Source organism: Candidatus Merdisoma sp. JLR.KK006 (genome assembly GCF_036941035.1).
GTDB lineage: Bacteria > Bacillota > Clostridia > Lachnospirales > Lachnospiraceae > Laedolimicola.
Genome location: NZ_JAYMNS010000022.1, coordinates 1 through 57,671 on the forward strand (window position 1 = coordinate 1; position 57,671 = coordinate 57,671).

48 protein-coding genes and 1 pseudogene (1 of these 49 running past the window's edge) are annotated in these 57,671 nt (G+C 47.0%); 41 read left to right on the forward strand and 8 right to left on the reverse strand.

The window, feature by feature from the left end; all coding sequences use genetic code 11:
- Positions 1-51: 51 nt before the first annotated feature.
- The 26 genes from VSQ61_RS15595 (at position 52) to VSQ61_RS15720 (ending at position 28,785) form a co-directional block, all read left to right on the forward strand.
- Positions 52-1,239, forward strand: coding sequence for a site-specific integrase (locus VSQ61_RS15595; RefSeq protein WP_247230724.1), 1,188 nt, complete (start codon positions 52-54; stop codon positions 1,237-1,239).
- 581 nt (positions 1,240-1,820) lie between these two features.
- Positions 1,821-2,258 (forward strand): DUF3879 family protein, encoded by a 438-nt coding sequence (locus VSQ61_RS15600; RefSeq protein WP_334345317.1) that lies wholly within the window; start codon positions 1,821-1,823, stop codon positions 2,256-2,258.
- A complete protein-coding gene (locus tag VSQ61_RS15605) occupies positions 2,206-2,628 on the forward strand; it encodes a hypothetical protein (RefSeq protein WP_334345318.1) in 423 nt (140 codons plus the stop codon). Before VSQ61_RS15600 ends, VSQ61_RS15605 begins: the two co-directional genes overlap by 53 nt.
- The gene (locus VSQ61_RS15610; protein ID WP_334345319.1) at positions 2,621-3,037 is read left to right on the forward strand and encodes a hypothetical protein; all 417 of its coding nucleotides are present in this window, start codon (positions 2,621-2,623) and stop codon (positions 3,035-3,037) included. Before VSQ61_RS15605 ends, VSQ61_RS15610 begins: the two co-directional genes overlap by 8 nt.
- A gap of 36 nt (positions 3,038-3,073) precedes the next feature.
- Entirely contained in the window at positions 3,074-3,784 is a 711-nt protein-coding gene (locus tag VSQ61_RS15615; protein ID WP_334345320.1) for a FlxA-like family protein, read from the forward strand.
- Between the two features lie 329 nt (positions 3,785-4,113).
- Positions 4,114-4,752, forward strand: a complete 639-nt coding sequence (locus VSQ61_RS15620; protein WP_334345321.1) for an RpiB/LacA/LacB family sugar-phosphate isomerase — start codon at positions 4,114-4,116, stop codon at positions 4,750-4,752.
- A 29-nt stretch (positions 4,753-4,781) separates the two neighbouring features.
- On the forward strand, positions 4,782-6,023 hold the full coding sequence (gene dctP / locus VSQ61_RS15625) for a TRAP transporter substrate-binding protein DctP (protein WP_334345322.1): 1,242 nt from the start codon (positions 4,782-4,784) through the stop codon (positions 6,021-6,023).
- Positions 6,024-6,048: 25 nt separating this feature from the next.
- Positions 6,049-6,570 carry a TRAP transporter small permease gene (locus tag VSQ61_RS15630; protein WP_334345323.1) on the forward strand — a complete coding sequence of 174 codons (522 nt, stop codon included), beginning with the start codon at positions 6,049-6,051 and terminating at the stop codon, positions 6,568-6,570.
- Positions 6,567-7,856 (forward strand): TRAP transporter large permease, encoded by a 1,290-nt coding sequence (locus VSQ61_RS15635; RefSeq protein WP_334345324.1) that lies wholly within the window; start codon positions 6,567-6,569, stop codon positions 7,854-7,856. Before VSQ61_RS15630 ends, VSQ61_RS15635 begins: the two co-directional genes overlap by 4 nt.
- A gap of 71 nt (positions 7,857-7,927) precedes the next feature.
- On the forward strand, positions 7,928-8,968 hold the full coding sequence (locus VSQ61_RS15640; protein WP_334345325.1) for a LacI family DNA-binding transcriptional regulator: 1,041 nt from the start codon (positions 7,928-7,930) through the stop codon (positions 8,966-8,968).
- Positions 8,969-9,126: 158 nt separating this feature from the next.
- Complete coding sequence (locus VSQ61_RS15645; protein WP_334345326.1) at positions 9,127-9,891, forward strand: SDR family oxidoreductase; 765 nt, start codon at positions 9,127-9,129, stop codon at positions 9,889-9,891.
- Between the two features lie 255 nt (positions 9,892-10,146).
- Positions 10,147-11,100 carry a C-terminal binding protein gene (locus VSQ61_RS15650; RefSeq protein WP_334345327.1) on the forward strand — a complete coding sequence of 318 codons (954 nt, stop codon included), beginning with the start codon at positions 10,147-10,149 and terminating at the stop codon, positions 11,098-11,100.
- A 25-nt stretch (positions 11,101-11,125) separates the two neighbouring features.
- Positions 11,126-12,088 carry a bifunctional 4-hydroxy-2-oxoglutarate aldolase/2-dehydro-3-deoxy-phosphogluconate aldolase gene (locus VSQ61_RS15655; RefSeq protein ID WP_334345328.1) on the forward strand — a complete coding sequence of 321 codons (963 nt, stop codon included), beginning with the start codon at positions 11,126-11,128 and terminating at the stop codon, positions 12,086-12,088.
- 31 nt (positions 12,089-12,119) lie between these two features.
- On the forward strand, positions 12,120-13,061 hold the full coding sequence (locus VSQ61_RS15660; protein ID WP_334345329.1) for a sugar kinase: 942 nt from the start codon (positions 12,120-12,122) through the stop codon (positions 13,059-13,061).
- 99 nt (positions 13,062-13,160) lie between these two features.
- Positions 13,161-13,367, forward strand: a complete 207-nt coding sequence (locus VSQ61_RS15665) for a spore coat associated protein CotJA (protein WP_334345330.1) — start codon at positions 13,161-13,163, stop codon at positions 13,365-13,367.
- 269 nt (positions 13,368-13,636) lie between these two features.
- Positions 13,637-13,879, forward strand: a complete 243-nt coding sequence (locus VSQ61_RS15670; protein ID WP_334345331.1) for a spore coat protein CotJB — start codon at positions 13,637-13,639, stop codon at positions 13,877-13,879.
- Between the two features lie 21 nt (positions 13,880-13,900).
- On the forward strand, positions 13,901-14,524 hold the full coding sequence (locus tag VSQ61_RS15675; RefSeq protein ID WP_334345332.1) for a manganese catalase family protein: 624 nt from the start codon (positions 13,901-13,903) through the stop codon (positions 14,522-14,524).
- A 512-nt stretch (positions 14,525-15,036) separates the two neighbouring features.
- Positions 15,037-15,495 carry a PTS sugar transporter subunit IIA gene (locus VSQ61_RS15680; protein WP_334345333.1) on the forward strand — a complete coding sequence of 153 codons (459 nt, stop codon included), beginning with the start codon at positions 15,037-15,039 and terminating at the stop codon, positions 15,493-15,495.
- Between the two features lie 211 nt (positions 15,496-15,706).
- Positions 15,707-16,537: a PRD domain-containing protein gene (locus VSQ61_RS15685; protein WP_334345334.1), complete on the forward strand. Its 831-nt coding sequence runs from the start codon at positions 15,707-15,709 to the stop codon at positions 16,535-16,537.
- Positions 16,538-16,771: 234 nt separating this feature from the next.
- Entirely contained in the window at positions 16,772-18,196 is a 1,425-nt protein-coding gene (locus VSQ61_RS15690) for a PTS transporter subunit EIIC (RefSeq protein ID WP_334345335.1), read from the forward strand.
- A 94-nt stretch (positions 18,197-18,290) separates the two neighbouring features.
- The gene (locus VSQ61_RS15695) at positions 18,291-19,763 is read left to right on the forward strand and encodes an alpha/beta hydrolase domain-containing protein (protein ID WP_334345336.1); all 1,473 of its coding nucleotides are present in this window, start codon (positions 18,291-18,293) and stop codon (positions 19,761-19,763) included.
- Positions 19,763-21,349 carry a glycoside hydrolase family 140 protein gene (locus VSQ61_RS15700; RefSeq protein ID WP_334345337.1) on the forward strand — a complete coding sequence of 529 codons (1,587 nt, stop codon included), beginning with the start codon at positions 19,763-19,765 and terminating at the stop codon, positions 21,347-21,349. The genes VSQ61_RS15695 and VSQ61_RS15700 overlap by 1 nt, the downstream gene beginning before the upstream one ends.
- A 230-nt stretch (positions 21,350-21,579) precedes the next feature.
- Complete coding sequence (locus tag VSQ61_RS15705; RefSeq protein WP_334345338.1) at positions 21,580-22,845, forward strand: glycoside hydrolase family 140 protein; 1,266 nt, start codon at positions 21,580-21,582, stop codon at positions 22,843-22,845.
- A 205-nt stretch (positions 22,846-23,050) separates the two neighbouring features.
- The gene (locus tag VSQ61_RS15710) at positions 23,051-24,487 is read left to right on the forward strand and encodes a 6-phospho-beta-glucosidase (RefSeq protein WP_334345339.1); all 1,437 of its coding nucleotides are present in this window, start codon (positions 23,051-23,053) and stop codon (positions 24,485-24,487) included.
- A gap of 49 nt (positions 24,488-24,536) precedes the next feature.
- Positions 24,537-27,257 carry a glycosylhydrolase-like jelly roll fold domain-containing protein gene (locus VSQ61_RS15715; RefSeq protein ID WP_334345340.1) on the forward strand — a complete coding sequence of 907 codons (2,721 nt, stop codon included), beginning with the start codon at positions 24,537-24,539 and terminating at the stop codon, positions 27,255-27,257.
- 121 nt (positions 27,258-27,378) lie between these two features.
- On the forward strand, positions 27,379-28,785 hold the full coding sequence (locus VSQ61_RS15720) for a glycoside hydrolase family 1 protein (protein ID WP_334345341.1): 1,407 nt from the start codon (positions 27,379-27,381) through the stop codon (positions 28,783-28,785).
- Between the two features lie 149 nt (positions 28,786-28,934).
- Here VSQ61_RS15720 and VSQ61_RS15725 read toward each other — a convergent pair whose 3' ends face one another.
- On the reverse strand, positions 28,935-29,837 hold the full coding sequence (locus tag VSQ61_RS15725) for an Rpn family recombination-promoting nuclease/putative transposase (protein WP_334345342.1): 903 nt from the start codon (positions 29,835-29,837) through the stop codon (positions 28,935-28,937).
- A 445-nt stretch (positions 29,838-30,282) separates the two neighbouring features.
- On the reverse strand, positions 30,283-31,110 hold the full coding sequence (locus tag VSQ61_RS15730; RefSeq protein WP_334345343.1) for a LysR family transcriptional regulator: 828 nt from the start codon (positions 31,108-31,110) through the stop codon (positions 30,283-30,285).
- A 197-nt stretch (positions 31,111-31,307) separates the two neighbouring features.
- Between VSQ61_RS15730 and VSQ61_RS15735 the strand changes: the two genes are divergently transcribed.
- Positions 31,308-31,925, forward strand: a complete 618-nt coding sequence (locus VSQ61_RS15735) for a YczE/YyaS/YitT family protein (protein WP_334345344.1) — start codon at positions 31,308-31,310, stop codon at positions 31,923-31,925.
- Positions 31,926-31,932: 7 nt separating this feature from the next.
- Here VSQ61_RS15735 and VSQ61_RS15740 read toward each other — a convergent pair whose 3' ends face one another.
- The 5 genes and pseudogenes from VSQ61_RS15740 to VSQ61_RS15760 all read right to left on the reverse strand — a co-directional run bounded on the left by VSQ61_RS15740 (position 31,933) and on the right by VSQ61_RS15760 (position 38,318).
- Positions 31,933-33,207, reverse strand: a complete 1,275-nt coding sequence (locus VSQ61_RS15740) for a glycoside hydrolase family 140 protein (RefSeq protein ID WP_334345345.1) — start codon at positions 33,205-33,207, stop codon at positions 31,933-31,935.
- 164 nt (positions 33,208-33,371) lie between these two features.
- Positions 33,372-33,884 (reverse strand): annotated as a pseudogene (locus VSQ61_RS15745) (glycoside hydrolase family 1 protein); the annotation flags it as partial.
- A 27-nt stretch (positions 33,885-33,911) separates the two neighbouring features.
- Positions 33,912-35,864: a beta-glucoside-specific PTS transporter subunit IIABC gene (locus VSQ61_RS15750; protein WP_334345346.1), complete on the reverse strand. Its 1,953-nt coding sequence runs from the start codon at positions 35,862-35,864 to the stop codon at positions 33,912-33,914.
- 275 nt (positions 35,865-36,139) lie between these two features.
- Positions 36,140-37,195: a LacI family DNA-binding transcriptional regulator gene (locus VSQ61_RS15755; RefSeq protein ID WP_334345347.1), complete on the reverse strand. Its 1,056-nt coding sequence runs from the start codon at positions 37,193-37,195 to the stop codon at positions 36,140-36,142.
- Positions 37,196-37,286: 91 nt separating this feature from the next.
- Positions 37,287-38,318, reverse strand: a complete 1,032-nt coding sequence (locus tag VSQ61_RS15760; protein ID WP_334345348.1) for a LacI family DNA-binding transcriptional regulator — start codon at positions 38,316-38,318, stop codon at positions 37,287-37,289.
- Between the two features lie 813 nt (positions 38,319-39,131).
- Between VSQ61_RS15760 and VSQ61_RS15765 the strand changes: the two genes are divergently transcribed.
- The 8 genes from VSQ61_RS15765 (at position 39,132) to VSQ61_RS15800 (ending at position 47,120) form a co-directional block, all read left to right on the forward strand.
- Positions 39,132-40,154: a hypothetical protein gene (locus VSQ61_RS15765; protein ID WP_334345349.1), complete on the forward strand. Its 1,023-nt coding sequence runs from the start codon at positions 39,132-39,134 to the stop codon at positions 40,152-40,154.
- 164 nt (positions 40,155-40,318) lie between these two features.
- Positions 40,319-40,570: a hypothetical protein gene (locus tag VSQ61_RS15770; RefSeq protein ID WP_334345350.1), complete on the forward strand. Its 252-nt coding sequence runs from the start codon at positions 40,319-40,321 to the stop codon at positions 40,568-40,570.
- Positions 40,567-41,211 carry a hypothetical protein gene (locus VSQ61_RS15775; RefSeq protein WP_334345351.1) on the forward strand — a complete coding sequence of 215 codons (645 nt, stop codon included), beginning with the start codon at positions 40,567-40,569 and terminating at the stop codon, positions 41,209-41,211. Before VSQ61_RS15770 ends, VSQ61_RS15775 begins: the two co-directional genes overlap by 4 nt.
- Before the next feature lie 397 nt (positions 41,212-41,608).
- The gene (locus VSQ61_RS15780) at positions 41,609-43,009 is read left to right on the forward strand and encodes an L-fucose/L-arabinose isomerase family protein (protein ID WP_334345352.1); all 1,401 of its coding nucleotides are present in this window, start codon (positions 41,609-41,611) and stop codon (positions 43,007-43,009) included.
- Between the two features lie 199 nt (positions 43,010-43,208).
- Positions 43,209-44,039, forward strand: coding sequence for a transketolase (locus tag VSQ61_RS15785; protein ID WP_334345353.1), 831 nt, complete (start codon positions 43,209-43,211; stop codon positions 44,037-44,039).
- Positions 44,032-44,961: a transketolase family protein gene (locus VSQ61_RS15790; RefSeq protein WP_334345354.1), complete on the forward strand. Its 930-nt coding sequence runs from the start codon at positions 44,032-44,034 to the stop codon at positions 44,959-44,961. Before VSQ61_RS15785 ends, VSQ61_RS15790 begins: the two co-directional genes overlap by 8 nt.
- Before the next feature lie 161 nt (positions 44,962-45,122).
- Positions 45,123-46,613, forward strand: coding sequence for a glycerol kinase GlpK (gene glpK, locus VSQ61_RS15795; protein ID WP_334345355.1), 1,491 nt, complete (start codon positions 45,123-45,125; stop codon positions 46,611-46,613).
- A 69-nt stretch (positions 46,614-46,682) separates the two neighbouring features.
- Positions 46,683-47,120, forward strand: coding sequence for an RbsD/FucU domain-containing protein (locus VSQ61_RS15800; RefSeq protein ID WP_334345356.1), 438 nt, complete (start codon positions 46,683-46,685; stop codon positions 47,118-47,120).
- Positions 47,121-47,141: 21 nt separating this feature from the next.
- Here VSQ61_RS15800 and VSQ61_RS15805 read toward each other — a convergent pair whose 3' ends face one another.
- Positions 47,142-48,335 carry a glycosyltransferase family protein gene (locus tag VSQ61_RS15805; RefSeq protein WP_334345357.1) on the reverse strand — a complete coding sequence of 398 codons (1,194 nt, stop codon included), beginning with the start codon at positions 48,333-48,335 and terminating at the stop codon, positions 47,142-47,144.
- A 206-nt stretch (positions 48,336-48,541) separates the two neighbouring features.
- Here VSQ61_RS15805 and VSQ61_RS15810 point away from each other — a divergent pair, with 206 nt between their 5' ends.
- The 6 genes from VSQ61_RS15810 to VSQ61_RS15835 all read left to right on the forward strand — a co-directional run.
- Positions 48,542-49,081, forward strand: a complete 540-nt coding sequence (locus VSQ61_RS15810) for a hypothetical protein (protein ID WP_334345358.1) — start codon at positions 48,542-48,544, stop codon at positions 49,079-49,081.
- 851 nt (positions 49,082-49,932) lie between these two features.
- Positions 49,933-50,997 carry a GntR family transcriptional regulator gene (locus VSQ61_RS15815; RefSeq protein WP_334345359.1) on the forward strand — a complete coding sequence of 355 codons (1,065 nt, stop codon included), beginning with the start codon at positions 49,933-49,935 and terminating at the stop codon, positions 50,995-50,997.
- Positions 50,998-51,166: 169 nt separating this feature from the next.
- Complete coding sequence (gene araA / locus VSQ61_RS15820) at positions 51,167-52,654, forward strand: L-arabinose isomerase (RefSeq protein ID WP_334345360.1); 1,488 nt, start codon at positions 51,167-51,169, stop codon at positions 52,652-52,654.
- Positions 52,655-52,898: 244 nt separating this feature from the next.
- Positions 52,899-54,494 (forward strand): xylulokinase, encoded by a 1,596-nt coding sequence (locus VSQ61_RS15825; protein WP_334345361.1) that lies wholly within the window; start codon positions 52,899-52,901, stop codon positions 54,492-54,494.
- Positions 54,495-54,659: 165 nt separating this feature from the next.
- Positions 54,660-56,273, forward strand: a complete 1,614-nt coding sequence (locus VSQ61_RS15830; protein WP_334345362.1) for a response regulator — start codon at positions 54,660-54,662, stop codon at positions 56,271-56,273.
- A 28-nt stretch (positions 56,274-56,301) separates the two neighbouring features.
- A protein-coding gene (locus VSQ61_RS15835) for a sensor histidine kinase (RefSeq protein WP_334345363.1) crosses the window boundary here: on the forward strand, positions 56,302-57,671 show its 5' portion. The gene runs 100 nt beyond the window's last position; 1,370 of the gene's 1,470 nt are visible here — the first part of the coding sequence; it begins with the start codon at positions 56,302-56,304; the stop codon falls past the right edge of the window.

Genomic DNA, 57,671 nt, shown 5'->3' on the forward strand with positions numbered 1-57,671 from the left:
AGAGGTATGTCGTATCAAGGCTCGTTCCAGAACGGAAAGGAGCTTCACACTATGTCAGAAAAGAGACGTGACAACAAAGGACGGATACTGAGGACTGGAGAGAGCCAGAGAAAAGACGGGAGATACGCATACAAATATATAGACGCATTCGGCAAGCAGCAGTTTGTCTACTCATGGAAACTGGTAGCCACGGACAAGACCCCTGCGGGCAAGCGGGAGCTTCCTGCTCTGAGGGACAAGATAAAGGAAATCAGCAGGGACTTGGAGGACGGCATCGACACCATTGGCAAGAAGATGACCGTATGCCAGCTCTACGCAAAACAGAATGGTCTTAGGAAGAACGTAAAGCATGGCACGAAAAAAGGACGTGACTATCTTATGGGCTTGTTGCAGGATGACCCTTTCGGCATGAAAAGCATTGATGCCGTGAAGCAGTCGGACGCAAAGGAATGGGCGATACGGATGAGCGAGAAAGGCTTCGCTTTCCAGACCATCAGCAATTTCAAGCGTTCCCTAAAGGCGGCTTTCTACACCGCCATTGAAGATGACTGTATCCGCAAAAATCCATTCAACTTCGCCCTTGATACTGTCATTGAAGATGACAGGGAGCGAAAGGCAGCACTAACGCCGAAGCAGGAAGAAAACCTGTTAGCTTTCATGGAGCAGGATGCGGTGTATAAGAAATACCGTGACGAGGTGATTATCCTGCTCGGCACTGGACTTAGAATTTCAGAGTTTTGCGGTCTGACCACAGCTCTGGACTTCAAAAACCGCCAAATCAATGTAGACCATCAGCTTTTGCGGGATGCCGACATCGGCTACTATATCGAAACTCCAAAGACCAAGAACGGCATACGGCAGATTCCCATGAACGAGGAAGTCTACCAAGCGTTGAAGCGTGTGCTGAAGAATCGGGGCAATGCCGCCCCATTCAGTGTAGAGGGCTATAAAAACTTCCTGTTCCTCAAAAATGACGGGATGCCCAAGGTGTCAGCGAACTACGACAGTATGCTGAAAGGGCTTGTAAAGAAGTACAACAAGCAGAACAAAGAGCAGCTTCCGAACATCACGCCCCATATCCTCAGACACACATTCTGCACACGGTTAGCAAACGCAGGCATGAACCCCAAGGCGTTGCAGTATATCATGGGACACGCCAACATCACGATGACGCTGAACTATTACGCCCATGCGACCTACGATTCCGCAAAGGCAGAAATGGAACGTCTGGCGGCATAGCCGAATGGTTGGTTTTACTACCGCCGTACTACTTTTGGATTCAAAATTATGCCGAGAAGCACAAAGATATGCCAAGTATCTCCCGATATGACAAATGGCGAAAAAGCCTTAAAATCCAAGACTTATCGCCATTTGCCGAGATATGAAAAGATAGGTTGAAAATTTGCTTGAGGTTTATGAGAAAAATGAAATCATTGACAATACATCCTATACAAAAGGCGGGGATGGCGGATGTTCCCTTTGCGGCGGCGATGGGGCAATATATGTCCTGCCTTGTTATACTGCCTTTTACCGCAATCCGGTCAATGAACGCCATCCTGGTTTGTCGAAAAATTACTTTTGTTACCGACGCATAATCCGATTGCCATGTGATTAACTCTTATATTTTTGCGAACTCCCCAGCCCAGCAAAAATTTCGGAGTGTGGTCACACCCGAATTGCTTGCCATTTGCGGTTTCCCTGAAAGTCTTAACTTCTGCTGTAAAATGCCGATGTAAAAATAAGGGATAAAATTACCCCAAAGGAACCGACAAGCACCATGTTTCTCGCTATTAGCAAGTAGGCGGACTGGAGGTTATTCTATGACAATTACGCAAATGGTACAAAATCAACAGCAACAGCGGACTAGCGAGATTTCTCAAAGGATACAGAGCAAGCCCCATGTCAATCCCTATGGTACACCTGGCATGAGTTTGAACGATGCAGGCGATTATCGGAAAATTGTTCCTGTAGACGAGGGTATAGCACAGCGAGTCAAACAAATCGCTTTCGACCACATGAAGAACGGCTGCGGAGTTAGTGATGGCGAGGACATCAGCGCAGTCATTCGTGACTACACTATGTCCCTTTCACCAGAAAAACGATTGAGCGCATCATGGACGCTGAATGAGATATTCTATAGCGAGGCTGCTCGGCTGGGCGAGTTTGTTCATCAGCAAGATCCAAGTTGGGATTGGGGAAAACCCTTTGATACCAGCATTTTGGATAACTACCGGCAGGGCGTGGATATACAGATTTAATACTTTTGGGATAAAATGTCCCAAAGCTGGGGCGGTGCTATTCACAGTGCCGCCCCAGAAATATGTATTCATCCCTATTGGCATTTTTAAGAAAACACAGCACAATAAAAATATAACAGGGAAATTGAATGCATGGCTTATGTTTTTCAGTGGGGAGGAGCCGGAGGAGAGCATGGGACTTTTTTCAAAGGAACTGCGGGAACTGGACCGGAATACGGTACAGTTGATGCAAGAATGGCAATTTGCAAAGATGGGATGGGGGAATGCAGTTGATCTCGCAAACGAGGCAAAATTATTAGGGTTAAATATAATTGTTGAGGAAATAGAAATTACTGAATTAGTACATAAAGAGAAAACTGCAATTGATTAATAGAATTAAAAGTATATTAGATGATAGTATGAAATTGGCGAATATATTTTGCGGGGGGACTGATTTGAGTTATTTAGGCTTAGCTAAGAAAATAGAGGTGGAAGATGTTTCCGTAGAAGAACTGGAAAATTACTTAAGCATTCCTAATATTACTGTTATAAAGCAAACGATTTTAAAAATTATTGAAAAGAACATAAAAAATAGTAAAGTTTATTCAAAACTTTTAGAGTATACTGAATTTATGGATGACAGTTTTAAAATATTGGGGCCTTGCAAATTAGGACATTTTGCTATTTATGCTTTAAAACAGCTTGGCTACAATGATGATTTTCAAATTATATTTAACAATTTAAAAGATGATGATAAAAAAACAGTAATGCTGTTAGAAAACTCTTTATTTGACCGATAATAAAATATAGACCTATGGAAAAAGGGAGGAGACGAAATGCAGGGAATCAACAGTATCAGCATGTCAGGGATTCAGACCGGACAAATGCGAATATCGCCCATGGGGGATGCGGTAACCAGAGGGCTTCAAAGTCAGATAGAGGAGGTTCAGAGACAGATACAGAATGTGATTGCCGACGAGAGCCTGACAATGGAGGAAAAGCTGAAGAAGAAGCAGGAACTGCAGGATAAGATTATGGAGCTTCAGGATCAGCTTCAACAGCATCTGGCCGAGCAGCGTCAGGAGCAGAGAGAGGAGAGAACAAAAACGGCCGAGCAGAAGTCTTATGATGAGACGGGAATGCAGACTGTGATTTCCTCGGATGCTGCCGTGAAGAATGCCAGGGTGCAGGAGAGTACGGCTGCCCGGATGGAGGGGAGAGCATCTGTGCTGAAAAGCGAGCTGGAATTGGACACAGGACGAAACATGGGAACCATCAAAAGTAAAACAGATGAGCTTGCCAGGGCCGAACAGGGGGCAAAGAACGCACGCTCCACACAGATGCAGCTCCTGGGAAAGACCAATCAGGATTTGTCGGATGCGGCAAAGGCTAAGAGCGATCCGGAGAAAGCGGAAGAGGTAAAGAAAGAGAAAAAGACAGAGAAATTATACGAAGAACAGAGGGAAGAAGCAAAGCCCATCGGATATACAAGCGACGGGAAACCAGTGAAAGAGGAAGAAGAATCACAGATGACGGCCTGGGCTTGAGAGGCCGTGTACCAATCCCCTGCAATCGATCATTACAATGGATAGAAATTGCCACAATAGGCAGAGTGCCGCCAAATAAGACAGCAGACTTTTCCACACAGGATATGGAAAAGTCTGCTGTCTTATTTTCGAAAAAGATGAAAATATATGAAAGAAACATGAAAGAAATATGAAAGCGTTATTTGAATTTGACAAAAACCGGAATTAAAATTATACTGAATACACAAAAAAGATAAAGTTTAAAACATTTTATTGACTAAAAAGCACACATATGTATAATGGAAATATATGAAAGCGTTTTCTTATAAAAACTTACGGAGGTTAGACATATGAAAGTTGCACTTATTAACGAGAACAGCCAGGCGGGAAAAAACGGGCTGATCTTTCGGACGCTGAAAGATGTGGCAGAGCCCATGGGACATACGGTATATAATTACGGACGGTACAGTGAAGAGGACGGATATCAGCGGACGTATGTACAGGCAGGCCTGCTTGCAGGAATACTTCTGAATGCGGGAGCCGCAGATTTTGTCATTACAGGCTGCGGAACAGGCATGGGAGCCATGCTGGCATGCAATTCCTTTCCTAACGTATTCTGCGGATTGATTGACGAACCCCTGGACGGATACCTTTTCACCCAGGTAAATGCGGGGAATGCTATTTCACTTCCCTTTGCAAAAGCCTTTGGATGGGGAAGCGAGGTAAAGCTTCGATACACCTTTGAGCGTGTTTTTGCAGAGCAGCCCGGCGGCGGATATCCCAAAGAGTGGGCGGCGGCAGAGCAGACCAACAGAGGGATACTTCAGGATGTGAAAAAGATTACCTGCAATCCCATGGAAGATATCCTGCAAAAAATTGACAGAGAATTCCTTAAGGCAACCTTGATGGTAGAGGGATTTGAGGAACAGTTCCATGAAAACTGCAGGGATGAAAGAATGGCTGAATTAATCCGAGAACTGTTAAAATAGTGATTTCATACGAAATGGAGAAAAATGATATGAAAAAGAACATCGTAAAGAGAATGCTCAGCCTAGGAATGGCAATCGGTCTTTTGCTGGTTTCAAACACAGGAATAACCGTAAAGGCAGAAGATAACAAAAGTGATGAAACCTATGTGATTAAGATTGCCAACAGCAATACGCCATTTACCAATATCAACGGGCAGGATGTGCTGGATGCGGTCAATGCAGGCTGTTACAGCTTTAAGAATTATGTGGAGCAGAATTCTGGCGGCAGAATCACCGTGGAGATCTATGATTCCGGAGTTCTCGGAGGAAGCTCCGAGGGACTTAGCCAGTGTATGCAGAACGTGGTCCAGGCCTGTGTTACAGGCGACGGCGAGTTGTCCACGCTGTATCCGAAGCTTCAGGTGCTGTGCGTTCCCTATCTGTTTAACAACAGAATTGAATTTTACAACACGCTGGATTCCGTATGGATGGCAAGCCTGTTTGAAGATATGCGTATGGAGCTTGGCATTCGCCTGATGGCATCCTCGGACAACGGAGGTTTCCGGAGCATTTCCAATAATACCAGAGAGATTAAGACGGCTGCAGACTTAAAGGGGCTTAAGATTCGTTCCATGGAGATTCCTGCTTATACAACCATGCTGGAATCTATGGGTGCCACGGCAACCCCCATTGCATGGGCAGAGCTTTATACCTCGCTTCAGACAGGAGTTGTGGACGGACAGGAGAATCCTCCGGCCAACGTCCTGAACGGTTCCCTTCAGGAGGTGCAGAAATACTATACCCTGGATCAGCATTCCATTTCCTCTTTGGTCCTGATGCTCAATGACAGCTTTTATCAGTCGCTGCCGGAGGATCTTCAGCAGGTTGTGACCATGGGCGGAATCGTGGCTCAGGAGTCTATGCGGGGTGCAAACTGTGCCAATGAAGAACTGGCCCTCCAGGGCTTAAAGGAGTCCGGAATGGCTATTTACATACCCTCGGAGGAGGAAAAGGCAACGTTCCAGGATGCTTCTCAGGAGCCTGTGCTGAAATGGCTTAAGGGTGAGATCGGCGATGAATATGTGGACGGCTTTATGACGGCGGTAGAAGAAGCGAAAGCGGGCAAAGGCATTGCGGCTGCAGGTGCGGCATCCGTTACGGTTTCCGAAAGGGCTTCTGCCGGGAATGCCCTTGACACAAGACTTGCAGTGGCGTGCATTGTTGCCGGATTTTCAGTCTTATTTGCAATCTTTACGCTGGTAAGAGGAAAAAAGAGAGAAGAGCAGTTCTGATCTGGTAAATGAAAGGAAAGAAGCTATGAATGAAAAAAACATAAAAAAACGTAATCTTTACCAGGAATTTATGGATTTTATAGACAATATTGTAAAATGGATCTGCATTATCTTATTGGGGGGCATGCTTTTTGCTGCCATGCTGCAGGTTATAACAAGACACGTATTTCCCCATCCTCTTTCCTGGACGGAGGAGCTTGCACGGTATATGATGCTGTGGCTGATTTTCCTTGCGGCAAGCCATATTGCGAAAGCGTCTTCCTACATTAAGGTAACCTTTCTTGTTGATAAAATGCCGGAGGGAGTGAGAAAAATTCTGTTGGTAATTACCAAATTGATTATTCTTGTCACGGCAGGGTATTTTTCCTGGAACTGTCTGGATGTATTTACCACCACTTCCGTCAATGAAGTGTCGCCGGCTATGCAGATTTCCATGCAGATTCCCAGATTCTCTCTGGTAATCGGGTTTATCCTGATTTTCCTGCAGGCTCTTGCCGCAGGCGGGCTGACCCTGCTCCCCAATGAAGAGGAGGAAGAAAACATATGAATACATTTTTGTTTGTGATATTTCTATTGATTGTGCTGATACTTTTGGGTGTTCCCGTTGCTTATTCCATGGGAGCGACGGCTATCCTGTATATTGTTATGGTGAATCCGTCCTTTTTGAAGATTCTTCCGGTGCGTTCCATGATCGGAGTAAACTCCTTTATCCTGATGTCCATTCCTTTTTTCATGCTGACGGCGGAGATTATGGTACAGGCGGATATCTCCAGGAAGCTTTTTGCTTTTGCAAGACTTCTGGTGGGGCGTTTCCGGGGGGGACTTGCCTTTGTAAATGTCATTGCGAGTACGATTTTCGGAAGTATCTCCGGATCTGCCATCGGCGATATGACAGGCCTTGGCAAGATCGAGATTGACGAGATGGAAAAGGAGGGCTATGACAAGGATTTTTCCATTGCCCTTTCCGCCGCTTCCTCCCTACAGTCACCACTGATTCCGCCGAGTACAACGGTTATGGTGTACGCAGGCTGCGTAACGATCTCCACGGGAGCCTTGCTCATGGGCGGACTTGGGCCGGGACTTTTGATTGGCCTTTCCCAGATTGTCTATATTCTGTTTATTCGGAAAAAACGGAACTTTCCGAAAGATACAAGGGAATATGCTCCTGGTGAGAAAAGGGCGATTGTAAAGGACGGCATCATTGCTTTGATTCTTCCGCTGATTATCCTGGGAGGAATCCTGGGTGGATTCTTCACGGCAACCGAGGCAGCGGCCGTTGCAGCCCTGTATGCCCTGATCCTTGCGTTCTTTGTCTATAAGTCCATGAATCTGAAATCCTTTGGAAATGTATTGTGGACCACAGGCAGGACAGTGGGAAATATCTTTCTGATTGTCGCATTTTCCAATGCCTTTTCCTGGGCGGCAGGAATGGAACAGATACCGGATAAGCTGGCGGATATGCTGCTTCATATTTCAAGCAATCCCATTATCCTGCTGTTTATTGTAAATATCTTTTATATTATGGCCGGTATGGTTATGGATGTTGGGGCGGCAATTATCCTCTTTGCTCCCATTCTGGCTCCGGTTATGACAAAGGTAGGGGTGGATCCCATTCATTTTGCGGTTCTGACCATTACAAACCTGACCATGGGAGTGCTGACACCTCCGGTCGGACTGGTTCTGTTCTCGGCGGTCAGCGTTGGAAAACGTCCCTTTGATAAGGTGGTAAAGGCTTTGACACCGTTCCTGGTGATTGATGCCGCAATCCTTATCCTGCTGATTATCTGCCCGCCCATTACCACGGCGATTCCCCATATGCTTGGGTTTATGTAGAGGAGAAGTTTTCTTATTGAAATAGATTTGCTTATGGTGTAAACTGGCATCAGAAAGGACGGAATGATTCGATGAAGAGAAAAACCATTTATGATGTTGCCCAGGAGGCTGGTGTCAGTATTACAACCGTATCAAGAGCCATGAACGGAACGGGATATGTGAGCGAGGACACACGAAAGAGGATTGAGAAAGCTGCGGAGAACTACAGGCCCGTTGCAGTTGCACGGGAGATGAAGATGCAGAAATCAAAGACAATCGGAATTGTGATCAATCATGATGCGGACTATTTCTTCATGAATTCTACCTTTATCAATGAGCTGAGGGCCATTGCACTGGCGGCAAAGAAGAGAAGATATAAGCTGCTGCTGGAGCTGATGGATGATGAGGAAGAGATTAAAAATCTGTATTTTACAAGAAAAGTAGATGGACTGATTGTCATGGGCTGCAATCGAAACAGTGAGATTATACCTGCCATGGTGGAGGCCAAGATTCCCTTTGTGCTGATTGGAAACTATGAGGGAGAGGAGCAGGTCAGCCAGGTGGAGGTAAATGACAAAAGGGCAGTTTACGATGCCGTGAACTATCTCATCGGTCTGGGCCATCGGAAAATCGGGATTATTACGGGAGCTTTGAAGTATTCTTCCTCCTTTAACCGGCTGGAGGGCTACAAAGAAGCCTTGACGGATGCGGGGATTCCCATCCGCAATGAGTTTATCGAGATCTGTGAGAATCTTACGGATGTGGTGGTGGAGAATCTTGCCAAAAAGCTTTTGTACCAAAAGGAACGGATTACGGCACTGATGATGTTCAACGATCAGATAGCGGTAGCTTCTTATAAAGCGGCAAAGGAACTGGGGGTAAGAATCGGAAAGGATCTGTCCATCGTAGGTTTTGATGATGACAGAGTGGGGAAGTTTGTCACGCCGCCCCTTACAACCATCTGGCAGCCCAGCTATGAAAAGGGCGAGAAAGCTTTGAATATTTTGATTGATGCGTTAGAGGAGGATCGGCTTCCGGATAAAAAAGAGGAGTTGAACTGTGTGATGATTTACCGTCATTCCTGCTCGGCAGTGAATGAAAACGGGGACAGTGCACAGGGAGAGAAATTCTGACAGGATTAGACCGCATCCCGGCGTTCCTTTGTGCGAAATATGAAATCGTTACCATATTATTTCTTAATAGAATCAAAATCCCTTGTATTTTATATAAGAAAGTTATATGAAACAAAAGAAAACAGAATAAAATGACTTTTCATTCAGGAGGTAAAAGAATGAACTTAAATGACTTAACAGGAAAAACGGCGATTGTAACAGGTGCGGCCCAGGGGCTTAGCTGCGGCATGGCAGAGGGATTGATGGAAGCCGGGGCGAAAGTGTGCATTATGGACATCAATCCCAAGGCATTGGAGACGGCAAAGGGTTTTCAGGAGAAAGGCTATGCGTGCACGGCGGTAATTGCGGATCTGGGAAATGATGAGACTAGAGAGGATAAATTTGCGGAAGCGGTGGAGAGCCTTGGAGGGCATCTGGATATTCTGGTGAATGGTGCAGGGGTTCAGAGACGGTATCCGAGCGAGGAATTCCCCTTAAAGGAGTGGGATTTTGTAATGAATGTAAACCTGCGGAGCGTATTTGCCATGTGCCAGCTTGCAGGAAGAACCTTTATGAAGCAGAACAGTCGTGGAAAAATTATTAATATTGCATCCATGCTTGCCTTTTTCGGGGGCTACACGGTGCCGGCCTATGCGGCAAGCAAGGGCGGTGTCGCACAGATTACAAAAGCTCTGTGCAATGAGTGGGCCAAGAAAGGGATTAACGTAAACGCCCTTGCACCGGGCTACATGGCAACGGAGATGAATACGGCCCTTTTGGATCCGGAGAGTTCCAGATATGAGGAGATTACCAGCCGGATTCCCAATAAGAAATGGGGAATGCCGGACGACATGAAAGGTCCGGTGGTATGGCTTGCATCCGATGCTTCGGACTACATAAACGGTGCGGTCATCCCGGTTGACGGGGGATACCTTGTGCGGTAACTGAAAAATATTGCGGAACTGCAAAACAGCAATAGTCAAAAGATGCACAGAAGAATTTATGGGCACAGTATTTTTGTGACCGGAAATTCTTCTATATGAGGGTGTATCTTTTGAATATTGCGGAACTGCAAAACAGCAATAGTCAAAAGATGCACAGAAGAATTTATGGGCACAGTATTTTTGTGACCGGAAATTCTTCTATATGAGGGTGTATCTTTTGAATATTGCGGAACTTATAATAGGAGAACATGGAAAATGAAAGTAATTATTACAGACTGCGATCATGAAAGCATGGATATTGAGGAAAAGATATTTGCAGATGCAGGGATCGAGATGGAATTAAAGCAGGCCTTTTCGGAGGATGAAGTAATCGAACAGTGTCAGGACGGAGATATCTTTATTGTACAATATGCCAACATTACGGAGAAAGTAATGGATCACTGTCCCAAACTAAAGTACGTTGTCCGCTATGGGGTCGGCGTGGATACGGTGGATGTTCCCGCAGCCACCAGCCGGGGCATTCAGGTAGGAAATGTTCCGGATTATGGAATGAACGAGGTGGCGGACCATGCCATTGCCCTGGCCCTTGCTCTGTCAAGAAAGATTGTAAAAATGGATGCATTTACCAAGGACGAGAAGTGGGATTACATAGAGTCCATACCGGTTCACCGTTTTAGCGAGCAGACCGTGGGCGTTGTAGGGCTTGGAAGAATCGGACGGAACTTTGCGAAAAAGATGAACGGTCTGGGATTTCGGGTGATTGGGACGGATCCCTATTTCCACGCAACCCGGGAGACAGAGGAGTATCTGACGGCAGTATCCATGGATGAGGTGATCGAGCAGTCCGACATTATCTCCCTCCATTGCCCGGCAGACGGAAACAAGGATCTCTTCAATGAGGAGACATTTAAGAAAATGAAGAATACGGCTGTGCTGATCAACGTGGCCCGGGGTGGAATTATCAACGAGAATGATTTGGAACAGGCGTTGACAAAGGGAGAGATTGGAGGGGCCGCTTTAGACTGTATGGTGGGAGAGCCTGTGGGAACGGATTCCCCCCTGTTCAAGCACAAAAATGTGATCGTAACGCCCCACATGGCATGGTATTCGGAAGAAGCGGCAAAGGAGCTGAAGCGGAAAGTGGCTGAGGAGTCGGTGCGTTTTGCAAAGGGCGAACCCATCCATTATCCCATAAATAAGGTAAGCTGAGGGTCAAATGAGCATGGAGGTAAAAATGACAGGATTAACAGAGCAGATAGAAGAAATGGGCATTGTTCCGGTGATTAAGCTGGAGGATGCGGGGAAAGCGGCAGGACTGGCAAAAGCATTGTGTGAGGGGGGATTGCCCTGTGCAGAGGTGACGTTCCGCACGGCAGCGGCAAGAGATGGGATTCAGATTATGTCAGAGACCTGTCCGGATATGCTGGTGGGAGCAGGAACCGTTCTGAACTGTGAGCAGGTAGATCAGGCTGTGGAAGCTGGGGCAAGATTCATTGTCAGTCCGGGCTTGAATCCGGAGGTGGTAAAGTATTGTCAGGAGAAAGGAGTTCCGGTATTTCCAGGGTGTGCAACGCCCACGGAAGTGGAGCAGGCAATCCGGCTGGGCCTTAAGGTCGTTAAGTTTTTTCCGGCAGAAGCATCCGGCGGTTTAAAGGCGGTGCAAGCCATGGGGGCACCCTATGGGCAGATGCGATTCATGCCTACCGGAGGCATCAATGCTCAGAATATCTGTAATTATCTGGCCTGGGATCGGATTCTGGCCTGCGGAGGAACCTGGATGGTTCCGTCCGGTGCACTGGAACAGGGGGATTTTGGGGAGATCTTAAGATTGACCAGAGAGGCGGTGCACGTGATGCTTGGATTTGAACTGGCCCATGTGGGAATCAACTGTGAGAACGGGGAGGCAGCCAAAAAGACGGCTCAGAGCTTTGAGACACTGTTCGGTTTTGAGGAAAGGGAAAACTCTGCATCTATTTTCTCCGCAAGCTATATTGAAACGCTGAAAGCACCTTATCTTGGAACAAACGGGCACATTGCAATCCGGACCAATTCCCCTGAACGGGCAAAGGCATATCTTGCGAGAAAGGGAACGGCATTTCGGGAGGACAGTGCTGTTTATCGGGAGGACGGCAGGCTTCAGGCCATTTATCTGGAAAAAGAGATTGGCGGATTTGCAGTACATCTTGTGAGAAAATAAAAATGTTTTTAGCATATACATGGAGGCAGAAATGGGAAAAGTTATTTTATTCGGGGAACCGATGGCACTTCTGATTGCGGATACAACAGGTCCTTTGGAGGAGGTGGAGCATTTTACAAGGGCCTTATCCGGGGCGGAGGTAAATGTGGCCATCGGTCTGTCCAGACTGGGGCACAAGGTGGAGTATCTGACCAGGCTGGGGGACGATCCTTTCGGACATTATATTGAAGCAACATTGAAAAAGAATGGAATCGGTACGGAACTGATCACTTACGATTGTGTATACAGAACCGGGATCCAGCTGAAAGACCGGGTGGAGGACGGCAGCGATCCCCATGCACCTTATTATCGGAAAGGTTCGGCAGCATCCTGCATTTCCGTAAAGGAGATCGAGGAACTTGAACTGTCGGATGTGAGCCTGCTTCATATGACGGGGATACCGCCTGCCCTTTCGAAGACTTCCAGAGAGGCAGCCTTTTGCCTGATGGAAAGGTGCAAAAGGAAAGGAATTTTTATTACCTTTGACCCGAATCTGCGTCCGGCTTTGTGGGAGAATAAGAAAACCATGCGGGAGGTTCTTAACCAATTGGCAGCAAAAGCGGATGTGGTGCTTCCGGGAATTGAGGAGTGCAGAATTCTTGTGGGCTCCGAGAAGAAAGAAGAGATTGCGGACTTTTATCAGGGGATGGGAGTGCATACGGTAATAATCAAAGAGGGGGCAGAGGGGGCCTTTGTGAAAGACGGTGATGTCTCCTGGAGAGTACCCGGATATAAAGTAAAGAATGTGGTAGACACGGTAGGGGCAGGCGACGGCTTTGCCGCAGGTGTCATCAGCGGTATTCTGGAGGGGCTGGATATCAGAGAGTGTGTGCGGCGGGGTAATGCCATCGGGGCTATTCAGGTGATGAATATCAGCGATAACGAGGGGCTTCCCCATCGCAAGGAGCTGGAGAAGTTTCAGCAAAGTGCATGAGAGATTTGAATATAAGGGAAAGTCAAAATGGGTGATGTGTTCACCCATTTTTTCTCTTTACATAAGATAAATGGAGATAAAATATGAAAGGAGCCATCTATGGCAGACTGCAATATGCAAACCATGCAAAGACCGAGACCCGTCGGATGCTCCAAGGATCAACTCTTTGGAATGCCTCTGGCAATTGCCTACGTGCCATGGCAACATTGGAATGAGACCTATCATTTGGATAAAGCAATGCAGGCTGGAACGATTTTTCCGGAGCTTGATAAACCATTCCTTGGAAAGCGAGGTGCATGCAGATGATGAATAATGGATCTTTTGGACAGTTTCAGAGAGGAAATTCCTGTAACCAGGGAAGAGGTCAGAATTCCTGTGTTCAGCCGCAGCCCCGATCTTGTCCACCACCCTGTAACCAACCGCAACCCCGGCCTACACCGTCCTGTAACCAGCCGCAGCCCCGGCCTGTGCCGTCCTGTAACCAGCCGCAGCCCCGGCCTACACCACCACCCTGTAATCAGTCTCAGGGACGACCGCCACGCCGGCCTGTGGGTCCCTCCTGTCCTTGCAAGGAGATGAACCGGGAACAGCTTCTTCAATGGATTTCCTTCACAAAATTTGCCTGTGTTGACAGTGCACTTTATCTGGATACACATCCCTGTGACACGGAGGCCGTTGCGTATTTTAAAGAGCATGTGAAGCTTTACAATGAGGCATTGACGGAATATTCGAAAACCTACGGCCCGCTCACCCTTGCTCATGCTCATCACTGTGACACCTACTGGGATTGGGTAAATCAACCGTGGCCGTGGCAATAGAAAGGAGGGAAAAGTTCAGGTATGTTTAATTATGAAAAACGTTTGGAATATCCAATTCATATTAAGGAGACAAATCCAAAGCTGGCCAAGGCTATAATCACACAATATGGCGGACCTAACGGCGAGCTTGGAGCATCCATGCGCTATCTGTCTCAGCGGTATACCATGCCTTATAAGGAGTGCATGGCGTTGCTTACGGACATCGGCACGGAGGAATTGGGACATTTTGAGATGATCGCCACAATTGTGCACCAACTTACCAGAAATATGACCATGGAGGAACTGAAAGCCTCCGGTTTCGATGCTTATTATGTGGACCATACATTGGGACTGTGGCCTCAGGCCGCTTCCGGAACGCCTTTTTCGGCGGCAATGTTCCAGTCGGTGGGAGATCCCATTACGGATTTGACGGAGGATATGGCAGCAGAGGAAAAGGCACGCACCACCTACGACAACATTCTGCGTCTCTCTGTAGATTCCCCGGATGTAACAGACGCCATCCGCTTCCTGCGGGCCAGAGAGGTGGTTCACTTCCAGCGTTTCGGTGAAGCCCTCCGCATTGTCCAGGATCATCTGGATGAGAGAAACTTCTACGCGTTCAACCCGGCCTTTGACACCAACGGAGGGAATCCGGGGTGCAAATAGGAAGAAACTGGAGACTGGAAAGATAACGGAAGAGAAAAAGTTAGATATCTTATAAGAGTAATCCGATAAATGATTGGGAGATGCGGTTCGAAAAGAGCACATCTCCCAACAGCTTAATTTTTTAATACAATTTTCAATAAATTTTCTACAAAAAAGGTATTGACAACACCCAGTTTTACGGTTATTATTAATCCAGTAAAAGAAATAATTAGGTTTGTGACTTCTTCGAAGGCTTTCCCGAAAATTTTCTTGTTTTTTCGGTATGCACAGAAGAAGTTTTTTTATACCCTGCAAATGAGGCAGGGTGTGCCAGAAGAATTTACAGGCACATACTTTTGAGACTGGAAATTCTTCTAAATAATGGGTACTGTTAGAAGCATTACGGAACTGAAAACAGTAATGCTTCGTACAGTGCCAGAAGAATTTACAGGCACATGCTTTTGAGACTGGAAATTCTTCTAAATAATGGGTACTGTTAGAAGCATTACGGAACTTAAAATGGAGGAAGAAAGATGTTTGGCTTGTTTAAAAAAGAGGAATTTATGATTGTGGCTCCGGTTGAGGGAGAACTGATTCCCCTGGCAGAGGTTGCGGACGGAGTGTTCTCAGAAAAGGTCATGGGTGACGGCTTTGCGGTGATTCCAGCCAACGGTGAGGTTTGCGCTCCCTTAAGCGGCACGGCGGAAACTGTTTTTCCAACAGGGCATGCGGTAGGTATTAAGACAAGGGACGGCATTGAATGCATCGTACATATCGGCTTAGACACGGTGGAACTGGACGGAGAGGGCTTCCACCCCCTGATTAAACAGGGAGACAAGGTGAAAGCAGGAGAACCCATGGTACGGTTTGAAAAAAAAGCCCTGGAGCAAAAGGGCTATAAGCTTATCACGATGGTAGTATTCCCCTCAGGCTATGATCACCAGTTTGATTTGGGAAAGAAAAAAGTGACCTCGGGAGAGAGGCTGGTCTAGAGGACTTCAGAGAGTATACGGCAGCGGCACATGCAAAAGACGGCACGGCAGCCTTGTATTTTGTTTATCATGGGAAAGGTACACTGTTATTTAAGAGTTTTACATTAGTTTAAGTTGATGCTGCAGAGTTGTTTTACTGATAATACCTCCAAAGTTGTTTGTGCTATGGAAGCATAAGACGGATGGCAGCATAGGAGACCGAGAGGGAGAGATGAAAGTTATTCGGAATATCAATAACAACGTAGCAGTCTGTCTGGATAATAACAATCATGAAGTGATTGCATTTGGAAAAGGTATTGGCTTCAAGAAAGCGCCCTATGAGATTGCGCTGTCGCAAATTGACCGAACTTACTATAACTTGGAACCTCATTACATTGCCTTGCTGGATGAACTTCCTGCGGACGTTATGGATGTGACTTTTGAAATTGTACAAAAAGGAAGCTCTTACCTGAAAACGGAATTTAATACGGTATTTTGGTTTTCCCTCTGTGATCATATTAATTTTGCCATTGAAAATACGAAAAAGGGGCTTGTTTTAAGTAACCCGATGACGAATGAGATTCGGCATTTTTATGAGAGGGAAATGAAGCTTGGGGAGTGGGCCATTAAGCACATCAGCAAACGGCTGTCCGTCAGGCTTCCCCAGAGCGAGGTGGGAAACATTGCCATGCATTTTATCAATGCAAGGCAGCAGGTAAAGCAGGCGGCGGAACGGAATGATATTGAGCATTTTGTGGATGATATCACGGATATTATAGAAAGCGGGATGAATGTTATCATTGATCGGGACAGCTTCAGCTATTCACGGTTTGTGACCCATTTAAAGTATCTGCTGAAGCGTTCCGGGAAGCTCCATATGCCGGAATCCGAGAATGAAAAGCTTTATGAGAGCGTCTGTGAAGAGTTTCCGAAGCTAAAAGCAGTCGGAGAAAAAATAAAAGAATATATTGTTGCAACCTTGCAGGTGGAGCCGGCAAAAGAAGAGCTTCTGTATCTGATGATTCATATTAACCGGCTTTGCGCAAGGGAAGATGGATTGTAACCCGAAAGGGGCTTTACCTGGCACTTTGTCTCGTCCGGCAGATATCTGGCGGTTAGGGACGGTGTCGGGTTTTTTATTTCATCCGTATCATGCTGTATAAGGCGTATATGCGAGGTGGTACGGAACTGGAATCGGCTTAAGCAGGATAGGTGAGTGCACGGCCTGTCCTGACAGCATAGGGGAATGCGCTTTTTCCCTTATAATAAATAAGAACGAGAAAGAGGAGAGTAGTGTATGGCAAAGTATACGGATTTATGTAATCAGATTCTTGAAAATGTCGGCGGAAAAGACAATGTTTCCGGTGCAGTTCACTGTATGACCAGACTCCGTCTGAATCTGAAAGACAGATCTCAGGTGGACTTAGACGCAGTAAAGGGGATCAAGGGTGTTCTGGGAGCACAGTTTTCCGGCGAACAGTTCCAGATTATTATCGGGCAGCATGTATCAGAGGTTTATCCGGAGTTCTGTGCAATCACCGGTCTGGGACAGACTGCGGCTATTGATGAAAATCTGGATAATAAGGAGCCTTTTGATATCAAGAAAGTTCCGGCAAAGGTACTGGACTATGTTTCCGGTTCTATCGCACCGACACTTACTATTATGATGGGTGCCGGATTCTTTAAGATGTTTTATGCTATCCTGGGGCCGGATTTGTTAAATCTCATGGCAAATGAAGCGCCTTTGATGCAGACACTTTATATTGTAGGTAATGCCGGATTTTATTTTATGCCCATCTTTGTGGCATGGGGAGCTGCGAAAAAGCTGAATACCAGTGTGGCTCTGGCTATGCTGCTGAGCTGTCTGCTTATCGATCCCAATATTTTAAATATCGTAACGGCAGGTGAGCCATTCAGCGTCTATGGAATCATTCCCATGCAGCTTAATAACTATACGCAATCGGTACTGCCGTCTCTGCTGATGGTATTTGCCCTGTCCTATGTATTTAAATTCTTTGACAAGCATGTTCCGAAGGTAATCAAAATTATCGGAGTTCCTTTCTGCACTCTGATTGTAATGGTTCCGCTGATGTTCTGCGTACTGGCGCCTATCGGAAACTGGATTGGTATGCTTTTAAGCGCATTCTTCGAGGGCCTGTACAACGTAGCCGGTCCGCTGGCAATCGCTCTTCTTGGCGCATTCTGGCCTTTCTTTGTTGCAACAGGAATGCATGTAGCTATTGTTCAGATTGCGCTGATTAACATTACAACTCTGGGCTTTGATCCCATTGTACTGGCAGGTGCAAACATTGCTAACTATGCACTGATGGGCATGACCCTTGCCTACTTCCTGCGCACAAAGGGAGAAGAAAAGCAGATGGCCAGCGCCAACGTGGTTACATTGATTGTGGGCGGTATTTCCGAGCCAACCTTGTTTGGTATTCTGCTGCGGAATAAACGTGCTATGATATGCCAGATTATCGGCGGATTTATCGGTGGTCTGGTAGGCGGCATCTTTGGTGTGGCTGTGTATACCATGGGCGCATCTAACTTCCTCACGATTCTGCAGTATGCAGGAGGTCCGGGCTCCAATCTTATCTATGCAGGAATTGCCTGTGTGGTTGCATTTGTGGCAGCTCTGGCAGTGGGAATTGTCATTGGCTTTGGCGATGGCGACGGTTTGAAAAATTATAAGGGAAAAAAGGCTCTTAAGAAAGCCTGACATAACTAAAAAAGGGGGGTGTCTTATTCTGTGACACCCCCTGCTTTTCTATAATGTTTATATAGGATTAGGGTCAGAGGGGAGGATTCCATTTATGATAAAAAGAATACAGGAAATACCGGTGAGTGCTTCAAGTTATCCTTTTACTAGTGCCCCACGCTATCTGGACTTTGAACAATACGGATATGAGGAAAAGGAATATTATATGGACGGAACTGCCAATGTATACCAGAGTGTTGGAAATGCGGGAGCGGTTGAGGTGAAGCATCAGGACGTGTCCTATCGGAACCGGCTGATTATCAGAACCCCAAAGGAACCGGGGAAAGCCAGCGGCAATGTTGTTGTGGAGATTATCAATCCTACTTCCTTTATGGAAATTGAACGCATGTGGATCTTAGGCTATGAAAAGTTTATGAGGGACGGAGATATCTATGTAGGCATTACAAGCAAGCCGAACACCATTGCGAAAATGGTGGAATTTGACAGAGAACGGTACGGCTGTCTCTCCTGGCCCAATCCCAGAGGGGATGAGCCCTTTCCCTTTACCATGGAAGAAACCAGAAAGAAAGGACTATTGCCGGACCTTGATATTCACTATGAGACGGGCTTGTTCTGGGATATGCTGACGGATCTGGCCTGGATGCTGCGGGGGGAGGGGGAGGAAAATCCCATCCGTTCTTTTGACCACCGCTATATTTACTTAACCGGCTGGTCCCAGTCCGCCTGCTATCTCTTCCGCTATGTGAACAGCTTTGCCTACCGGGATGAGGTGAAAAGAGACAAAAGAGTATTTGACGGTTATCTGGCTGGGGGCGGCGTGCGGAATCTGATCGTTCCCGTGAATCAGTATGAGGCGGTTATGGACTATGATTTCCGCTTGAAGCGGATTGAGCATGTGGAAGAGTCTTATATCTCCGTACAGACAGAGAGTGAAAACGGTCAGTGGGACGCTTTTCGGACAAAGCGAGGGGACAGCGATTATCCCCATTTTCTTTATCGGGAGTATGAGGTTACGGGGGCCAGCCATGATACCATGTTTAGCTATGTGAATTATTATGGGAATGACGAGGATTTGAAACGCATTGACCATCTGCCTGCTTATGTGGGAAAGCATGAAGAGGGGAATGATTATCCGTCTCAGTTTTTATTTGCCGGAGCTTTCCGGAATCTGTTCCGGTGGGTGAGAGAGGGGGCAGGGCCCAATTCCTGTGAACGCATTCCCGTTGATGAGTTTGGAAAGAACCGAAAGGATGTGTTTGGAAATACAAGGGGCGGTCTGCGCACATGTCTCTTAAATTATCCCACCGGACGCTACCATGCCGCAAGCGCCATAGAGCCTGGGCAGAGCTTTCTTGATCCGGAAGCTGCGGAAGATCCCTTGTTTGGGTATCAGGAAGCATTTTCGCCCTCTTTTTTAAAGGAATTATACGGAAGCCTGGAAAATTATGAAAGGCTATGCAGGGAGGATACCAAAGAGCAGATATCCAAGGGTTTTCTGTGTAGAGAAGATGGGGAAGCGCTGGTTCGGATGGCGGTTGCTCTTGCGAAGAAAAGGGGGCTTTTGTGATGTATACGGCGGAACGATATCGGGTAACTATTTTGACCTTTGAGAGTGAAAAGGTATTTGACAATCCGTTTTTGGACTGTATTGTCCGGGCGGAATTTACGGGACCCTCGGGGCAGAAGATTGTCCGGGAAGCCTACTGGGACGGAGGAAATATTTACCGGATAAGCTTTGCGCCTGTGGAAACGGGCTTATGGACTTATGTAGTAAATGCCCCGGCAGAGACGGGCTTTCACGGAGCAAGGGGGCAGGTGGAATGCGTTCCTTATACGGGGGCTTTGGAGATCTACCGGCACGGATTTTTGAAAATCAGTGAGGATAAGCGGTATTTTACTTATGGAGACGGGACCCCCTTTTTCTGGCTGGGAGATACCCATTGGGAATTTTCCTACCGGGAGAAATGGGACGAATCCAATCATCCGGCTTTTGACAGCATGTTTAAGGGCATGGTTGATCGCCGGGTGAAGCAGGGCTACACGGTTTATCAGACGAATCTTAGAAGCGATACCTTTATAGGCGGGGACGCCTATTACTGGAAAAGCCCCGGCTTGCCCAATGTAAGCTTTTATCAGGAGGAACTGGACCTGCGGATGTATTATCTGGCAGACCGGGGAATGGTCAATGCGCTGGGCTTTGCCTGGTTTATGTCTATTGAAAACAATGTGGAGACCTATCAGAATCTGGCCCGTTATATGGTGGCGCGTTACGGTGCTTTGCCTATGGTGTGGACACTGGCCGGGGAGGTGGGGGGCTACGACAAGGCCCGTCAGTCTTTCTATGTGGATGAGTGGAGAAAGGTGGCCTTATATGTGCAAAGCCTGAATACCTATCATCATCCCATGACGGCTCATTATACCAATGAACGGCCCTTTGCATCCTATTATCAGGATGAGGAATGGATGGATTTTACTTTGAACCAGGCAGGTCATGGAGATTATGTGGTAAGCATTGACGATTATAAGGCGTTTTTGCAGGAGTATGGAAATAAGCCCTTTGTGGAGGGGGAAGCTTTCTATGAGTTTTGCTCTACCCTGGAGGAAAACGGGACCCGCCTGTGTACGGACGCCATGGTAAGGCGTGTTGCTTATCTGACTATGCAGGTGGGAGGCTGCGGCTACACCTACGGGGCTCAGGGAATCTGGGACGTGGTCTGGGAAAAGGGACAGGAAAATCCCATGTCTTTGTTTAACCGCTTTGATGTGACCTGGACAGAGGCCATTGACGGGCCGGGGGGAGAGCAGATGGGATTTATGCGGAGATTTTATGAGGAACAGAGGTTTTGGGAGCTTTACCCCTACCAGACGGGACGAGATTCGGTGGGTGATCCCTTTGGGAAAAAAATGCCGCTGATTACGGTGACAAGGGATAAAAAGCGCTGGGTATTTTATTATCCGGAGGCAACGAGAAAAAGCGGCGAGATAGAGGGATTTCACCCTGGGGCGTATACGATGCGGTGGTTTGATCCGAGAAAGGGTGCGTATGGGGAAACTTGCGAGTTTGAGATTGCAGGCAGCACCTGGAGGATTCCTGCAAAGCCGGATTTGAATGACTGGTGTTTGGTTGTGAAAGAAAAACAAAAGATCGGCTAAGAAATATTTTTGCCCTTTAGTGCCATCACGCAGTGATTTTGAATAGTTTAGCTAAGAAATGTCAAGTGTTTAACAGAAACATTTTAGCGGGACGGTAAAGTCGCAAAGGCACACGAGAGGAACTTTCATGAGTGCCCTTTCGAATGAAAGTTTCTCTCATTATGGGTGTGCCGAAGTGACTTTACCCTTTAGTGCCATCACGCAGTGATTTTAATAGGAGGAATGGAGAAATGCTTCAGATTTCAGAGAATAAAAGGTCTTTTGTAAGAGATGGGAAGCCGTTTTTTTATCTGGCGGATACTTGCTGGTCGGCTTTTACTAATATTACGGATGATGAATGGGATTATTATTTGTATAAAAGAAAGGTGCAGGGCTTTAATACGATTCAGATTAATATTCTGCCCCAATGGGATGCTTCGGCAACGGATCTTGCGTTTCATCCCTTTGTGAATGAAGATCCTTATCAGTTGGATGAAGCTTATTTTGAACACGCCAAAGAGATGTGCGTCAAGGCTAAGAAAGAAGGCTTTGAGCTGGCGTTGGTGGTTTTGTGGTGTAATTATGTGCCGGGGACCTGGGCATCGAAGATGCTTCCGGAGGGGATTCTTCCCTTTGGATGCCTGGAGAATTATGTTAATAAGGTTCATGCTGTTTTTACGGAGCTGGAGCCTATGTATATTATCAGCGGCGACACGGATTTTCCGGAGGAGGAAACTGTAAAATATTATGTGCATGTGGGGAGGCTGCTTAAGAAGCTGGCTCCGGATTGTCTGTTTACTACGCATATTAAGGGGAGATATTCTTATATTCCGGAGGAGCTGTATGAGCTTCTTGACCTGTGCTTTTACCAGAGCGGACACAATGCAAAGGATCTGACTATGCCTTATTCCTTAAGTGAGGAAATGCAGAAGAAGTATCCGGGAAAGCCCCTGATTAATTCGGAACCCTGCTATGAGGAAATGGGCTATTCCGGAAATATGTACGGCCGCTGGAGGCGTTATGATGTCCGCAGGGCGGCCTATGTAAGCGTTTTGTCCGGAGCGTCCGCAGGGATTACCTATGGGGCGGCAGGCATCTATAGCTGGCATAAGGTGAAAAAGGGCTTTGCAAGTCTTCTGGGAGAGGGCTTTGATATGCCGAAATCCTGGGAGGAGGCGGTTAATTTTCCGGGAGCGTGGGATTATAGCTATCTGAAAATGCTGCTTGCGGAGCTTCGGGCAGAGGATCTAATGCCAAGGCAGGAGCTTCTGGTGAATTCTACTACGGATATCCGGGTAGCGGGCAGTGGGTCGGATCTTCTGCTTATCTATGTGCCGTGTAATACAAAGGTTCGCCTGCAGGGGGATCTGACTGGCTGGGATGTGCGGGCAATTGACTTGGAAGAGCGTTTTGCGGCTCATGTTGGTTTTGAAGTAAAGGAAGATAAGACAATCATAGAGATGCATCCGTTTAGCCAGGATGCCCTGATTGTGGCACGCAGGGCAGATTTACATTAACATATTTATCAGGGATGATATATGAGGATTCATAAGTGAAGCATTACGGCATGCTCCATAAACGGAGAATGATGCTCATGAATCAAAGATTTATGATATAATGAGCCTTAGTGAGCGGAGTATGCCTGCATGTTTAATGAACGGCGAAGAAAGCTCATGAATCAATCGTATAAACGTGGCAAAAAAGAAAGGACAGGTGAAAGGTATGGGATTTCCGGAGAATTTTTTGTGGGGCGGCGCTACGGCTGCCAACCAGTGTGAGGGCGGATATCAGGAGGGCGGCAGAGGCCTTGCCAATGTGGACGTGACGCCTCACGGCAAGGAGCGCTTTCCGGTGATGCTGGGAACGAGAAAAATGTTGAAGCTGGAGGATGGCTGTTACTATCCGGCTTTAAAGGGAATTGATTTTTATCATCATTATAAAGAGGACATTGCCTTATTTGCGGAAATGGGCTTTAAGACTTTTCGGTTATCCATTGCATGGAGCAGGATTTTTCCAAATGGGGATGAAAAAGAGCCCAATGAGGATGGGCTTCGGTTCTATGAAGATGTATTTCTGGAGTGCAGGAAATACGGAATTGAGCCCCTTGTTACGATTACCCATTTTGACTGTCCGATTCATTTGATCAGGGAGTACGGCGGCTGGAAGAGCTACGAGCTGGTGGAGCTCTATAAGCGGCTTGTAACAACCCTGTTTACCCGTTACAAGGGTCTTGTGCATTACTGGCTGACCTTTAATGAGATCAATATGATTCTGCATCTTCCCTTTATGGGAGCCGGACTTGTTTTTGAAGAGGGAGAGGATCAGGAAAAGGCCAAGTATCAAAGCGTGCATCATGAGCTGATTGCCTCCGCATGGGCGGTGAAGCTTGCCCATGAGATTGATCCGGAAAATAAGGTGGGCTGCATGATGGCGGCCGGAGATTATTATCCCTATTGCTGTATGCCGGAGGATGTGTGGGAGGCCAAGAAGCAGGATCGGGCCAACATGATGTTTATTGATGTTCAGGCAAGGGGCTATTATCCCAATTATGCGAAAAAGATGTTTGAGAGAATGAGCCTTAAGCTGTCCCTGTCGGATACGGATGAAAAGGTTATGAGGGAGAATACGGTTGATTTTATTGCATTTTCCTATTATTCCTCCCGGTGCGTAACAACACGGGATGATGTGAAAGAAACCACAGGCAATGCTTTTCGGGGAACGAAGAATCCATACCTGGAAGCCAGTGAATGGGGCTGGCAGATTGATGCCCTGGGCCTTAGAATCACCATGAATTCCCTGTATGACCGCTATCAGAAGCCCCTGTTTATTGTGGAAAACGGATTGGGAGCCAAGGATGAGCTGATTGCGGACGGGGCAGGCTCATTTACGGTAAATGACGATTACCGGATTGAATATCTAAGAGCCCACATTCAGGCCATGAAAGCGGCTGTTGATGAGGACGGCGTGGAGCTTTGGGGTTACACGCCCTGGGGATGCATTGATCTGGTAAGCGCATCTACCGGGGAAATGAGTAAGAGATACGGATTTATCTATGTGGATCTGGACGATGCCGGAGAGGGAACCCTTGCACGGTATAAGAAAAAATCCTTTGGCTGGTACAAAAAGGTTATCGCTTCTAATGGAGAGGATTTAGAATAAGGTGTACGGATAGGATATTACGGAACTTTAAATAGGACGGAGGTGCGAAGTGGAACGATTAAAAGAGGTACTTAAGGGGCAGGAGGAAAATTCCATCATGCCTTTCTTCTGGCAGCATGGGGAAACGCCGGAAATTTTGCTTGAATACGTGGACAAGATTCATGAATGCGGCTGCGGGGGCTTCTGCGTGGAGGCCCGCCCCCACCCGGACTTTGGAAACGAAAAATGGTGGGAGGATGTAAGGCTGATTGCGGAAAAGGCACGGAAAGAAAGCATGGAAGTGTGGATTCTGGATGACGCTCATTTTCCCACTGGATATGCCAACGGTCTGGTGGCCAAAAAGTATCCCCAATACCTGAAAACCTATCTGGACTGCAGGCGTTTGGACGTGGTGGGACCTCTTAAATATGCCAGATTAAATCTGCGTTTTTTAAAGGGAAGACCCTGGGAGCAAAAAGGCAGAGAAAAGGATAGAATCATTGGAATCTATGGGGCAAAACGGGCGGAAGAGGGAGCAGAGGGCAGAGACCCGGTTGTTCCGGATACACTGGTGGATGTGACGGATCAGGCAAAGGACGGCATTCTCTACTGGGACATTCCGGAGGGAAGCTGGAGCGTGTTTGTTGTTTTCGAAACCCGGGCAGGGGGAGAAGAGGCTACAAAGGATTATCTGAATCCGCTGATAAGGGAGGCTACGGAGGTTCTCATTGAAGCCGTCTATGAGCCCCATTATGAGCATTTGAAAGAATTCTTCGGAACCACGATCACCGCTTTCTTTTCCGATGAGCCCCGGTTCGGAAATGCCAAAGGAACGGATAAATGGGTAGGAAAGGCGGAAATGGTGCTGCCTTGGTGCGAAGGCCTTGACGGGAAGCTGCCCTTTGGAAAGGAATTTTTACCTTTTTTGTTTGCGGATTCTTCGGACAGTACCATGAATCAGGTTCGCTTTGCCTATATGGATTGTGTTTCCCGGTTATATTCCGAGAATTTTACCCAGGTGCTGGGGGAATGGTGCAGAAATCATGGTGTGAAATATGTGGGGCATCATATTGAGGATAACGGAGCCCATGCACGTCTCGGGTATGGAGCCGGACATCTGTTCCGGGCCCAGAAAGGACAGGATTTTTCCGGAATTGATGTAATCAGCAACCAGATTGCGCCGGGGTATGGATTTCATCATGACGCCTTTGCCACCGGCGGCAATGACGGTGTGTTTTACCATTATGCCCTGGCCCATTTGGGGGCGTCCATTGCTCATAACGATCCGGGGAAGAATGGAATTGCCATGTGTGAGGCGTTTGGAGCATACGGCTGGAATGAGGGCCTTAAATGGATGAAATGGATTACCGATCACCTGCTTGCACGGGGAATCAACTATTTTGTCCCTCATGCTTTTAACCCAAAGGAGTACCCGGATTGGGACTGTGCGCCCCATTTTTATGCTCACGGAAACAATCCCCAGTTCCGCTATTTTTCTATACTGATGAAGTATATGCAGAGAATGTGCCATCTCTTGCAGGGTGGCATTCATGATGCAAGGGTGGCGGTGCTCTATCCGGCGGAGGGAGAATGGACCGGGGATGCAAAGCCTGTGGAACAGGTGCTTCGGGAGCTGGACAGAAATCAGGTAGAGACAACCATTGTGTCCCTGGATGATCTGGAACGTCCGTATATGGAGGAAAAAGCCTTTCGGGTAAACCGGAACCGGTATGAGTGCCTGGTTGTGCCTTATATGAAAAAGATTCCGGAGAGAATGGCAGAGAAGCTGCTTATGCTGTGTGAATATCATGTTCCGGTGATTTTTACAGAGGGATATCCGGAAGAAATTGTACCTTGTGAGACGAACCCGGTCTGGACAGAGGGGATGTGCAGGAGAGAGACTTCCTTGGATACTCTCCGGGGCGCTAAATCTCACGGCTTTCCGGGGTCAAGGACTGTTCCTCTAAGCGAGCTTGCAGACACATGCGGAAGATGGAAAACATTGGAAACTTCAGAATATCAGGAGGATTTGATTTCTTATCATTACGTGCAGCCGGACGGAGAAATCTTCCTGCTGTTTAACGAAAATCCGGCAAAGAGCCTTAAGACCACCCTTTCTCTTTCCTGTCATAAGGCACTGGCGGCTTATGATGCCTTTTCAAACCGGTTGAAAGCCCTTTCGGTCTGCCAGGAAGAGGGAAAGACGCAGGTGTCCTTATGCCTGAATCCCTATGAATCTATGGTGATTTTGGCCAAAGATACCTGGAACGGGTATCCGGTAGAGGAAGCGTGGAGGGGGACGATACAAAAAAGTGCAGAGCTTCAAGGTCCATGGAAGCTTTCCTTCGGGGATGCCGGAAGCTATGTACGGGTTCCGGATACGTCGGGCTTTCAAAGCCTTGGGGAGAGGGAGAAACTGATTCCTTTATCCTGCGAGCCGGAGTTTATGGATAAGACAGGCACCCTTCGGTATGAAAAATCCTTTTCCTGGCAGAGAGAACCGAGAAGCAGGGTATTTATCAATCTGGGTGAGGTTTACGAAATTGCGGAGGTTTTTCTGAACGGGGAGAGCATGGGAGTGTGCATTTGCCCGCCTTACAGGATAGAGATAACGGATCAGCTTGCGGAGGGCAGGAATGATCTGATTATTGAGGTGACGAATACCCTTGGAAATGAAAATAAAGAATTTATGTCCCACTATACGCCCATAGAGCCTTTCGGACTGCTTGGGCCGGTGGTGGTGGAAGAAGAAAGTGACTTTACCCTTTCGTGCTGCCCGGCAGCAACTTAAACAGCAGAATACAGATGGTGCATAGAAGAATTTACGGACACATGTACTTGTGGCCGGAAATTCTTCTAAGTAGAGATGTACCGTCTGTGTTCTGCGGAACTAAAATTAGGAGGAATAAGATATGGGAGTATTTCCGGAGAATTTTTTGTGGGGAGGCGCTGTTGCGGCTAACCAGTGTGAGGGAGCGTATTTGGAGGACGGAAAGGGCTTAAGTGTCCAGGATGTGATGCCTTATGGAGTCCGTGGGGATCGCACCGAAAAGCCTACAGAAGATAATATGAAGCTGATAGGGATTGACTTTTACCATCGCTATCAGGAGGATATCCGGCTGTTTGCGGAGATGGGATTTCGGGTATTCCGGACTTCCATTGCATGGAGCAGGATTTTCCCAAAGGGAGATGAGGAGGAGCCCAATGAGGCGGGGCTGGCCTTTTATGATCGTCTCTTTGACGAATGCCTTAAATACGGCATGGAGCCTCTTGTAACCATTTCCCACTATGAGACGCCCCTTTATCTGGCAGAGCATTACAACGGCTGGACCAACCGGAAGCTGATTGGCTTCTATGAACGCTATGTGCGAGTGCTGTTTGACCGCTACAAGGGCAAGGTGAAATATTGGCTGACATTTAATGAGATTAATTCCATTCTCCATGCGCCCTTTATGAGCGGCGGAATCGGAACGCCCAAGGAGAAGCTGAGCCGGCAGGATTTGTATCAGGCAGCTCACCATGAGCTGGTGGCAAGTGCGCTGGCTGTGAAAATCGGGCATGAGGTGATGCCGGAGGCGAAGATTGGCTGTATGATCTTAAGCATGCCCACTTATCCCTTGACACCGTCCCCGGATGACGTGATTCAGGTCATGGAGGATGAACATAAGAATTATTTCTTTGGGGATGTCCATGCCAGAGGCCGGTATCCGGGCTATATGAAGCGGTATTTCCGGGAAAATGGAATTGAGATAGCAATGGAGCCGGAAGATAAGGAGATCCTGAAAAATACGGTGGATTTTGTATCTTTCAGCTATTATATGAGCTGCTGTGCAACGGCGGATCCGGAGCGTGCCCAAAAAGGAGAGGGAAATCTTCTGGGAGGAGTGCCCAATCCCACTTTGAAAGCAAGCGAATGGGGGTGGCAGATCGATCCCAAGGGGCTGCGCTATGTGCTGAACATGTTCTGGGATCGCTGGCAGAAGCCGCTGTTTATTGTGGAGAACGGACTTGGGGCCGTAGATGTGCTCACGGAGAATGAAGAGGGGAAGCTTACCGTAGAGGATGATTACCGGATTCAGTATCTCCATGATCATCTGGTACAGGTAGGAGAGGCCCTTTTGGACGGAGTGGAGGTTATGGGTTATACTTCTTGGGGCTGCATTGATGTGGTCAGTGCGTCCACGGCGGAGCTGAAAAAACGGTATGGGTATATCTATGTGGATCGGAATGATGACGGAACGGGTACCCTGAACCGGTATAAGAAAAAATCCTTTTACTGGTATAAGGATGTGATTGCCAGCAATGGGGAGAGCCTGTAGAATCTCAAAAGGCTTGTGAGAAAACGGGCGGATTAAGCATGAAAATGGGGCCGGAACAAATTTTGTTCCGGCCCTTTATGGCTCGGTATAAATGGCATATATTTAGAGGAAATATTGGTTTATTCCTGTGGGATATTTGACAGATGTTATCATGGCTTCCAATATTTTTCAAGATATTTCTCTGCTGCTTTTGGGGAAAGGGATAGCCAGTGAATCAGCCTGGAGGCGGTTTCCTCTCTTGAGTGGGAATCATTCTGGCACATTTCGATGAAAGCTTTTGTGCTTTGCTCTCGGCCCTCCTTTAAGCCACGCTTTAGATTATAATCCATTAGATAATTATGATCTCGGATGGCTTTTTCCCGTGCTTCATATTCCAGTCGTTTTTCCTCATCCGCACTGATATCCGTTAACCGTTCATAGGCTCTTTCTACATGTGAACTTGCTTCCGCTGCCATCTCAAATTCCTCCTTTTGCTCCGCATTGAAAAAACGGGCCCAATTCAAAAGCTCGGTATCCGGATAGTTTCCATCCTTAAGCTTGGGAAGCTCCAGGATGTGGATTTCCAGTTTATCCGTATACATCCGGCGTCTGTAATCCTCCCAAAGGTGAAAACGGGAGTAAAATTCCTCATCTTCCTCAAAAAGCTTAAAATCCAGAATCCCTACATGAATGCATTTTTGAAGTACCTCATAATTTTCGCCCTTATGAATCTCTCCTGCGAACATTTTAGCCAGATAAAATAGGGAACGTTCCGGCCACAGGGGAAAGGGGGCAAGCTGAATCTCCAGATCCATCTGACTTTCCTGCTTGGAGGGGTCATCCTCATCCTCTGCCTGTTCTAAAATGGAAACTCGGATATCCAGGATTCCCAGCTTATCCTCCGGATGCTCTGTTCTTAAATGTGTAGGCAGAAGCTTTGTCCACACAATTTCTTCCGGCCTTATGTCTAACAATGCGGATATAAATCCCTTACGAACCTCTGCATCCGCCATCAATTCCTTGAAGCAGAAGTCTACCTTTGGTTTCATTAAAAATGTTTGCGTATTACTCAATACTGTGCTCTCCTTTCCTTGACCTGCACATGCTTTTTGTGCATAAAGGTATACCAGTAGGGTGTTTCCTTGACCTGCACATGCTTTTTGTGCATAAAGGTATACCAGTAGGGTGTTTCCTTGACCTGCACATGTTTTTTGTGCATAAAGGTATATGCCCCAGGGCACATTCTCTTTGTCCGTAGGACAAATTCATCTTGCCCGCAGGGTATTTCCCGAAAGAAAGATATGAACACAGTAAATATGATTTCATTATAAGGGATTTCTCTGCCTGATACAATATCTTTCTTTGGGTGTGAAAATAGTTATCATCTCATGGATTTTTCTGACGGAAACGTCCGAACATATTTAGAATCCTTAGATAGGAACATTATATAACAAATTTTTCCAAATGACAAGCCGAATTTTCAAAAAAAGAACAGACAAAGGATATGATTTTAAAAGTTCATACCTCCCGTTCTGCCGGGGAGATTACGCTCATGCAGACGTCCATAAAAAGTTCCCTGGCCCTGCTATGGCGGTCATCATAGATGAGACAGACGGATTTCTCCTGACAGGGAGCCAGAGGAATTGATACGAGAGAATCCCGGAAGCGGTTTCCCTCGGCAAATTGATGAACAATGGCTGTTCCATATCCGCAGGCGAGTTTTACAAGCAGTCCCTCAAAGTCAATAGGGCCATTTTGAGGGTCATTTCTGATGTCAAAAATCACATGCGTCAAATCCTGCTCGGTGATTTCTTCCTTTTTTGCCAGTCTGTTTTTTGTGGAAGTAAGCACTACAAGAGGATAGGACTTTAGAGGCCGGTAATGAAATCGGCTGTTCTCTGCGGCAAAGCCAAAGCCAATATCCAGAGAGCCGTTTTGAATATTCTGGTGGAGACGCCGGTTTGATTGTCCGTAAAGGTTGGCTTCGATTTCCGGGTACTGATTTCGAAAGTGGGATATACACGACAGCAGGAGCTTTGCATCCAGATTTTTTACAAAACCAATGTTGATACACCCGGCTTTTCCATAACGGTAGGCAGATATATTCTGCTGCATCAAATGATATTGGTGCATGAATCCAAAGGCCTCTTTTTTGAAAAAGGTGCCTCCTTCCGTAAGACGCAGACGCATGGATTCCCTGGAAAAAAGAGCAAATCCCAGTTCCTCTTCCAAAAGCTGAAGCTGTTTTGTGACAGCCGTTTGAGAAACATACATATTCTGTGCGGCTTTGGTGATGTTCAAGGTTTTTTCAACCTCAAGAAAATATTCGATCTGTCGGATTTTCATGGCATTCTCTCCATACTTCGGTACAACTTCTATGAATACTTTGAGCTTTCTTCCCTTTGGATAAGGGTATAACTTAAAGTGATGGTATTACAACCTTTTTTCATTGGAAAGCCGGGGAAAAAGATGCTATTCTAAGCAAAAGCAGGGAACACAGGAAAAAAGCGTTTAAGCACAGGCATTTTTTGGAGGGCGTAAGGATGAAAAAAATGAGTATACGGCTGATCTGTTTTTTTATTGGTATCAATATTTTAGCTATAGGAATTATCCTGAATACACGGAGCGACTTAGGAGTGGCGGCATTTACCAGCTTTTTTTATGCCCTGTCAAAAATTACGGGTATTTCTCTTGGAGCCTCATCCATCCTTCTTTATCTGACGCTGATTGTGCTCCAGACCATATTGCTTGGGAGGATAAGTCTTCCGGTGCTGCTTCAGATTCCCTTTTCCTTTGTATTTGGGGTGCTTACGGACTTTTATGACTGTCTCATTCCCGAAACACCCCTTTCCCTTGGAGGAAAAGTGCTTCTCCTTGCCCTTGCCATCTGGCTGACCTCCATAGGGGTCTATCTGTACACCAATTGCCGCCTGGTTATGACGCCGGTGGAGGGGACCGTTCAGACCATTGCGGACCGGTGGAGCCTAAGATTCTCATTGGTGAAGAATTGCTTTGATTTTTCCATGCTTCTGCTGACCATATGTCTATGTCTGGCATTAGGGAGGCCGATTTTTGGAATCGGAATCGGCACCGTTGTATCGGCACTCTTTTTGGGGCGGATTATCGGAATTTATGAAAAACATGTGACGCTGAAGAATTAGAGCCTCTTTATAATTTTTCCAAAATAACGATCACATCTTCGTATCCGGCATGCATTCCGGCATGTGCCGTCTGTTCGCCGCAGGCCAGTTCAAAGGGAATTGCCTTTCTTGTACTCAAATCCACAGCCGATACCCCATATTTGCGATAATCCCCCTTGAGAGCAAAGGGAGCATTCACAGGTACATACAAGAGGATTTCCCGTTCCGTCCTGGCAGCCCGGATATCCTCCGGATAATCTATGAGAATCTCCTGACAGGGAGTAAGTGATGAGATGCCCTTTTCTTCCAGAAAGCTCTTTGCAAAGGCAAAATCCTCTGCCCCGGGAAACCTCAGAGCCTGCCCTACGGACATGGCCCGGAGAAAGCCCTCTCCGGCGATGGGATTTTCCGGCATCTCTGGCTTCTGCCAGTTCCAGATTCCGTGGGCCCCGTAGCTGATTCCGGCACAAGCTCCGGAGAGCAGGCTGTTCCAGAGGGCGCAGCGTATATCTTTCTGGCGGAAGCGTCCGTATTCGTGATGGCTATAGCCCATCTGCTCATAGCAGGGCTCACTGTTGATAACCGGATGCTTCGGTGTTCTGGAAGCAAAGCTTTCAGCCAGCTCATGGGCCATGTGCTGGGCTGCCGGATTGTGGCCGGACTGGTACAGATAGATGTCTGAGCGATCAGCAAATTCTTGGGGGAGCCCGTCATAGCGTCCCTTGATATGCCAGGCTCTTAAAGCATCTGGTGCATATTTTTCCACACAGTCCGCTGCCAGACGGTAGCGATCAATGGTTCCGTCACCTTCAAAGCCAGTGTCTCCGCTTATGGCATACACCGGATGAAATTCGTTGAAAGATTGACAGATTTTTTGGATGATTGGTTCTACATAGGTTTCTGGTATGACATTCCTGTCATAGACTTTTGCAGCCCATGTGCCCGGCACATAATTGCACCACATAACCACCAGCATCAGAGTAAAGCCTTTATCTGCGGCACACTGGCACATCCGTCTGGCTCTGCTAAAGTATTCAGGAAGAATCCGTTCAAAATCAAAGCGTATTCCGTCCTCTGTTGGAAATGGAAAGTAGTTCAGCTTGGAGCCACACCGATCCCATTGGTGCAGGGTGTTGATTTGAAGTACATTAAAACCCTGCTTTTGACGGAAATTCAGATACTCTTCCCATTCTGTTTCAGTTATATTGGTAAATGCACTCCAGCAAGTGTCGGCCAGCCAGAAAAAAGGACGGCCATCCAGCAAGAGATGCGTTTTATCCTGGGATATTTGTAAAACGCCCATCAATGATACCTCCTAAATTTTATTCCTGTGGGCAACGAGCCAAGCGGACGTGCTTGCACGTCCATTTGGCGACTGCCGCAGGGGTCAAATATTTTAATCCAGATCCTTTCCATTGGAAGCGATCACTTTTTTATACCAGTAGAAGCTGTCTTTTTTGATTCGGGCCAATGTACCTTTCCCTTGAACCGGCGGAAAATGGTATCACAGTAGCGGAGATAACAGTCTATCATGCTCCGGCTTTTCCAGGAGCCGTACTTTTCTTCCAGAGCCAGGGGAACATCAAAATGGCAGATGGTTACAACCGGTTCAATGCCGTATTTTAATAACTCGTCAATAAAAGCTTCATAAAAGCTAAGGCCCTCTTCGTTGGGCGTTTCTTCCTCGCCCGTGGGAAAGATACGGGACCAGGAAAAGGAGAAGCGGTAGCATTGAAAGCCCATTTCCGCAAACAGAGCAATGTCCTCCTTGTAGGTGTGGTACATATCTATGGCTTCATGGGAGGGATAGAAAGAATCTGCTGGGAGTGTATGATAATCCATCTCCCCTTTCATTACCGGGAAGCGGTTCGGACCTGCCGGAATAACATCTACACTTCCAAGTCCCTTCCCTCCTTCTAAGTATCCGCCCTCACACTGGTTGGCGGCTGTGGCACCGCCCCATAAAAAGTTTTTGTTCATTTTCTACAGTCCCCCTTTCAGGAAATATTATCCGATACGGATCACCGTATCCTGTGCTTTCTTTTCACCGGTTACTAGTTCCATGTTGGGGTAGTCCGTGGAATTTGTTACAATTACCATGGTGGTAATATCATATCCCTCATTTTTAATTCCTTGAAAATCCACTTCAATGAGAGGTTCACCCTTTTGTACCTTATCCCCCTGCTGTTTCTTTGCAGTAAAGTGCTTTCCGTTAAGTTCTACCGTGTCAATACCTACATGAACCAGAACTTCCACACCATCCTTCGTTACAAGCCCCACTGCATGACCGGTGGGGAAGAACGTTACAATTTCACCGGATACGGGAGAAACGATCACATTTCCCTTAGGAGTTATGCCCACACCTTTCCCCATGGACTCAGTGGAAAATACAAGGTCTTTTGTCTCTGTAATATGTACTGCAATTCCGTCTACCGGGCTTCCAATCTCGCAGGCTGCGGTGCTTTTGCCAGCCTGGGGGCTGGGAACCGGAGCACTCTTTTGACTGGATTTTGACGGTCCGTCGGAGTAAACAGCCATACATGCGATGAGGGCCAATGCAAATGCGATCACAGATGCCGCAAATACGACAATTGCACTGTAGAGGCCGGTTCCGCCTGCATCAATATACCCGGGCAGGCCGAAAAGTCCAAGACCTCCCGGAATGTAGCGCTTTGCACCCATGGCACCTACGAAAGCACCTGCAATGGCAGAGGTGATACAGCCGATTATAAAGGGCTTTTTCTTGGGAAGATTGATACCGTACAGGGTAGGCTCTGTGATTCCGAACATACAGGAGATGAAAGCCGGAATTCCGAGTTTCTTTATTTTGGCGTCCTTTGTTTTTAAAATCACAGCCAGAAGTGCTCCTGCCTGAGCAAATACAGTGGCAAAGGTGCCCGGCATAATAAAGTCATAGCCCAGGGCAGCGATGTTAATATAAGCCAGAGGAATGACAGACCAATGGAAGCCGAAGATAACCAGTACCTGCCAGAAGCCTCCGACAATAGCACAGCCAAGAGTTGCACCTATGATCGGAATCTTAAACAGGGCTTCAAAGCCGATAGTCAGAATACAGCAGATGATGTTTGCAATAGGTCCGATCACCAGGTAAGTGAGGGATACCATAATCACCAGTACGCATACAGGAGTTAAAAATGCCTTGACCATGTCGGATATCCGCTTGTTCAGCCATTTTTCCAGCTTTGCGGCAATGAAGCAGCAGAGCACAATGGGGATCACCGACGAGGTGTAGCCAGACTTCGGCATAATAACGGGAATGCTGAAAAAGGTGGTGTAATAACTCATCTCAAAGGCGGAGCCGGCAAAAAGTGTTCCGAGAATTTCTCCGCTGGTAAGGCTTACCATAGTGGGATAGCAGAGGGTGATTCCAAGTGCTATTCCGGTAAATTCATTCATATTGAATTTTTTTGCTGCCGTGTAACCGAGTATAATGGGCAGAAAGTAGAAGAATCCGTCTGCCGTTGTATAAAGGATCATGTATTCGCCGCTGGCCGGATTCATCAGTCCGCAGAAAGTAAATAGGGTTAAAAGACCCTTGATAATACCGGATGCACCCATAACCATAACGGTGGGAGCCATAATGCCGGAAATAATATCAATCAGCAGGGATGCACCGCCTTTCTTTTTGCCGGAGCCGTCGCTGTCCTCCACTTGATTCCCGTCTTCGTCTACGGTTCCGCCGCCGCTAAAGTGCCCTACGGCCAGAACTGCGTCATAAACCTCAGTGACAGTGTTTCCGATTACTACCTGGTACTGTCCGTTTGCCTGGATTACGGATATAACACCGTCTGTTTCATTCAGAATGTCTGTGTTCGCCTTGGATTCATCTTTCAGCTTAAAGCGAAGCCGGGTAACACAGTGGGTGATGCTGTTGATATTTTGTTTGCCGCCCACGTTTTGGATAATAATCCGTGCCAGGCCGTCATATTTTCCTGCCATTTGTTTTTGCTCCTTTGCTTGAATTGTTTTGGGCCTGTAACGTTTCCCCGGGTTCATGCATGCAATGAAAGGTTACCTGCTTTTTATGTAATCAGTGTATCCGGATCGTTTTTCCCTTTCAATCCCCTGCGGATTTTTCTATGTTTTGAGAGAATTTTTCTTTTTTATTCCGGTTTTTGGGAGAAATTTTTGTACAAAAAAGACATGCTTTTAAATTTTCTTTAAAAACATGCCTGCACAGTCGGGTGCTATGGGAAGCTGTTTGCATAAGTGCATTACCGGTAAATGTATTTTGTTTTGTCGAAAACGCTGTCGCCCTCCTGGAGCCTGGTCCGATAATAGATTTTTAAAATTTCTTCATTCTCATCCTCTATGTGCCGGATTAAATGCTGTACACCGGCCAGATGCCGCTTGGTATGGGTGCCCTTTATTAAGGTAAGCTCCGTCCCCAGGAGATTATAGGGAGGCAGGGAATCAAAGCCCAGGAGGGAAATGTCTCTGGGAATTCGAAATTGACGCTCCTTTAATGCCTTGTACACGCCCATAGAAACAATGGAGCTTTCCAGTACAAATGCAGTGGTCCCCCGGATTCCTGCATTCAGCCGGAGCTTCATGGAGTTATAGATCTCATCAATCCGGGCGCCCAGGTGCCAGATGCGTTTGCTGGCATCTCCAAGCTCCTTTCTTGCCATTTCACTTAAAAATGCCTCTCTGCGCTCTCTGAAGTTAAAAATATCTATGGTTTCCGCAAGGTAGACAATGTGGCTGTGACCCTTGTCCGCCAGATAGCTTACCCCTCTGGTGATTCCCTCCCGATTATCAATGAGATAACTGTCTATTCCTTCTTCATAGAACAGATTGTTCCCTGCGACAATCGGAATTTTTAATTGCTGAAAGGGGTAGATATCCGAGTGCTGCATTTCGGCGGCCATTATATAGATGCCTTTGATGCTAAGCTTTTGACATTCTCTCAGAAGCTGTTCCAGGCTTTGCGTATTCTCCCGGAAATTCCGAAGTATCATTTCGTAACCCTGCCTTGCGGAAAGGGAGGCCATTTCCCGATACAGCCAGCCCTGCCTGTCAGGTGCCATTTTCTGCCGGCGTTCCGTATGCTCCATGATAGTACCGTTTTTGATATAGCTTAGAACCATAATCTTTCCTTTGGAGGAGGAAAGGGGCTCTGACCACAATTCTTTTTCTTTCTGCCGTACATAGGAAAGGATTTTTTCCTTTGTTTCGGGATTGATTCCGGGGCGGTTATTCAGGGCCAGAGAGACGGTGGCCGGGGACACGCCCAGCTCGGCGGCGATATCTTTTGCTTTGATATGCATAGGGCCTCCTTTTCTTACTCCTGTATCGGCAAAAGGGTCGTCTGCCTGCAAGTACAGGAGTTTTAATCCGATGTTTAATAAATGACAACCCTTAAACCGTCACCCTGGCAGCGCTCTGAACCGAGAACCGCCGCACCAGCTTCGTGGAGATCTCAATCTTCACCGTATGGGGCACCGGCGTGGTGATCTGATGAATCAACTGTCTTGCCGCCGTCTGTCCCATAAAGGTCCTTGGAATATCAATGGTAGTAAGAGAGGGCTCCACAATCCGGCTCTCGGAGATATTGTCAAAGCCCACAATAGCCACATCCTCCGGAATCCGATATCCCCGTAATTTCAGGGCTTTCATAGCTCCAATGGCGATCAGATCATTATCCGCAAAATAGCATTTGGCTAGGGAAGCTTCCCGGTCAATGATTTCCAGCATATCCGAGAGGGCTCCCTCAATGGAGGGCGGCAGCTCATGGATCACCGAATTGGAGGGAGACATTCCATGCTCCCGAAGAGCCGTGTCAAAGCCGATCCGCCGTTCCTCAAAATTCCCGATCCGGTAGGAGGAGCGCATATACCCCGGCTGACAGCCGCACTGATTAATAAGCAGACTTGTAGCAAGATATGCGCCCTGCCGGTTATTAATAAGCACGCTGCTGCACCCCAGAGAATCAAAATGAGAATCCAGAAGCAGAACCGGTACAGAAAGCTGAAGAAACAGCTTGCACACATGGATGCTGGTCTCCGTTCCCAGAAGAATAATTCCGGCACAGTTGGCAATCCGCAGGTCCTCAATCCATTTCTGAACATCATCCCTTTTTTCATTAATCTGAACAAGCTTTAACTGATACCCCTGGTTCCGGCATTCCTGTTCGATTCCGTCCGTCAGCTCTGAAAATATGGGCAGGTAATTCAAAATCGCATTGTGAGCCCGGTAGATAATGCAGTAGATATCCCCCGAATGTCCGTTTTTTAGGGAAAGGCGTGTAAAATCATATCCGTATTTTTCAGCAGCCTTAATCACCTGGTCCCGGGTGGCAGTGCTCACGCCGGGTTTATTGTTAAGAGCCATGGAAACGGCCGTGGCCGAGAGATTTAATTTTTTTGCCAGTTCCTTTGCGGTAATTGCCATCTTTTCCAACCTCCTGGTAAAAGTTCCTGTTCTATAAAAATGCACTGTCCGTAAGCAATGGATAAGTAAGTGAAATCCAAAAGAGGCGCAATGTGCAGAGAATCAATCTTATTTTCTCCTTAAATTATAAATGAATTTAGGAAAAAAACAAGTATGTAAAGTAAAAATAAAGTAAAAATCACTTTATTATTTATTGCTATAAAGCTTTGATAAAGCTATATTACATATCTTTGGTTTCAGGTATTAAAATATGGCATGAGTTAATAAAAATAGCAAAAATTGTTGTATTTTGAGATATGATTATTAAAATTTATAGTTCAGAATGGATTTGCTCTGTATTTCCGCAATATAATAATTTGTCATGGGTAAAATATTTAGTTTATTTTTTCACAAAAAGATTCTTAATTTTTCCATATAAATATATTTTAATTCTAAATATTGAAATAAAAAATAATTGCTATATAATATATTTGATGTTTGCTAAATAAGGGCTTTATCGCATTTGCGCATAAGCTCCTGAAAAGCCGTTTTTAGTGATAAGTATTTTTTAATGGCTTCAATGGTCTGCCCCAAACTGTGAATTATTATGTTCATGCGGATTTTTCTCCCAGTTGATAACTGATTTCCTGCGGGCGATACAGTATGGTACATTATCCGACAGCGAAGAAGTTTATAGAGCGGTTTTTACAGTCATACAGCAACTGTTACAATGATTAACAAGCGTGAAAAAAGATTTTAACAATGGGATCCGCATTTCTGAAGACTGCAACAAAGGAAGATTATATACATATAAATGAAAAGGAGCTAATAGTGATGGCCAAATCCCCGTATATCCCGCCCCAGGACTGGACTCCGGAACAGGTTCAGGCAAAACTACAAGATCTCATCGCTCATGTGGAGCGTTTGAATGACGACTGGTGGGACGAAGATTTGAAAGGACTCATTAATATCCATGGCGTTTTCTCTCCAGAGCTGGCTAGGACTGCCCTGGAAAAAGAAGTGTATCGCCCCTTCGAGATCTATTACCACGCCCCGGAGGACGTGCGCAACGGCTTAATTGCCAAGCTGCTGGAGACAGAGGACCCCCGGACAGCAGGAACTTTGATGTGTTGTCTGGCCATGCAGGGGGATGATAAGGCGCTGGAAACCCTCCATGAGCTGGAGCAGCACCCCCGTCCCTGGCGGCAAAAGCTGTATGTGGACCCCTCAGTGTATGCCCAGTGCGGCGGATGGACCTTTGACAAGGCCGGGAAGCGGCGGCAGTTGAATTTCGATACCTGCTATTCCCTTATCAAAGGGAACCGGGCCCAAAATGACGCCGCCCGTATTTTCCGTCCCCGGAAGAATCGGTGCCCGGAGTGCGGTGGCAGGCTGTCGGACTTTCTGATACTGGATGGTCGGGACGAGCGCCTGCGCTTTCTGGGGATAAACGGCATCTTCACCGCCACTGCCTGCCTTGGCTGCATTCCTTGGGCCAGCCCGTCCTACTCTCGTTTCACACTGGATGGAGGCAGCACACCCATTTTCCCTTATGAGGGCGGTTGTGTGGATGCCATGGAGGACGAGGATGTGGAGCAGATGGGGGACAACTCCTATGTACTGGCAAAAGAATCGTCTCCCCTTTTCTATGGGGCGGATTGGAACGAAGTCAGCACCATTGGCGGTTTCCCTTTCTGGATTCAGGACTGGGAGTACACCATCTGTCCTGACTGCGGCAAGCCCATGAAGTTTGTGGCAAAGCTTTCCTGGGAGATGCTGGACTTTATGGAGGGCAACTGCTATGTGGAAGTGTGCCCGGAGTGTCAAGTGGCCTCCATGCACCACCAACAGACCTAACAGCAGAAAGATATTATGGCCGAATACATTTTGAATTTACTGCACCACCATATGTGTAAAACACACTCTCGCATTGCAGGAAAAATGCAAGCAACCTGAACATTCTGAGGGGTTTCCGGTTTTGACAGAGACCCTGGAATCATGGGGAAGTATGTATACAAGAAATGAAGAAAAAAATATCATTAGGATATGAGGATGATAAAGAGGTATTCATAGAAGAGCCAATAGAGGAAGAAATTGAAAATTTGATATCAATGATTAGAGAAGAAGAAAATATTTATAAAAGAGATAGAGCCATGTATGACCTGATTTGGGAGGATGCAATGCATTATTTTTCGAAAGAGATATCCATAGAAGCTGCCACGGAATCTATTGTCAAAAATTATAATACCTATTTATCAGAATACAGTGAATGACTTATTTTTCAAGCTTCACATTTGCACAAGGGTTACCTGCCACCTGGGAATTTTTTGATTACGAAACGGAGGCTTTATCTGATAATTGTCAAGCGGCTTTATGCATTCAAATCAGCGAGAATTTACAAAAAAGCAATCATTTTGAATGTAATATCGGAAGACTTTTCAATGACGAAGATTATCTGTTTAATGGCGGCACGGTTCCGGTAATACTTGGATATGAATATGGAAATTTATATTCGTTAGGAACTCGGTTTTCTGCCACCTATTTATATGACGAGTACACATTTGAAGTTGTGGGAATTTTGGAAAAAGATTCAAAGATTTATAATCCGATTGAAATGATATATTTGGACAAGTATATCATGATGCCCAGTTTCCATGTATTAGAATCACCTGAAAACATAGAGGGACTTCGTATTCATTATGCGAACAAGACAAGTGGTTTGATTGTATCAGGGAAAAATGATTTTGCATATGTATCTGATTCTGTTAAACAGCTGTTATCAAATGCAGGATGCGGAAATTATTCTACAAATATTTCCCCTGTAAAATATTCTATTAAGGGAAAAATGGGAATTGGCATGGAATGGTTTATCATCTGTTTATTACTAGCCGTATTTATTTCCGGCATATCTTAGCTGTTGCATTTCGGTGCAGCAGCTTTTTAATGCGGTTATTATTTAAAATCGCTTATAAATTCCAGTGTATCTGAGGTTAAATGTTCATTTAGATTTGATTTTTAACCAGTTCCTTTGCGGTAATTGCTGTGTATTCTATTCTCTAATGGTTCTGTAAACCTTATTTCCATCTATTATGATCAGTATTAAGAAAAAAACAAGTATGTAAAGTAAAAATAAAGTGAAAATCACTTTATTATTTATTGCTATAAAGCTTTGATAAAGCTATATTACAGACAGTACATCACTGCATGAAGCCTTTGATTCATGCAGGGGTGGGATATAAAAACCGGATATTACGGAACTAAAAACAGTAATATCCTGCTGGATATTACAGAACTAAAATAGGAGGAAGAAAATGGAAAAGATTAAAATCGGTTATGCGCCCACAAGAAGAAGCATTTTCAGCGCACCGGATGCCATCAAGTACCGTGGACTGACGGCAAAGCGCTTAGAAGAGCTTGGAATTGACTTTGTGGATATTACCGACATCAACGAAGAGGGTCTTCTCTACAATGATGAAGATATGTATAAAATTGCGGAGAAATTTAAGAAAGAGAAAGTGGACGGCCTGTTTCTGCCCCACTGCAACTTCGGAACGGAATTTGAATGCGCAAGACTGGCAAAAGAGCTGGGTGTTCCGGTGCTTCTGTGGGGCCCCTTAGACGAAAGGCCGGAGCCGGACGGAACCAGGCTTCGTGATACCCAGTGCGGTCTTTTCGCCACCGGCAAGGTGCTTCGCCGCTTCCGCATTCCTTTTACCTACATGACTAACTGCCGCTTGAGCGATCCCGTTTTTGAGCGCGGCTTAAGAGACTTTCTGGCCGTATGCAATGTGGTAAAGACATTCCGGAACATCCGGATTCTTCAGATATCCACCAGACCCTTCGAGTTCTGGTCCACCATGTGCAACGAGGGCGAGCTTCTGGAGAAGTTCAACATTCAGCTTTCCCCCATTCCCATGCCGGAGCTGACAGACGAGATGAGAAAAGCAAAGGAAGAGGGAACAGAGGTAGCTGAGGTAATCCGTTGTTGCAAGGAGCACATGGAGATTCAGATCAAGGAAAACGAGCTGGAAAATGTAGCCGCCCTCAAGGTAGCTATGATGCATCTGGTGAAGAAATACGGCTGCAAGGCAGCGGCTATCCAGTGCTGGAACCAGCTTCAGTCCGAGATTGGAATTATGCCCTGTGCCGCCAATGCGCTGATGAATGAGGAGGGAATCCCCGTTGTCTGTGAGACGGATATTCACGGAGCCATTACCGCACTTCTTGTGGAGGCGGCAGGAATGGGAGAGAAGCGCAGCTTCTTCGCTGACTGGACCATCCGTCATCCGGATATTGCAAACGGCGAGCTTTTGCAGCACTGCGGTCCCTGGCCCATTTCCGTGGCAAAGGAGACACCGAAGCTTACATATCCCCTGGCCTTTGACCATCCGGGCAGCATTACCGCCGAGGCAAAGCACGGGCAGGTGACACTGGCAAGATTTGACGGCGACAACGGCGAGTATTCCCTGCTCCTTGGAAATGCAAAGGGCGTGGACGGACCGAAAGGCATGGGCACCTACCTGTGGGTAGAGGTGGAGAACATCAAGCGCCTGGAGGCAAAGATTGTGGAGGGTCCCTACATTCACCACTGCGTAGGAATCCACGAAAACGTAGTGCCGGTGCTGTATGAGGCATGCAAGTATCTGGGAATCAAGGCAGATCTGTACGATCCCATTGAAGAGGATGTAAAGGCTTATCTTCGGGGCGAGTGACTGCGGAACCGAAATAAACAAAAATAGAAGTGTTTAACAGAAATATTTTTCTGCTGGACGGTAAAGTTGCGAAAGCGCACGAGAGGAACTTTCATGAGTGCACTTTCGAATGAAAGTTTCTCTCATAGATGTGTGCTGAAGCGACGTTACCCTTTAGTACTGTTGCGTAGCAACTTAAAAAAGGAGATGTTTACATAATATGCAGAATTTAAAAGCATTGTCCTACGATCTCAGAAAAAACGTCATCGACATGATTGTGGAGGGAAAAGGCGGCCACATCGGCGGTGACATGAGCGTAATGGACATTTTGGTAGAATTGTATTTTGAACAGATGAATATCAGTCCGGAAAATATGGACGATCCGGACAGGGACCGCTTTGTAATGAGCAAGGGCCATTCCGTGGAAGCCCTGTACGCAGTGCTGGCAGCCAAGGGCTTCTTCCCTATTGAGCAGGTAATCAAGGAATTTTCCAAATTCGGCAGCAAATTTATCGGCCATCCCAACAACAAGCTTCCGGGAATCGAGATGAACTCCGGCTCCCTGGGACACGGACTTCCCGTCTGCGTAGGCATGGCCCTGGCAGGAAAAATGGACGGGAGAGACTACCGGGTTTACACCGTCATGGGTGACGGCGAGCTGGCAGAGGGTTCCGTGTGGGAGGGCGTAATGGCCGCCCACCAGTACAAGCTTGACAATCTCTGCGCCATCGTAGACCGGAACCGTCTTCAGATCTCCGGCTGCACCGAGGACGTTATGGCTCACGACAGCCAGGAAGAGCGCTGGGGCTCCTTTGGATGGCACGTAATCTCCATAAACGGCAACGATTACAAAGAGCTGAAAGCCGCCTTTGACGAGGCAAAGACCGTAAAGGGATCCCCCACCGTCATTATCGCCAACACCACCAAGGGCTATGGTTCTTCCATTATGGAAAATAAAGCAGGCTGGCATCATAAGGTGCCCAATGCAGAGGAATATGCGCAGATTATGAAAGATCTGGAGGAAGGAAAGGAGGCGGCTCTTCATGAATAAGATACCAAACAGGCAGGCCATCTGCGAAGTATTAATGGAAAAGGCAAAAGAGGACAAAGACATTGTAGTGCTGTGCAGTGATTCCAGAGGAAGCGCATCCTTAGCTCCCTTTGCAAATGAGTACCCCAAGCAGTTTGTGGAGGTAGGAATCGCAGAGCAGAACCTGGTGAGCATCGCCGCCGGTCTTGCAAAATGCGGCAAAAAGCCATTTGCAGCATCCCCGGCCTGCTTCCTGTCCACAAGAAGCTACGAGCAGGCAAAGGTAGACTGTGCCTACTCCAACACCAATGTAACCTTAATCGGCATCAGCGGCGGCATCAGCTACGGAGCACTGGGCATGAGCCACCATTCCGCACAGGACATTGCGGCCATGTCAGCCATCCCCAACATGCGTGTGTATCTTCCCAGCGACCGTTTCCAGACGGCAAAGCTGATTGAAGCTCTCCTTAAGGACGAGAAGCCGGCCTACATCCGTGTGGGCAGAAATCCCGTAGAGGACGTATACACAGAAGAAAACTGCCCCTTTGAGATGGATAAGGCAACCGTAATCACCGAGGGAACCGATGCAGCGATAATCGCCTGCGGCGAAATGGTAAATCCGGCCGTAAAAGCAGCGGAGCTTTTGAAAGAACAGGGCATCAGCGCAACAGTAGTAGATATGTACTGTGTAAAGCCTCTTGATAAAGAAGCAATCCGAAAGGCAGCGGAAAATGCCAGACTTGTAATTACCGTAGAAGAACATGCGCCCTTCGGAGGACTTGGCTCCATGGTAAGCCAGGTAGTGGCTTCGGAATGCCCCAAAAAGGTTATCAACCTGGCGCTGCCGGATGCCCCGGTTATTACGGGAACTTCAAAAGAGGTATTTGAGCATTATGGACTGACCGGAGAGGGAATCGCAAAAACCGTAAAAGAAAATTTGTAAGTGAAAAGTAGCGGATAGGTGTTATGGAGCCGGGATAAAACAGCAATTTCCATACCAGTGCCAGATGAATTTACAGACACGTAGTTTGTGGCTGGAAATTTATCGAGATAATTGGTACTGGGCTGGATGTTGCGGAACTTGAAACAGGAGAATATATAAATATGGCTGATTATGTATTGGGGATTGATCAGAGTACCCAGGGAACAAAAGCCCTGCTGTTTGACGGAACAGGCCGTCTTCTGGAACGGGCGGACTTGTCCCACCGGCAGATGGTGGATGACAAAGGCTGGGTAGAGCATGATCCCATGGAGATATATCACAATACCATAGAAGTAGTAAAGCTTCTGGTAGAAAAAGCCGGAATTGACAAAAATGAAATCCGGACGCTGGGGATCAGCAACCAGCGAGAGACCGCCATGGTGTGGGAGCGAGACAGTGGACTTCCCATCTACAACGCCGTGGTATGGCAGTGCGCAAGAGGAGCAAAGATTTGTGAACGTCTGGAAAATCAGGGTCAGGCAGAGCTGGTGCGCTCCCGTACAGGACTTCCCTTATCCCCCTATTTTTCCGCAGCCAAGATAGCCTGGGTGCTGGAAAACGCAGAGGGAGCCAAAGAAAAGGCAGAGAAAAAAGAGCTGTGCTGCGGAACCATAGACAGCTGGCTTGTATATAAGCTTACCAAAGGAAAAGAGTTCCGGACGGACTATTCCAACGCCTCCCGGACCCAGATGTTCAACATCAGAACACTGGCATGGGATGAGGAGGTGTGCGGGCTGTTTGGAATTCCGGTATCCTGCCTTGCTAAAGTTACAGATTCCAACGGATGCTACGGAGAGACGGACTTTGAGGGATTCCTTGAAAAACCCATTCCCATCAGGGGCGTGATGGGTGATTCCCACGGAGCTTTGTTCGGACAGGGATGCCTTACAAAAGGAATGACAAAGACCACTTACGGAACAGGTTCTTCCGTTATGATGAATATTGGGGAACAGCCGGTATTCAGCAGCAAGGTTGTCACCTCCCTTGCATGGGGAATGGACGGAGCCGTCAGCTATGTGCTGGAGGGAAATATCAATTACACAGGAGCCGTCATTACCTGGATGAAAGATGATTTGAAGCTTATTTCCTCTCCGGCGGAGACGGGAACTCTGGCGGAGCAGGCCAATCATCAGGATGAAACCTATCTGGTTCCGGCATTTTCCGGTCTTGGAGCCCCCTACTGGGACAGCGAGGCAAGGGGTATCTTCTATGGAATGTCCCGAACAACCGGACGTATGGAGCTTGTAAAGGCCGGACTGGAGAGCATTGCCTATCAGATTACGGATGTGGTAAGGGCAATGGAAGAGGAATCGGGAATTGCCATTGAGGAGCTTCGGGTGGACGGAGGACCTACGAAGAATACATACCTGATGCAGTTCCAAAGTGATATGGCGGGAATTCCTGTGCGCATTCCCCCGGCGGAAGAGCTGTCCGGAATCGGAGCCGCCTATGCTGCGGGTCTTGCTGCAGGACTCTATCAGCAGGATGCGATCTTTGGCAGTGAAGAGAGAAAAAGCTTTACCCCCTCCATGAAAGCAGAAGAGAGGGATAAAAAATATGAGGGCTGGAAGAAAGCCGTTTCCAAGGCTCTCACAAAGTCAAATACCCCATAGCAGCTAACGGGGCATCAAGCTTGTAACGCAGCAAGCTGCGGGGTATTTGACCCTTGCGGCAGTCGCCAAATGGACATGCCAGCATGTCCGCTTGGCTCGTTGCCCGCAGAAATAAGGTATGAGGTTTCCGGACGAAAGTCCGTAATCCTGGCTGTTTTCATAGTGAAAGCAGTCAAATACAAAACTACTTCTGCAAAAGGCCTTACTCTGAGGATGTTGTATTTCAGCATACCGGTGGTAGAGCTGGCCCTTTGCGGCGGCGTTCCCACCTTTATTCAGACCATGGATTCGGAGGTGGAGTTCTACACTCTGGCAGAGGAAATTCACGAAAAGAATCCGAAGCTTCTTGCCTATATCCATGAGAAGCTGCCGGGTGTAGGGCATGAATTCATCCCTCACACAGAGCTTAAGAAGATGTCGGCAAACGCAAGATTCGCTATCCGGACAGGGGAGTTTACACCTTATCCCAATATTATACTCCGGGCGGGCGTGGCATTTCCGGCTTAAAGGCAGAAAATAAAATAATATCTATCCAAAAGCCATATGTGCAATAGCCGCCAGAATCTGATCCGTACAGTGTGACCAGGTGAAGTTCTGAGCGGCTTTTTCATAGCCTTTCTGAATGAGCCTCTCCGAAAATGACTGATCTGTCAGCAGATGCTCTGCGATACCCGGAAGTTTGTCTAAATGCTCCAAATCATACAGGGCAATATCCACCCCATCCGTGAAATTCTCATCCACCCACCTGCTGGAATCTGTCAAAGGAACCGAATGTTGCAGCAATGCGTTAAATATCCGTTCATGGGTTCCGGATTTAAACCAAGGGAACACATTCAGGTTGATTTTGGCATCAGCCATAAAAGGAAGTGTTTCCTTAAAGGCCACCCGATCCTTAAGGTGATGTACATTGGAGCGGCGGACACAGGAAAGGTTTTCCCACCCTCGTCCCAAAAGATAAAACTCAAAGCCGGCCTCAGCAAGGACTGTGACCACCTTTTCCCTGTAATAGTGGCGCACGGCCCAGTCTACTGATTCGGAACAGCGCAGAAGTGTTTTCAAAGTCTCGCTGGAAACATCCCAGCCAAGCTGACGGAGGGTGTAAAGGACAGCCTGTTCCGTTGTCAGATGGCAATTTTCTGTCAGATTGCGGAACATAACCTCATAAAAATGAGAGATTTCCTTATTGTCGGGAAAGAGCTCCTTTAGATTGTTAAGCATAGATTCCCAGTGGTAATAGGTTCCGGAAAACAGGATATCGTATTTTCTTGCGCCAAATGGAATGACGGCAGCATTTTCTTCGGGAAGGACGCCTGCATGAGGCATAAAAGCCGCATGGGGAGCAGTCTGTCCAAAATACGTTTGGATATAAGACACATGATCCCGATCACAGCAAAGGGCAAGGTAATTGCGGGGATGATTTATAAGAGTAGGATGAAAACGCAGGGGCGGATCCAGAATAATATCAATTACTGCCGCCTGATAGGAATTCCACAGCTCAATAAAGGAATCCTCACGAATCCCCAAGCCGTCAAAGCAAATGACAGCGTCCACCTTTTGGGATGCAAACCGGGCAAAAGATACGTAAGAGTGCGGCGACGATGCCGGAGGATTTGCCAGATCCAGGATAAAGGCTTCGTGCCCTCTTGCTTTAAGCTGGCGGGATAGCTGATCGGTAAAAAAATTAAAGGACTCTACTTCTGAATAATATAAGACAATTCTCATTTTCCGGATTCCTTTCTGTCCTCAGAATCGATACTGCAGTACCTGTTTTCGCCATACTCTTTCGGAGGGGAGGACTTTGTTCGTTAAGGTATACCCTGCAGGTACCCCGTTAATGCATGTCCCTTTTAGAATGGCGGAATTCGTTCCGTAAGGTATAATCACATACAGTTTATCATATTTTTTCATTACAGTCATGGAAATATTTCATGAAATCGGAGAGTGTTATATTCATCACGGAAAGACTGTTTTTGATACGGGCCTTAAGTTGGAATTATTGCAGGAATGCTTCCTGGGTATCCCTTGACGTATTTCGGAAAATCTCGTATCCTAAAATCAGAAGCGAACAGACCGCTTGGCTGTCTCTGCTGTCTACCGAAAATCTTGTGGATGCGGAAACCTTGGTCAGAGAATATCCCTGGTTAGAGGAAGTCTATGAAGAGATAGCCATGCTGCGACAACGGCCGGAGGAAGTGCTGGGGATGTTTTCAGAAGCGTTGCGGATGCTGGATGAGAATACGGTAAAATTTATGATAGAGGAACTGCAAAAGAAGGTAGAAGAGAAGGACACGGAAATTAGTAAGCGAGATGCAGAGATTAATATGCGGGATGCGGTAATAGAAGAGAAGGATTCCGTGATAGATAAGAAGAATATGTTAATATATGAACAAAATTCTGCCATAGAAAGAGTAAATGCAGAAAATGAAGCACTAAAAAAACAGTTGAAGGAGCTGTCGGAATATAGATAGCCCCCTCGGTTTTAAAGATAAACAGGTAAAGCCTATGCGCAAATCAACTCAAAAATTTACAAAAAAGTTGTAGGAATGGCATTTTAGCTATCTGTATAGCTTCATTTTCTTATTTGCCCAGGGAAAATATGCTGGCAGTTATAACATCCTCTTTTTGAATCCCACCAAGAAGAGGTCAGTTATGAGCTACTGTCATTGCAAAATTAGAAAATATGAAATGAATTCAAGCAACAAAAAATTAGTGACATAGTATGAGACAGCCAGTCAGGTGCCTGCGAATCAGCACTTGCTGGCTGTTTATCTTTGCGGCAGCCAGCAAAGGGTCTGATTTGTGAGACGTAAAACTATGTATACAAAATTAATAATTCTGCATGCGCTCCATTTCGCATCACCACAAATCAAAGTGGCGCAAGGGGCATCCTTGAACTCGGTTTTCCGTTACCCAGAAAAGAGAACTTTCATAACGATAATCTTGTATTTGTTATAAAATAAATACAAATTTAAAATTCGGCCATAAAAATAAAGAAAGAAAAATACAAATCAATGAAAATATATTGACATATTGATGGAAAAGAGTTATAAATAAATAAAAAGAAAGAAGAAAAATTATGAAATCAGCAATAATATTGAGAGAATCTATTCTGTATTAGTGAAATTCTATAAAATAAATACAAGTTAAATAATAAGAATACAAGTTATTGAAAGAAAAAGAGATCATTTCTTAATATCAAATAACGATAACCGATGCCAGGCCGGCTTGGGCAAGAGCAAAACCCAGACAGCAATTTAGAAAACAATCCGGAAATAACCCGGAAACAGTCCGAAAAGAAATAAAAAGGAATCCAAATCAAATGGCAAAATATCAGGTATTGGCAGAAGCCTTGCGGCAGAAAATTATAGAGGGCATCATTTCTCCGGGAAATAAGCTTCCCTCGGAGTACGAGCTTCAAAAGAAGTTTCAGGTAAGCCGTCAGACAGTGCGCAACGCCTTGGAGGTGCTGGAAAAGCAGGGCTTTGTAAGAGGCCGTCAGGGCAGCGGCACCTATGTGCTGGATCGGGAAGCGGAGGAACGCAAAAAAAGCAGGCGCATTGCCGTAGTGACCACCTATGTGGACAATTACATATTTCCAAAGATCATACAGGGAATCGAAAGCGTTTTGGCAAAAGAGGGTTTTCAGGTACAGATTGCATTTACGGGAAATCATATCTGGAGGGAAGAGGCAGTTTTAAAGGATCTTTTGGAGCAGGACTTGAGGGGAATCATCATAGAGACAACGAAGAGCGCCCTGCCGAATCCCAACCTGCCCCTTTACCGCCGCTTACAGGAAAAGGGGGTTCCCGTTCTCTTTATCAACAGCCGCTATCCGGAGCTTGACTGCCCGGCGGTTTCGCTTCATGATGAAGCGGCAGGCAGGCTGGCGGCACAGTGTCTTCTGGAATACGGACATGAAAAGATCGGCGGCTTTTTCAAGCTGGATGACGGACAGGGAATCCGCCGTTACCAGGGCTTTGTGGAGGCGCTGCGGGACGGGGGAATCCGGCCCCTGGAAGAAAATATACTTTGGTTTGACACGGAAGATGCCCTGGACTTTGGCTGCATGGCGGAGCGCATTGTAAAGCGCCTGGGCGCCTGTACCGGAATCCTGTGTTATAACGACAGCACGGCTTTTGAGGTAATAGAGATACTGAAGCGTCACGGAATATCTGTTCCGGAGGATATATCGGTGGTAAGCGTGGATGACACGGATTTGGCTATGCTGGGTGAGGTGGGATTGACCTCCGTGCACCATCCAAAAGAAAAGCTGGGGGAAAAAGCGGCTAAGCAGCTTATTTCCATGATTCGGGGCAATATGCCGGGGATGTCCTATGAATTTGAACCTTATCTGGTGGAACGGGATTCGGTAAAAAAATTGTAAAACCATTATTGTGAAAAATTATGTTTTACTTGTTTGTTTATCTTGAAAGGTATGAATTGCAGTATATGTAAGGTATAATTAGTTCGGTATGTGCGTAAGCGCCCGCATCCAGTCCATGGATATGGGGATAAAACAATATAATCCAACTTATTTCAGGAGGTAAAAAGAAATGAAACAGTACAAGTTTTGGTTTGCAACCGGTTCTCAGGACTTATACGGAGATGAGTGTCTGGCTCATGTGGCGGAGCACTCCAAAAAGATTGTGGAGCATCTGAATCAGTCCGGCCTGCTCCCCTATGAGATTGTATGGAAGCCGACCTTAATCACCAACGAGCTGATCCGCAGGACTTTCAACGAGGCCAACGCAGACGGGGAATGTGCAGGCGTTATCACTTGGATGCACACCTTTTCCCCGGCAAAGTCCTGGATCCTGGGACTGCAGGAGTACCGCAAACCTCTGATGCATTTACATACACAGTTTAATGAAGAAATTCCATACGATACCATTGACATGGACTTTATGAATGAGAATCAGTCCGCACACGGAGATCGGGAGTACGGCCATATCGTAAGCCGCATGGGGATTGAACGGAAAGTTGTTGTGGGACATTGGGCGGATGAGAGCGTTATTAAGCGGATTGCTTCCTGGATGCGTACCGCCATTGGTATTATGGAGAGCAGCCATATCCGTGTGATGCGTGTGGCGGACAATATGCGCAACGTGGCCGTGACCGAGGGAGATAAGGTAGAAGCTCAGATTAAGTTTGGCTGGGAGATTGACTCTTATCCCGTAAATGAAATCGCAGAATATGTGGAAGCCACAGCAAAAGGCGATGTTGACACTTTGGTGGAAGAATATTATGATAAATATGAGATCTTATTGGAAGGCAGAGATCCGGAGGAGTTCAAAAAGCATGTGGCGGTGCAGGCCCAGATAGAGCTTGGCTTTGAGCGTTTCTTAAAGGAGAAAAATTATCAGGCTATCGTAACTCATTTCGGTGATTTGGGAGCTCTTAAGCAGCTTCCCGGACTGGCGATTCAGCGCCTGATGGAAAAGGGCTATGGCTTCGGCGGAGAGGGCGACTGGAAGACGGCAGCCATGGTGCGCCTGATGAAGATTATGACTGAGGGCATGAAAGATGCCAAGGGAACTTCTTTTATGGAGGACTATACCTACAATCTGGTTCCCGGCAAGGAGGGTATTCTTCAGGCCCATATGCTGGAGGTATGCCCCACCATTTCCGAGGGTCCCATTGGTATTAAGGTAACGCCGTTATCCATGGGAGACAGAGAGGATCCGGCCCGTCTTGTATTTACCTCCAAAACAGGCAAAGGCATTGCCGCATCCCTGGTTGATCTGGGAAATCGCTTCCGCCTTATTATTAATACGGTGGACTGCAAAAAGGTGGAAAAACCCATGCCGAAGCTTCCGGTGGCAACCGCATTCTGGACACCGGAGCCCAGCCTTGCAACTGGTGCGGAAGCCTGGATTCTGGCAGGCGGAGCCCATCATACGGCCTTTACCTATGACCTGACCGCAGAGCAGATGGGCGACTGGGCGGCAGCTATGGGAATCGAGGTTGTATACATAGACAAGGATACCACCATCCGCAGCCTTAAGAATGAAATGCTCTGGAATTCCGTTGCTTTCCGTTAGATAAAAAGAACTTAAAACAGTAATATCCCGGACAGTGTACAAATCGATTTACAGACGCATTTTTCTGCGGCTGGAAATTGATTTATACAAAGGTGTACGGAAAGGATATTACGGAACTCAAATCAGCAGCACCCGGACAGTGCACAGATCCGTTTACGGACGCATGCTTTTGTGGCTGGAAATGGATCTATATGTCCCGTGTACTGTCCGGGTGCTGCTGAACTTTAAATAGGAGGGTTTTACCATGAGCAATTTAAAAGAAGCCATTGAAAGCGGAAAGACATCTCTGGGAATTGAGCTTGGCTCCACCCGAATCAAAGCAGTACTTATTGACGAGTCCCACAAGCCCATTGCATCCGGAAGCTATGACTGGGAGAACCAGTTGGAGAACGGCATCTGGACCTATGCCCTGGATGAAGTGTGGAAAGGTCTTCGGGGCAGCTATCAGGCATTGAAGGAAGATGTGAAGAATCAGTACGGCGCAGAAATCACCACTGTGGGAGCTCTCGGAATCAGTGCCATGATGCACGGCTATCTGGTATTTGACAAAGAGGGAAATCAGCTGGTGCCGTTCCGTACCTGGAGAAACACCATCACCGGCCAGGCAGCAGGGGAGCTGACAGAGCTGTTTCAGTATAACATCCCCCAGAGATGGAGCATTGCCCATTTGTACCAGGCCGTATTAAATGGAGAAGAGCATCTTCCGAAGATTGATTATATGACCACTCTTGCAGGCTATATTCACTGGAAGCTTACGGGACGCAGGGCTATGGGCGTAGGCGAGGCCTCCGGCATGTTTCCCGTTGACACAAAGACGGGGCAGTTCTACGGCCGTATGCTTGACCAGTTTGATGATTTGGTGGCGGATAAAAGTTATTCCTGGAAGCTTGAAGAGATTTTGCCGGAGGTTCTCAGTGCGGGCGAAGCGGCAGGGGAACTGACGGAAGAGGGAGCAAAGCTTCTGGATCCGTCCGGCACCTTGAAAGCAGGCATTCCCTTATGTCCGCCGGAGGGTGACGCAGGCACCGGCATGGTTGCCACCAACAGCGTGGCACAGCGTACCGGCAATATTTCCGCAGGAACATCCGGATTCGCCATGATTGTTCTGGAACATGAGCTTAAGAAAGTACATACGGAGATCGATCTGGTAACTACTCCGGACGGAAGTCTGGTGGGAATGGCCCATACCAACAACTGTACCTCGGATTTGAATGCCTGGGTAGGGTTATTTAAGGAATTTGCAGAAAGCTTCGGCATGAAAGTGGATATGAACGAGCTCTTTGGCACCTTGTACCGGAAAGCCCTGGAGGGAGATCCGGAGTGCGGCGGACTTCTGGCTTACAACTATTTCTCAGGGGAGCATGTGACCGGCTTTGAAGAGGGACGTCCGCTGTTCGTGAGAAAGCCGGACAGCAAGTTCAATCTGGCCAACTTTATACGGGTACATTTGATGACCTCCCTTGGAGCCATGAGAGCAGGAATGGATATCCTCATCAAAGAAGAGGGCGTAAAGGTAGACGAGATCGTAGGACATGGCGGCCTCTTTAAGACAAAGGGCGTAGGACAGCGGTTTGTGGCGGCTGTTATGAACGTTCCCGTAGTCGTGATGGAGACGGCCGGAGAGGGCGGCGCCTGGGGAATTGCCCTGCTGGCCTCTTATATGAAGAATAAAAGCCAGGGAGAAAGCCTTGGAGCTTACCTTGCTGATAAAGTATTTGCAGGTGAAAAGGGAGAGCGCATGGAGCCGGACGCAAAGGATGTGGAGGGCTATGATATCTTTATTGAGCGCTACACCCAGGGCCTTGCCATTGAGCGTGCGGCAGTGGAGCATCTGCGCTAAAAGGTGAGATATCCGATAGGATGACGGTTATAAAAACAGAAACCTCAAAGGAGGATGACGCAATGGCAGAAGCTTTCAGTGCGCCATCCTCTTTTTAAGGTCAAGTCAGAGTTCTGGGATAGAATGTACAGGGAACATGTAGCAAAACTGGAATAGAGGTGTGGGATGCTGAAAGTATTTCTGGTAGAAGACGAAGTGGTAGTGCGTGAGGGAATGAAAAACAATATCCACTGGGAGAAAGAGGGCTTTATATTTGTAGGGGAAGCCAGTGACGGAGAGCTGGCTTATCCTCTGATCCAGAAGACCCGGCCGGATATTCTCATTACAGATATTAAAATGCCCTTTATGGACGGATTGGAGCTGAGCCGCCTGGTGAAGCAGGAGATGCCGGATGTGAAGATCATTGTCTTAAGCGGCTACGATGAGTTTGAATATGCAAAAGAGGGAATCAGTATCGGAATTACGGACTATCTGGTAAAGCCCATTTCCGGAAGTCAGCTTCTGGAGGCGGTAAAAAAGGTGGGGAAGCTGGTGGAGGAGGAAGGGGAGCAGCGGAAGTTTCTGGAAACCTTTGAGCGGGAGCGCCTGGAAAACACCCAGCTTGCCAGACAGAGGTTCTTTCGAAGCCTGGTGTCCGGCACCAAGCCCGTATCTTCCCTTTTGAAGGAGGGACGGGAGATTGGCATGGAGCTTGCTGCCAACCGCTATAACATTCTGCTCTTTCAGATTTTCGCCGGCGATGGCGGCGAAGGCTATGATGAGGAAGAAAACCGGGTTACAAAGGCAATAGAAGAGATGACGGAACAGATTCCGGGAGTTCTGATGATCGAACTGGGACTGGAGGGCTGGGCATTTATCTTAAAAGGGACCGGAGAAAAGGAACTCTTAGAAGTACAGAATGATTTCCTTAAAAAGCTTTTGGAAACCCTTGGGTCTTATGAGACGGTGGAATATTTTGGAGGTCTGGGGCGGGAAGCAGGCAGGCTTTCCGAGCTTGGCCGCTGCTTTGAGGAAGCCAACCGGGCCTTTGCCTACCGGTATCTGAAAAAGAGGAATCAGATAATAGACAGCAGCCGAGAGACGGAACCGGAAGCAAAGGAAGAAGACATTCATCTGGATGCTCTGGATGTCAGACAATTGGATCGGCGTGCGGCGGAAAGCTTTTTGAAAACCGGGTTAAAGAGCCAGATTCCTCATTTTCTGGATGAGTACCTGCAAAGCCTTGGGGAGAAAAATATACAATCCATGCTTTTTCGCCAGTATGTAACCATAGATCTTTACTTTGCCGCAGTAGGGCAGATTCAGCAGCTTGGCTATGAATCGGGCGATTTGGTAGAGCGCTGTGGGGATTTCCAGAATATGAACTCCGTATTTTCCACGGTGGAGCAGACTAAGGATTATCTGACAAAAGTTCTGGAGGCGGCCCTTGAGCTTAGGGAGGCCGTATCCAGAAGAAAGTACAGCTCTCTCTTAAAGGATGCCAAGGCATTTATCAGGGAAAATTATGATAATGAGGAAATTTCCCTGAATATGACGGCAGCAAGCGTGAACTTAAGTCCCAATCATTTCAGTACCATATTCAGTCAGGAGACAGGCCAGACCTTTATTGAATACCTGACGTCCGTGCGGATGGAAAAGGCAAGGGAGCTTCTTCGGGGGACCTCTATGAAGACGGCGGAGATTGCCTTTGCCGTGGGCTACAAGGATCCCCATTATTTCAGCTATCTCTTTAAGAAAACACAGGAGTGTACACCGAGAGAGTTCCGGGCCGGAGCGTAAACAGAGGTGGTGTGGAATTGGAATAATTATGTGGAAAAAAGATTCTTCTATTAAAAAACGTTTGAATATGCTTCTTTTTGTCTGCCTGATTCCTTTAACGGTGATGATTGTCTACCTGCTGTTCATCATACGGCAGTTTTCAGAGCGCTATGATGCGGTTGTAGAAAATATTTCCAAGGCAAATGCCTATAATATCGCTTTTAAAGAGGATATGGATTACATCATGTATATCATTGTAGCCAATGCCCAGAGAGCCTCGGAGCTGGTGGACTTGGAACGGCCCCACCAGATGATCGAGGAAGCAAGGGAGGTTTTTGAGGGACTCTATGAGACAGCGGACGCAGACTATGCCAGAAACCGCCTTGGCAGAATCTTAAAGAGCCTTAACACCCTGGAAAACCGGGTGGAGGAGATTGAGACGGACATGATGGATGGAGGTTCCTATGACACCAATATGGAGCGTCTGGACTTAAATATCCGCATTTTGACAGAGCTGATTCAGGAGCAGATTCAGCAGTATATCTACTATGAGACGACCAACCTGGAGGCTCTCAGGGAGGGAATACGATCGGATGTGGATGCCGCCATACGAATGAGCAGCCTGATTTTTGCGGTGATTCTTGCCGGGGCGCTTGTAATCAGCCGGAAGATTATGACGGGAATTACAAAGCCCATTCGAAATCTCTGTGAGGTGACCACCCTGGCGGGAAGCGGAGATTTTGCCGTTCGTGCACAGGAGGAAAGTACGGATGAATTGGCAGTATTAAATACCAGCTTTAACCAGATGGTGGAGAAGATTGGAAATCTGGTAGAGGATATCCGCATTGAGCAGTTAAATCTGCGGGCAACGGAGCTTAAGCTTCTCCAGGCTCAGATTAATCCTCATTTCCTTTATAATACTTTGGATACGATTATCTGGTTGGCGGAAGCGGAGGAAAAGGAGCAGGTGGTGGTGATGGTATCCGCTCTGTCCGATTTCTTCCGAACCACCTTAAGCAAAGGGAGAGACTACATTTCTGTTCAGGAGGAGGAGGCTCATATCCGAAGCTATCTTAAGATTCAGAAAGTCCGCTATCAGGATATCCTGGACTATGAAATCCGGATCTCCGGAGAGCTGTATCAATATCAGATTTTGAAATTGACCCTGCAGCCTCTGGTAGAAAATGCCCTGTACCACGGAATTAAGAACAAACGAGGGAAAGGGCGGATTCGGGTATCGGGTGAGCAAGAGGGAGATACCTTGGTGTTCCGGGTGTGGGACAATGGCCAGGGTATGGAGCCGGAAAAATTAGAGAAAGTACGCCGGATTATCAGTGGAGAACAGGATCCGAACGATCCTTCCGGATTTGGGCTTTTCAATGTGGATCAGAGAATACGCCTGAACTATGGCGCCGGCTA

Excerpts from the sequence above, each read along its gene's own strand:
- VSQ61_RS15595 (WP_247230724.1), top strand. The coding sequence starts at position 52 with ATGTCAGAAAAGAGACGTGACAACAAAGGACGGATACTGAGGACTGGA.
- VSQ61_RS15600 (WP_334345317.1), top strand. The coding sequence starts at position 1,821 with ATGACAATTACGCAAATGGTACAAAATCAACAGCAACAGCGGACTAGC.
- VSQ61_RS15615 (WP_334345320.1), top strand. The coding sequence starts at position 3,074 with ATGCAGGGAATCAACAGTATCAGCATGTCAGGGATTCAGACCGGACAA.
- VSQ61_RS15620 (WP_334345321.1), top strand. The coding sequence starts at position 4,114 with ATGAAAGTTGCACTTATTAACGAGAACAGCCAGGCGGGAAAAAACGGG.
- dctP (WP_334345322.1), top strand. The coding sequence starts at position 4,782 with ATGAAAAAGAACATCGTAAAGAGAATGCTCAGCCTAGGAATGGCAATC.
- VSQ61_RS15630 (WP_334345323.1), top strand. The coding sequence starts at position 6,049 with ATGAATGAAAAAAACATAAAAAAACGTAATCTTTACCAGGAATTTATG.
- VSQ61_RS15635 (WP_334345324.1), top strand. The coding sequence starts at position 6,567 with ATGAATACATTTTTGTTTGTGATATTTCTATTGATTGTGCTGATACTT.
- VSQ61_RS15640 (WP_334345325.1), top strand. The coding sequence starts at position 7,928 with ATGAAGAGAAAAACCATTTATGATGTTGCCCAGGAGGCTGGTGTCAGT.
- VSQ61_RS15645 (WP_334345326.1), top strand. The coding sequence starts at position 9,127 with ATGAACTTAAATGACTTAACAGGAAAAACGGCGATTGTAACAGGTGCG.
- VSQ61_RS15650 (WP_334345327.1), top strand. The coding sequence starts at position 10,147 with ATGAAAGTAATTATTACAGACTGCGATCATGAAAGCATGGATATTGAG.
- VSQ61_RS15655 (WP_334345328.1), top strand. The coding sequence starts at position 11,126 with ATGACAGGATTAACAGAGCAGATAGAAGAAATGGGCATTGTTCCGGTG.
- VSQ61_RS15660 (WP_334345329.1), top strand. The coding sequence starts at position 12,120 with ATGGGAAAAGTTATTTTATTCGGGGAACCGATGGCACTTCTGATTGCG.
- VSQ61_RS15665 (WP_334345330.1), top strand. The coding sequence starts at position 13,161 with ATGGCAGACTGCAATATGCAAACCATGCAAAGACCGAGACCCGTCGGA.
- VSQ61_RS15670 (WP_334345331.1), top strand. The coding sequence starts at position 13,637 with ATGAACCGGGAACAGCTTCTTCAATGGATTTCCTTCACAAAATTTGCC.
- VSQ61_RS15675 (WP_334345332.1), top strand. The coding sequence starts at position 13,901 with ATGTTTAATTATGAAAAACGTTTGGAATATCCAATTCATATTAAGGAG.
- VSQ61_RS15680 (WP_334345333.1), top strand. The coding sequence starts at position 15,037 with ATGTTTGGCTTGTTTAAAAAAGAGGAATTTATGATTGTGGCTCCGGTT.
- VSQ61_RS15685 (WP_334345334.1), top strand. The coding sequence starts at position 15,707 with ATGAAAGTTATTCGGAATATCAATAACAACGTAGCAGTCTGTCTGGAT.
- VSQ61_RS15690 (WP_334345335.1), top strand. The coding sequence starts at position 16,772 with ATGGCAAAGTATACGGATTTATGTAATCAGATTCTTGAAAATGTCGGC.
- VSQ61_RS15695 (WP_334345336.1), top strand. The coding sequence starts at position 18,291 with ATGATAAAAAGAATACAGGAAATACCGGTGAGTGCTTCAAGTTATCCT.
- VSQ61_RS15700 (WP_334345337.1), top strand. The coding sequence starts at position 19,763 with ATGTATACGGCGGAACGATATCGGGTAACTATTTTGACCTTTGAGAGT.
- VSQ61_RS15705 (WP_334345338.1), top strand. The coding sequence starts at position 21,580 with ATGCTTCAGATTTCAGAGAATAAAAGGTCTTTTGTAAGAGATGGGAAG.
- VSQ61_RS15710 (WP_334345339.1), top strand. The coding sequence starts at position 23,051 with ATGGGATTTCCGGAGAATTTTTTGTGGGGCGGCGCTACGGCTGCCAAC.
- VSQ61_RS15720 (WP_334345341.1), top strand. The coding sequence starts at position 27,379 with ATGGGAGTATTTCCGGAGAATTTTTTGTGGGGAGGCGCTGTTGCGGCT.
- VSQ61_RS15730 (WP_334345343.1), bottom strand. The coding sequence starts at position 31,110 with ATGAAAATCCGACAGATCGAATATTTTCTTGAGGTTGAAAAAACCTTG.
- VSQ61_RS15735 (WP_334345344.1), top strand. The coding sequence starts at position 31,308 with ATGAAAAAAATGAGTATACGGCTGATCTGTTTTTTTATTGGTATCAAT.
- VSQ61_RS15740 (WP_334345345.1), bottom strand. The coding sequence starts at position 33,207 with ATGGGCGTTTTACAAATATCCCAGGATAAAACGCATCTCTTGCTGGAT.
- VSQ61_RS15750 (WP_334345346.1), bottom strand. The coding sequence starts at position 35,864 with ATGGCAGGAAAATATGACGGCCTGGCACGGATTATTATCCAAAACGTG.
- VSQ61_RS15755 (WP_334345347.1), bottom strand. The coding sequence starts at position 37,195 with ATGCATATCAAAGCAAAAGATATCGCCGCCGAGCTGGGCGTGTCCCCG.
- VSQ61_RS15760 (WP_334345348.1), bottom strand. The coding sequence starts at position 38,318 with ATGGCAATTACCGCAAAGGAACTGGCAAAAAAATTAAATCTCTCGGCC.
- VSQ61_RS15765 (WP_334345349.1), top strand. The coding sequence starts at position 39,132 with ATGGCCAAATCCCCGTATATCCCGCCCCAGGACTGGACTCCGGAACAG.
- VSQ61_RS15770 (WP_334345350.1), top strand. The coding sequence starts at position 40,319 with ATGAAGAAAAAAATATCATTAGGATATGAGGATGATAAAGAGGTATTC.
- VSQ61_RS15775 (WP_334345351.1), top strand. The coding sequence starts at position 40,567 with ATGACTTATTTTTCAAGCTTCACATTTGCACAAGGGTTACCTGCCACC.
- VSQ61_RS15780 (WP_334345352.1), top strand. The coding sequence starts at position 41,609 with ATGGAAAAGATTAAAATCGGTTATGCGCCCACAAGAAGAAGCATTTTC.
- VSQ61_RS15785 (WP_334345353.1), top strand. The coding sequence starts at position 43,209 with ATGCAGAATTTAAAAGCATTGTCCTACGATCTCAGAAAAAACGTCATC.
- VSQ61_RS15790 (WP_334345354.1), top strand. The coding sequence starts at position 44,032 with ATGAATAAGATACCAAACAGGCAGGCCATCTGCGAAGTATTAATGGAA.
- glpK (WP_334345355.1), top strand. The coding sequence starts at position 45,123 with ATGGCTGATTATGTATTGGGGATTGATCAGAGTACCCAGGGAACAAAA.
- VSQ61_RS15800 (WP_334345356.1), top strand. The coding sequence starts at position 46,683 with ATGGACATGCCAGCATGTCCGCTTGGCTCGTTGCCCGCAGAAATAAGG.
- VSQ61_RS15805 (WP_334345357.1), bottom strand. The coding sequence starts at position 48,335 with ATGAGAATTGTCTTATATTATTCAGAAGTAGAGTCCTTTAATTTTTTT.
- VSQ61_RS15810 (WP_334345358.1), top strand. The coding sequence starts at position 48,542 with ATGAAATCGGAGAGTGTTATATTCATCACGGAAAGACTGTTTTTGATA.
- VSQ61_RS15815 (WP_334345359.1), top strand. The coding sequence starts at position 49,933 with ATGGCAAAATATCAGGTATTGGCAGAAGCCTTGCGGCAGAAAATTATA.
- araA (WP_334345360.1), top strand. The coding sequence starts at position 51,167 with ATGAAACAGTACAAGTTTTGGTTTGCAACCGGTTCTCAGGACTTATAC.
- VSQ61_RS15825 (WP_334345361.1), top strand. The coding sequence starts at position 52,899 with ATGAGCAATTTAAAAGAAGCCATTGAAAGCGGAAAGACATCTCTGGGA.
- VSQ61_RS15830 (WP_334345362.1), top strand. The coding sequence starts at position 54,660 with ATGCTGAAAGTATTTCTGGTAGAAGACGAAGTGGTAGTGCGTGAGGGA.